The 57,671-nt window shown below is 42.9% G+C and carries 45 protein-coding genes, 5 tRNA genes, 1 other RNA gene and 1 pseudogene (2 of these 52 running past the window's edge); 28 read left to right on the forward strand and 24 right to left on the reverse strand.

Annotated features, from left to right (window positions below; translation table 11 throughout):
• The 12 genes from B9T19_RS06945 to B9T19_RS07000 form a co-directional block, all read left to right on the forward strand.
• Positions 1-414, forward strand: the 3' portion of a protein-coding gene (locus B9T19_RS06945; protein ID WP_094567898.1) for an ABC transporter ATP-binding protein. It extends 531 nt beyond the left edge of the window; only the last 414 of its 945 coding nucleotides appear in the window; the start codon falls outside the window, past its left edge; the stop codon is at positions 412-414.
• Positions 407-1,180 (forward strand): ABC transporter permease, encoded by a 774-nt coding sequence (locus tag B9T19_RS06950; RefSeq protein WP_094567899.1) that lies wholly within the window; start codon positions 407-409, stop codon positions 1,178-1,180. The genes B9T19_RS06945 and B9T19_RS06950 overlap by 8 nt, the downstream gene beginning before the upstream one ends.
• Positions 1,181-1,380: 200 nt before the next feature.
• Positions 1,381-2,163 (forward strand): VacJ family lipoprotein, encoded by a 783-nt coding sequence (locus B9T19_RS06955; RefSeq protein ID WP_094567900.1) that lies wholly within the window; start codon positions 1,381-1,383, stop codon positions 2,161-2,163.
• Positions 2,164-2,324: 161 nt separating this feature from the next.
• Positions 2,325-3,146 (forward strand): 16S rRNA (uracil(1498)-N(3))-methyltransferase, encoded by an 822-nt coding sequence (locus tag B9T19_RS06960; protein ID WP_094567901.1) that lies wholly within the window; start codon positions 2,325-2,327, stop codon positions 3,144-3,146.
• 102 nt (positions 3,147-3,248) lie between these two features.
• The gene (gshB, locus tag B9T19_RS06965; protein ID WP_094567902.1) at positions 3,249-4,241 is read left to right on the forward strand and encodes a glutathione synthase; all 993 of its coding nucleotides are present in this window, start codon (positions 3,249-3,251) and stop codon (positions 4,239-4,241) included.
• Between the two features lie 334 nt (positions 4,242-4,575).
• Positions 4,576-5,619 (forward strand): M42 family metallopeptidase, encoded by a 1,044-nt coding sequence (locus tag B9T19_RS06970; RefSeq protein ID WP_094567903.1) that lies wholly within the window; start codon positions 4,576-4,578, stop codon positions 5,617-5,619.
• A gap of 171 nt (positions 5,620-5,790) precedes the next feature.
• Positions 5,791-6,657: a YicC/YloC family endoribonuclease gene (locus B9T19_RS06975; protein ID WP_094567904.1), complete on the forward strand. Its 867-nt coding sequence runs from the start codon at positions 5,791-5,793 to the stop codon at positions 6,655-6,657.
• A gap of 54 nt (positions 6,658-6,711) precedes the next feature.
• Positions 6,712-6,788: transfer RNA gene (locus B9T19_RS06980), tRNA-Arg, on the forward strand.
• A 323-nt stretch (positions 6,789-7,111) separates the two neighbouring features.
• On the forward strand, positions 7,112-7,741 hold the full coding sequence (locus B9T19_RS06985; protein ID WP_094567905.1) for an integron-associated HEPN domain-containing protein: 630 nt from the start codon (positions 7,112-7,114) through the stop codon (positions 7,739-7,741).
• A 337-nt stretch (positions 7,742-8,078) separates the two neighbouring features.
• Positions 8,079-8,342 (forward strand): hypothetical protein, encoded by a 264-nt coding sequence (locus B9T19_RS06990; protein WP_094567965.1) that lies wholly within the window; start codon positions 8,079-8,081, stop codon positions 8,340-8,342.
• A gap of 217 nt (positions 8,343-8,559) precedes the next feature.
• Positions 8,560-9,216 carry a LexA family transcriptional regulator gene (locus B9T19_RS06995; protein ID WP_094567906.1) on the forward strand — a complete coding sequence of 219 codons (657 nt, stop codon included), beginning with the start codon at positions 8,560-8,562 and terminating at the stop codon, positions 9,214-9,216.
• 354 nt (positions 9,217-9,570) lie between these two features.
• Positions 9,571-9,894: a hypothetical protein gene (locus B9T19_RS07000; RefSeq protein WP_094567907.1), complete on the forward strand. Its 324-nt coding sequence runs from the start codon at positions 9,571-9,573 to the stop codon at positions 9,892-9,894.
• Between the two features lie 224 nt (positions 9,895-10,118).
• Here B9T19_RS07000 and B9T19_RS07005 read toward each other — a convergent pair whose 3' ends face one another.
• Positions 10,119-11,006 carry a hypothetical protein gene (locus tag B9T19_RS07005; RefSeq protein ID WP_094567908.1) on the reverse strand — a complete coding sequence of 296 codons (888 nt, stop codon included), beginning with the start codon at positions 11,004-11,006 and terminating at the stop codon, positions 10,119-10,121.
• Positions 11,007-11,535: 529 nt separating this feature from the next.
• Between B9T19_RS07005 and B9T19_RS07010 the strand changes: the two genes are divergently transcribed.
• Positions 11,536-12,480, forward strand: coding sequence for an AEC family transporter (locus B9T19_RS07010; protein WP_094567966.1), 945 nt, complete (start codon positions 11,536-11,538; stop codon positions 12,478-12,480).
• 311 nt (positions 12,481-12,791) lie between these two features.
• Positions 12,792-13,331 (forward strand): annotated as a pseudogene (locus tag B9T19_RS10915) (rhodanese-like domain-containing protein); the annotation flags it as partial.
• 474 nt (positions 13,332-13,805) lie between these two features.
• Here the strand turns inward: B9T19_RS10915 and B9T19_RS07020 are convergent.
• Together B9T19_RS07020 and B9T19_RS07025 are read right to left on the reverse strand one after the other, a co-directional pair.
• Complete coding sequence (locus B9T19_RS07020) at positions 13,806-14,966, reverse strand: linear amide C-N hydrolase (protein WP_094567967.1); 1,161 nt, start codon at positions 14,964-14,966, stop codon at positions 13,806-13,808.
• 400 nt (positions 14,967-15,366) lie between these two features.
• Positions 15,367-17,325 (reverse strand): PhoX family phosphatase, encoded by a 1,959-nt coding sequence (locus B9T19_RS07025; protein ID WP_094567909.1) that lies wholly within the window; start codon positions 17,323-17,325, stop codon positions 15,367-15,369.
• Between the two features lie 285 nt (positions 17,326-17,610).
• On the opposite strand from B9T19_RS07025, the gene B9T19_RS07030 reads away from it, so the two are divergent.
• A complete protein-coding gene (locus tag B9T19_RS07030; protein ID WP_094567910.1) occupies positions 17,611-18,210 on the forward strand; it encodes a 2OG-Fe(II) oxygenase in 600 nt (199 codons plus the stop codon).
• 178 nt (positions 18,211-18,388) lie between these two features.
• Here the strand turns inward: B9T19_RS07030 and B9T19_RS07035 are convergent, their stop codons facing one another.
• Together B9T19_RS07035 and B9T19_RS07040 are read right to left on the reverse strand one after the other, a co-directional pair.
• Positions 18,389-18,730, reverse strand: coding sequence for a hypothetical protein (locus tag B9T19_RS07035; RefSeq protein ID WP_094567911.1), 342 nt, complete (start codon positions 18,728-18,730; stop codon positions 18,389-18,391).
• Positions 18,731-19,005: 275 nt separating this feature from the next.
• Complete coding sequence (locus B9T19_RS07040) at positions 19,006-19,794, reverse strand: molybdopterin-synthase adenylyltransferase MoeB (protein ID WP_094567912.1); 789 nt, start codon at positions 19,792-19,794, stop codon at positions 19,006-19,008.
• Between the two features lie 267 nt (positions 19,795-20,061).
• Here B9T19_RS07040 and hslV point away from each other — a divergent pair, with 267 nt between their 5' ends.
• Together hslV and hslU are read left to right on the forward strand one after the other, a co-directional pair.
• Entirely contained in the window at positions 20,062-20,601 is a 540-nt protein-coding gene (gene hslV / locus B9T19_RS07045) for an ATP-dependent protease subunit HslV (RefSeq protein WP_094567913.1), read from the forward strand.
• A 230-nt stretch (positions 20,602-20,831) separates the two neighbouring features.
• Positions 20,832-22,169, forward strand: a complete 1,338-nt coding sequence (gene hslU / locus B9T19_RS07050) for an ATP-dependent protease ATPase subunit HslU (RefSeq protein WP_094567914.1) — start codon at positions 20,832-20,834, stop codon at positions 22,167-22,169.
• 431 nt (positions 22,170-22,600) lie between these two features.
• Here hslU and B9T19_RS07055 read toward each other — a convergent pair whose 3' ends face one another.
• From B9T19_RS07055 to B9T19_RS10795, 12 genes are all read right to left on the reverse strand, one after another.
• Positions 22,601-23,092, reverse strand: a complete 492-nt coding sequence (locus B9T19_RS07055) for a DUF4276 family protein (protein WP_094567915.1) — start codon at positions 23,090-23,092, stop codon at positions 22,601-22,603.
• Positions 23,086-24,189 carry an AAA family ATPase gene (locus tag B9T19_RS07060; protein WP_094567916.1) on the reverse strand — a complete coding sequence of 368 codons (1,104 nt, stop codon included), beginning with the start codon at positions 24,187-24,189 and terminating at the stop codon, positions 23,086-23,088. The genes B9T19_RS07055 and B9T19_RS07060 overlap by 7 nt, the downstream gene beginning before the upstream one ends.
• A gap of 273 nt (positions 24,190-24,462) precedes the next feature.
• Positions 24,463-25,506: a ferric ABC transporter ATP-binding protein gene (gene fbpC / locus B9T19_RS07065; protein WP_094567917.1), complete on the reverse strand. Its 1,044-nt coding sequence runs from the start codon at positions 25,504-25,506 to the stop codon at positions 24,463-24,465.
• Positions 25,507-25,523: 17 nt separating this feature from the next.
• The gene (locus B9T19_RS07070; RefSeq protein ID WP_094567918.1) at positions 25,524-27,590 is read right to left on the reverse strand and encodes an iron ABC transporter permease; all 2,067 of its coding nucleotides are present in this window, start codon (positions 27,588-27,590) and stop codon (positions 25,524-25,526) included.
• A 455-nt stretch (positions 27,591-28,045) separates the two neighbouring features.
• Positions 28,046-29,074 carry an ABC transporter substrate-binding protein gene (locus B9T19_RS07075; RefSeq protein WP_094567919.1) on the reverse strand — a complete coding sequence of 343 codons (1,029 nt, stop codon included), beginning with the start codon at positions 29,072-29,074 and terminating at the stop codon, positions 28,046-28,048.
• Between the two features lie 380 nt (positions 29,075-29,454).
• Positions 29,455-30,768 carry an MFS transporter gene (locus B9T19_RS07080; protein ID WP_094567920.1) on the reverse strand — a complete coding sequence of 438 codons (1,314 nt, stop codon included), beginning with the start codon at positions 30,766-30,768 and terminating at the stop codon, positions 29,455-29,457.
• A gap of 201 nt (positions 30,769-30,969) precedes the next feature.
• Positions 30,970-32,307 (reverse strand): amidase, encoded by a 1,338-nt coding sequence (locus B9T19_RS07085; protein WP_158214376.1) that lies wholly within the window; start codon positions 32,305-32,307, stop codon positions 30,970-30,972.
• Between the two features lie 10 nt (positions 32,308-32,317).
• On the reverse strand, positions 32,318-33,010 hold the full coding sequence (locus B9T19_RS07090; RefSeq protein WP_094567922.1) for a DUF2848 domain-containing protein: 693 nt from the start codon (positions 33,008-33,010) through the stop codon (positions 32,318-32,320).
• Positions 33,011-33,086: 76 nt separating this feature from the next.
• Positions 33,087-33,740: a GntR family transcriptional regulator gene (locus B9T19_RS07095; protein WP_094567923.1), complete on the reverse strand. Its 654-nt coding sequence runs from the start codon at positions 33,738-33,740 to the stop codon at positions 33,087-33,089.
• 212 nt (positions 33,741-33,952) lie between these two features.
• Positions 33,953-34,315 (reverse strand): YajD family HNH nuclease, encoded by a 363-nt coding sequence (locus B9T19_RS07100; RefSeq protein ID WP_094567924.1) that lies wholly within the window; start codon positions 34,313-34,315, stop codon positions 33,953-33,955.
• Between the two features lie 51 nt (positions 34,316-34,366).
• Positions 34,367-36,868, reverse strand: a complete 2,502-nt coding sequence (gene pbpC, locus B9T19_RS07105) for a penicillin-binding protein 1C (protein WP_094567925.1) — start codon at positions 36,866-36,868, stop codon at positions 34,367-34,369.
• 16 nt (positions 36,869-36,884) lie between these two features.
• Positions 36,885-37,013, reverse strand: a complete 129-nt coding sequence (locus tag B9T19_RS10795) for a hypothetical protein (protein ID WP_255406356.1) — start codon at positions 37,011-37,013, stop codon at positions 36,885-36,887.
• Between the two features lie 282 nt (positions 37,014-37,295).
• On the opposite strand from B9T19_RS10795, the gene B9T19_RS07110 reads away from it, so the two are divergent.
• From B9T19_RS07110 to B9T19_RS07140, 7 genes are all read left to right on the forward strand, one after another.
• Positions 37,296-42,392, forward strand: coding sequence for an alpha-2-macroglobulin (locus tag B9T19_RS07110; RefSeq protein ID WP_094567926.1), 5,097 nt, complete (start codon positions 37,296-37,298; stop codon positions 42,390-42,392).
• A 233-nt stretch (positions 42,393-42,625) separates the two neighbouring features.
• Positions 42,626-43,864, forward strand: a complete 1,239-nt coding sequence (locus tag B9T19_RS07115) for a multifunctional CCA addition/repair protein (protein ID WP_094567927.1) — start codon at positions 42,626-42,628, stop codon at positions 43,862-43,864.
• A gap of 59 nt (positions 43,865-43,923) precedes the next feature.
• A tRNA-Pro gene (locus B9T19_RS07120) sits at positions 43,924-44,000 on the forward strand.
• Positions 44,001-44,040: 40 nt separating this feature from the next.
• Positions 44,041-44,117 (forward strand) — tRNA-Arg (locus tag B9T19_RS07125).
• Between the two features lie 64 nt (positions 44,118-44,181).
• Positions 44,182-44,257: transfer RNA gene (locus tag B9T19_RS07130), tRNA-His, on the forward strand.
• Positions 44,258-44,309: 52 nt separating this feature from the next.
• A tRNA-Pro gene (locus B9T19_RS07135) sits at positions 44,310-44,386 on the forward strand.
• 251 nt (positions 44,387-44,637) lie between these two features.
• The gene (locus B9T19_RS07140) at positions 44,638-45,132 is read left to right on the forward strand and encodes a hypothetical protein (protein ID WP_094567928.1); all 495 of its coding nucleotides are present in this window, start codon (positions 44,638-44,640) and stop codon (positions 45,130-45,132) included.
• A gap of 48 nt (positions 45,133-45,180) precedes the next feature.
• On the opposite strand, the gene B9T19_RS07145 is transcribed toward B9T19_RS07140, so the two are convergent.
• On the reverse strand, positions 45,181-46,665 hold the full coding sequence (locus B9T19_RS07145; protein ID WP_094567929.1) for an MFS transporter: 1,485 nt from the start codon (positions 46,663-46,665) through the stop codon (positions 45,181-45,183).
• A gap of 117 nt (positions 46,666-46,782) precedes the next feature.
• On the opposite strand from B9T19_RS07145, the gene rnpB reads away from it, so the two are divergent.
• The 4 genes from rnpB (at position 46,783) to B9T19_RS07165 (ending at position 50,479) form a co-directional block, all read left to right on the forward strand.
• Positions 46,783-47,137, forward strand: an RNA gene (gene rnpB, locus B9T19_RS07150) — RNase P RNA component class A.
• Between the two features lie 64 nt (positions 47,138-47,201).
• The gene (prmC, locus tag B9T19_RS07155) at positions 47,202-48,053 is read left to right on the forward strand and encodes a peptide chain release factor N(5)-glutamine methyltransferase (protein ID WP_094567930.1); all 852 of its coding nucleotides are present in this window, start codon (positions 47,202-47,204) and stop codon (positions 48,051-48,053) included.
• A gap of 162 nt (positions 48,054-48,215) precedes the next feature.
• Positions 48,216-49,787 carry a 4-hydroxyphenylacetate 3-monooxygenase, oxygenase component gene (gene hpaB / locus B9T19_RS07160; RefSeq protein ID WP_094567931.1) on the forward strand — a complete coding sequence of 524 codons (1,572 nt, stop codon included), beginning with the start codon at positions 48,216-48,218 and terminating at the stop codon, positions 49,785-49,787.
• 179 nt (positions 49,788-49,966) lie between these two features.
• On the forward strand, positions 49,967-50,479 hold the full coding sequence (locus B9T19_RS07165) for a flavin reductase (RefSeq protein ID WP_094567932.1): 513 nt from the start codon (positions 49,967-49,969) through the stop codon (positions 50,477-50,479).
• 299 nt (positions 50,480-50,778) lie between these two features.
• Here B9T19_RS07165 and B9T19_RS07175 read toward each other — a convergent pair whose 3' ends face one another.
• The 6 genes from B9T19_RS07175 to catA form a co-directional block, all read right to left on the reverse strand.
• Positions 50,779-51,762, reverse strand: coding sequence for a helix-turn-helix domain-containing protein (locus B9T19_RS07175; RefSeq protein WP_094567934.1), 984 nt, complete (start codon positions 51,760-51,762; stop codon positions 50,779-50,781).
• A 92-nt stretch (positions 51,763-51,854) separates the two neighbouring features.
• On the reverse strand, positions 51,855-53,462 hold the full coding sequence (locus B9T19_RS07180) for an SLC13 family permease (RefSeq protein ID WP_094567935.1): 1,608 nt from the start codon (positions 53,460-53,462) through the stop codon (positions 51,855-51,857).
• 623 nt (positions 53,463-54,085) lie between these two features.
• Complete coding sequence (gene pcaF / locus B9T19_RS07185; protein ID WP_094567936.1) at positions 54,086-55,297, reverse strand: 3-oxoadipyl-CoA thiolase; 1,212 nt, start codon at positions 55,295-55,297, stop codon at positions 54,086-54,088.
• Between the two features lie 89 nt (positions 55,298-55,386).
• Positions 55,387-56,058, reverse strand: coding sequence for a 3-oxoacid CoA-transferase subunit B (locus B9T19_RS07190; protein WP_094567937.1), 672 nt, complete (start codon positions 56,056-56,058; stop codon positions 55,387-55,389).
• An 11-nt stretch (positions 56,059-56,069) separates the two neighbouring features.
• On the reverse strand, positions 56,070-56,732 hold the full coding sequence (locus tag B9T19_RS07195; RefSeq protein WP_094567938.1) for a 3-oxoacid CoA-transferase subunit A: 663 nt from the start codon (positions 56,730-56,732) through the stop codon (positions 56,070-56,072).
• Between the two features lie 499 nt (positions 56,733-57,231).
• Positions 57,232-57,671, reverse strand: the 3' end of a protein-coding gene (catA, locus tag B9T19_RS07200) for a catechol 1,2-dioxygenase (RefSeq protein WP_094567939.1). 496 nt of this gene lie beyond the right edge of the window; 440 of the gene's 936 nt are visible here — the last part of the coding sequence; its start codon lies off the right edge, out of view; it ends in the stop codon at positions 57,232-57,234.

The raw sequence follows: 57,671 nt of genomic DNA on the forward strand, positions 1-57,671 counted from the left end.
TGGGAGCTGATGAAGCGGGTCAATGCTGCCGGAACAACTATTATTCTGACCACTCACTATTTAGAGGAGGCAGAACAGATGTGTAAAAATATCGCCATTATCAATCATGGAGAGATTGTTCAGCAGAGCTCAATGAGTGCCCTTCTCCGAGAGTTACAATCAGAATCATTTATTCTCGATCTAAGTGCGCCGGCAACAGAACTACCACAAATCCCAGGAATTGAGCTGAAGCTCATCGATCCTATGACCTTAGAGGCGGAGATCACCAAGCCACATACGATCAATGATCTCTTTATGGGGCTCAATACTAAAAATATTAAGATCGACACCATGCGAAATAAAGCAAATCGTTTAGAGGAGCTCTTCCTTCGCATTACCAATGAACCACAAACAACAGGAGCAAAAGATGAGTAACCGCGCTTATTGGATCGCTTTTTATACTATTTTGACAAAAGAGATCTATCGTTTTGTTCGTATCTGGCCACAAACACTGCTTCCGCCACTCATCACAACTATTCTCTACTTCCTTATCTTCGGTAAGGTGATTGGGGATCGTGTTGGTGCAATGGATGGCGTTACTTATGCCCAATTTATCGCACCGGGATTAATTATGATGACTGTGATTAGCAATAGCTATTCCAATGTTGTCTCCTCCTTCTTTAGTGCAAAGTACTCTCACCATATTGAAGAGATGTTAGTAGCACCGGTTCCTAATATTGTGATTATTGCCGGCTATGTTATGGGGGGCGTTGCCCGAGGATTGGCCGTTGGTGGAATTGTCACCATTGTGGCGCTCTTCTTTATCGATATGAAGATCGATAATATCCTTCTGATGCTACTCATCTTCCTCCTCACCTCGCTCGTCTTCTCGCTTGCCGGCTTAATTAATGCCATCTTCGCACGAAGCTTCGATGATATCTCTATTATTCCCACCTTTATCTTAACGCCACTGACCTATCTTGGGGGTGTCTTCTACTCAGTCTCTCTCTTACCTGAGTTTTGGCAAAATATCTCCTACTTTAACCCGGTACTCTATATGGTGAGTGCCTTCCGTTATAGTATTTTAGGAGTTTCCGATATCAATATCTTTACGGCGATTACGCTACTTTTAGGATTTTTTATCGTTCTCTTTTCAGTCGCTTACTATCTGCTACATAAAGGAACGGGCTTAAAATCATAACAGGATCGATATCGTTTCAAGATCGCAAGTGGTAGAATTGTAAGTTAAATTTCTTTTAAAATTCTTTTACAAATATTCATTCTTATCACCACTGCATTCTTGTAACGATCAATCAATAAGGATCTGATAACGTTGAATAAGATTCAATAGAGATTCAATAGAGATTACCTAGAATTACTTTTCTGATTTGAGACTTTTTTATGAAACATCTAAAACTCCTCTTCACGCTCTCTTGCGCTTGGATTATTGCGGCCTGTGCCGGCAATCCTCCTAATCCTTATGACCCTTATGAAGGTTATAACCGAGCGACTTATGAGTTCAATACCGCTATCGATAATGCCATCGCAAAGCCTGTTGCTAAAGGCTACGTTAAGGTCGTTCCTAAAACAGTTCGTACCGGCGTTAGTAATGCCCTTGAAAACTTAGCAGACACACGTTATACCGTTGTTAACTTAACGCAAGGTGAACCTGTTGCCGCATTAGAGAGTCTCCACCGCTTTGTCTTCAACTCAACCTTTGGTCTTTTAGGTTTAGTAGATGTTACAGAACTCTTTAATCTTCCCCCTAAACAGAAGAATGATATGGGCGTTACTTTTGCCAAGATGGGGTGGGCTAATAGTAACTATTTTGTTGTTCCGTTGATCGGCCCATCAACTTCCCGCGATACTGTCGGTGTTGTTGCCGATGTCTTTGCAACTCCTTATGCTTATGCCTTTAATGATTGGGTCAGTTTAGGCGTTTTAGTTGCCGGAGGAATCGACCTTCGGAGTAAACTTCTCGATGTTGAGTCGGTGACAACAACTGCAGCACTCGACCCTTATGTCTTTCAACGTGAAGCGTATCTTCAATTTAGAAACCAACAACTTAAAAATCATGGTGTGAAATATATTCAGTCAGCTCATGAACGTGAATCACTCTATGAAGATGATGAGGAAGATGCAGGACTCTCGATTGCAGAGTTAGCGCGTCAAAGAAATCAATAGAAAGCATTCTACAAGCTCTTTAGAAGGCGTTTAGTCAATTTAGTCGATTGATTAAGCGCCTTTCATTTTCCGATTTCACTCAAAACTTTACTTAAAGTTTCACGTGAAATTTCACTTAAAAATTCACTTAAAAATTTAACTCAAGCGATAAAGGAGTCTTCATGCGTCGCTACGTCAATCAACCCTTAGCTATTGGTGCCGATATTATTTTAGAAGATGAGGATTATAACTATATTGTCCGTGTCTTACGCCATCGCGAGGGTGATTCTATCGTACTCTTCAATGGTGAAGGTGGCGAATATCATGGCATTATCATCGAAATTACAAAACGACACTTAACCGTTCGTCTTAAAAAATATAATCCGATCAATCGAGGGAGTTGTATCAAAATCAATATCCTACAATCCCTTGTCAAAGGGGAGAAGATGGACTTTGTGCTGCAAAAAGGAAGTGAACTCGGCATGCACTCCATCACACCTATTGTGACAGAGCGAAGTGTTCTTCACCTGAAAAAGGAGCAATTACCAAAACGTCTCGAACGTTGGCACCAGATCATCACCGCTGCTTGTGAACAGTGCGGGCTCAATATTCCCCCACAACTTCATGAACCGATTGCGCTTAAAGAGTGGATCGAAAATCACGCTTCTGAAGAGGAGTCACTGCTCATTACGCTCTCCCCTACGGCTGAACAGAGTCTAGGGAACTTTCTATCTAATGATCTAGAAGATGGCGAGACAATGCCGGCATCGATCACCTTTATCATTGGCCCTGAAGGGGGATTAAGTGATGAAGAGATTGAATTACTTCAGAAAGCGGGGGCGCATAGCGTGACGTTAGGACCTAGAATCTTACGCACTGAAACAGCAGCACTCTCCGTGATCTCCACACTGCAAGGAATTATCGGCGATTGGAGTGAAGCAGCAGAACGAACGATCGAGATTGAAAATGATGAATATCTCCAAACCCATGAAGAATTTGATTAAACAGGAGCGTGTAGCATTGCGGAAGATCACTCTTGGTGAGAAAGTGGTAAAATAACCCAATCGATATTATGAGATGGGATTTCAACCCGCAAAAGGAACGTTATGACAAGAGAAGCTCGAATTATCTTTATTATGGACCCTATTGAGTCCCTTCCCGCACAGAAAGATACAACAATCGGCATGATGATGGGCGCAGTGAGTTTAGGACTCCCCATCTACTATAGCCGTCAAGAATCGATCTACCTATTAGATGGCGCTGTCCAAACAACGGCACAGAAGATCAATTTAAAACTCAAAAATGAGCGAGAACTTGCGAGCTTTGAGGATTGGTATCAACTAGATGAGGCTGAAAATATCATCTTTGGAGAGAATGATATTGTCCTTCAACGTAAAGATCCACCCTTCAACATGCACTATATCCATGCCACCTATCTCTTAGAGTTGATGGAGCGTCAAGGTGCTTTTGTCTGCAACCGCCCTGATTCACTACGCGATTGTAATGAGAAGATGTTCACCGCTTGGTTCCCAGAGTTAACGCCTCCTACTTTGGTCTCAAGCCAGAGTGATAAGATCAAAGCCTTTATCGCCCAGCATCACGACACGATCGTTAAGCCGCTCGATGGCATGGGGGGAAGCTCTATCTTCCGTGTGACAGAAAATGATCCTAACTTAAATGTGATCCTTGAAACTATGACGGAGCATAATCAGACCTCCATTATGGTTCAACGCTATATTCCAGAGATTAAGAAGGGTGATAAGCGGATTATCCTCATCAATGGCGTTCCAGCACCCTACCTTCTTGCCCGAGTTCCTGCGGCAAATGAGACGCGTGGAAACCTTGCTGCCGGCGCAACAGGCGTTGTTCAAACCCTCTCTGAGAATGATCGTCTCATCTGTGAAAAGTTGGGGCCTGAGCTTGTAAAACGGGGGCTCTACTTTGTGGGACTCGATGTGATCGGTGATTATCTAACCGAAATTAATGTCACAAGCCCAACCGGTATTCGCCAAATTGATACAGAGACAGGATCCTTTTTAGGACGTGATCTGATCGAAGCGCTGCTCAATCTCTGGCAAGAGCGAAAAAGTAGAGCGTAATTATTTGACCAATTATTTAACCTCTATTCAAGCGTCATTCGAACGCTATTCAAACTCAATTTCAATAGAGTTCATGGCGCTCATAGAGTTCAAATCTATGCTACCCCTCGATATAAGGGCTATCTAAAATATCAAGATCGAGATAGATCAATAGAGATCAATAGAGATTAAAATAGGTCAAAATAGAAAAAGATAGGAGCAAAGATAGAATGCCGATCATATCGATATCTATCTCTGCACTTACCGATTCATTTCGATTTATCTCAACTCATCTCAAATTATCTTAATTTACCCAAATTTTAATTAACTCTCTCTATTTGATAGAAGGAATCGTATGTCACTCAATCTCCAATCGCTACTTCAACGTTTAGAAAAAATCGTCAATATCCCCTCACCATCAGGCTATACAGAAGAGGCTCTTGCGGCAATCTTTAGTGAGTTAAGCCAGTTTGATCTCCCCATTGAGATAACCAATAAAGGGGCGATTATTGCCAAAGTAGAAGGTCAAGAGAAGAATCGAGCACGCCTCCTGACAGCCCATGTCGATACATTAGGGGCAATGGTGAAAGAGGTTAAGAGTGATGGTCGCTTAAAACTGACAAAAATTGGGGGCTTTAACTGGAATGCAGTAGAGGGGGAGTATTGCCAGATCCATACTCGAGATGGCAAAACATTTACCGGTACCATCTTAATGCATGAGACCTCCGTCCATGTCTATCAAAAAGCGGGAGAGCTTCCCCGTGATGATCACCATATTGAAGTACGCCTCGATGAGAAGAGTCGCTCTAAAGAGGAGACGCTTGAGCTAGGGATTGCGCCGGGAGATTTTGTCTCATTCGACCCTCGCTTTCAATATACAGCGAGCCAATTTATTAAATCTCGTCATCTTGATGATAAAGCGAGCGTCGCCCTACTTCTCTCTCTCCTTGAGTGGCTCACAACCGCTGAAATCCCTCCCTATACGCTCTACTTCTACTTCTCTAATAATGAGGAGATCGGTTTTGGTGGAAATGCCTCTATTCCTGAAGAGGTCGTGGAGTATCTCGCTGTTGATATGGGGGCAATAGGTGATGGGCAGACAACCGATGAGTACTCCGTTTCAATCTGCGCAAAAGATTCATCAGGGCCCTATCACTATGCTCTCACAAATCAGATGATCACCTTAGCAAGAGAGAATAAGATTCCACATCAAGTCGACATCTACCCTTTCTATGGATCCGATGCTTCTGCGGCAATTCGTGCCGGATATGATATTCGCCATGCTTTAATTGGCCCAGGTATTGAATCCTCCCATGCACAAGAGCGAACACATATCGATTCGATGATTGCCACCTTCGATCTGCTCAAAGCTTATGTTTTTGCAGAGATGATCGACTAGTGATACCACTATTTAATCATCGGCTATCGAATATCAATCATCGAGTATCAAATATCGAAAGGTGATGGCTGATGGTTGATGGTTGATCACTGATGAGTGAAGATAGAGAAATAGAATAGATGGTAATCCATCAGTAAAAAAATAGAACCGCTTAAAAAATAAAGGATAATTATGTTACGTTCCATGACGGGATTTGCCCGCCAAACCACAACTAGCGATATCGGCCAATTGAATCTTGAGATTCGCAGTGTTAATAGTCGCTATCTAGACCCTACTTTCAAGATGCCGGAGCTCTTAAGAGCTTTAGAGCCAGAATTGAGGGAGCGTTTGCAAAAAGCAGTATCTCGCGGAAAGGTTGAGGTCGGTATCCGTATCAACTTTGATGATGCAGAGAGCCATCATCTTACCTTTAATGAACAAGCTGCAAAAGAGATCTTAGCGATCCATGAGAGCGCAAATGCCCTTTTAGGAAAAAAAGGGGAACTTACCGCGCTAGAGCTGATTCAACTTCCCGGCGTTATGCGCCCTACTTCTCTCGATGCCGAATCGATTAAAGGGAAGCTATTTGAGCTCTTTGATCACGCGATTATCGCCTTTTTAGCCAATAGAGAGCGTGAAGGTGAAAGATTGAAAGAGATGATGCTCGATCGCCTCAGCCAGATGGAAGTATTAGTTGAAAAAGCTAAAGAGCAACGTCCGATCGCGATTGAGAAGATTGAAGAGCGTCTCCTCTCTCGATTAGAGAAATTAGAGATCGAACATGATCCGCAACGCTTTGAACAAGAGCTTGTCTATATCACTCAACGTCTCGATATTGATGAAGAGATTGATCGTTTAACGGCACATATTGCAGAGATGCGAGATGTCTTCAATCGCAAAGAGCCGGTAGGACGCCGACTCGACTTCCTTACCCAAGAGCTCAATCGCGAAGCGAATACTTTAGGCTCAAAGTCACAAGATGTGATCCTCACACAGATCGGTGTTGACCTCAAAGTATTAATTGAGCAGATTCGTGAACAGATTCAAAACATCGAGTAAGCGAAAACATTATTCCCATCATCTCTATTCAATGTTATAATAGCTCACTTTAAAGCGCCTATAGCTCAGTTGGATAGAGTGTTGGTTTCCGAAACCAAAGGTCAGAGGTTCAATTCCTCTTAGGCGCGCCATTTAGTGTTTAAAGCGGTTTAATAGAGTTAACTTAATTCTCATTAAACCGCTTTTTTACTGCCTTTTCAAAGATCAGAGTTAATTCTTGTTTTATCCTGTTTCGTTTACTCACTGAACTTTTTACGGCATATTTTACGGTATCAAACACTCTATTTACATTTATACCGTAAACTACGGTACTAACACTCAAAAAATGGCCCTATAACTCCATATAACATAAGGCTTCTATCATCTACTTAGCCAAAAGAATCTTAACTATTTTCAAAAGATCTAATGTCATTCCTGGCAGACTTCATAGACAAATGTGACACAAAAGAGAATAATGAAAGAGCGCTTAAAGAGGCGGGGATCTCGCTATCTAATACAAAAAGGAGGAAATATGGAGATCGAAATTACTCGGAAAGATGAGCAGAGGTTATCAGGATTTTATTTTTATATTCAAGATGTATCTCATGAAATAAGAATATCTATTCAAAATTTGATAAATAACAAAGACAAAACTCCAAATACTCTACCCCAAAACGAGGCTCTTGTTTTTTATGCATCTCTAAGAATAGCACTAAACACTATCGCTATAGGCATATGTAAAGTGTCTGAGGCAATTGAAGCTAAGGATATCAGTAGACTGCTAAACAGTCTTTCCATAGAGAGCGCGGAAAATTTAAAAAATTTTAAAAAAAAGTATTACTTGGAGGATATTAAAGAATATAGAAATACTTATGCAGTCCATCCGCTCAATAAAGATAAAGAGTTTCCATCATGTTTGGAACTAACTCGCACATTAGAAAAGGCATTAAAACTTAAAATGTTGAATAACAGCAATACATCTATTGACTGTATTCTAGACTCGCTTGAGTATATTCATGGGAAAAAAAATGGCAACGGGCTTTTATGTATAATCAGCAAGCTTGGACGCGAGCTACAAAAAAAAATAAATTTAGTTAGACCTTAAAACAAAATACCCCCTCGATTGAGACTCTTCTCTACCTATATCACTTTATGCTGATGTTTTCGCTCTACTTCTTGTAGCATAAGCGCCACGGCAGTGATTATTCTACCAAAAGAAAAAGCTATTAATCGCAATGACTAATAGCTTTCTTTCATATCACTTTATAAACCCACACCTTTTTATAATTACAATATTTTTGAAGCTTTATTGCTCTAATGTAAATATTATTTATAAATTATTGTTTTCTTTAAATATAAATATAGAATATTAACAAGAGAGTTTAAAAATTCAAATCAACTGATATAAGAGGCAATACATGAAGGTTTTGACAACATCTTTCATGTTCATCATTCTATTATCTCTTTCAAGCTTTGCATTCGCGCAGAGTGATGATGAGATTAAAAACATCATTATTAAACAATCTATCGCTTCTTATCCTGGAAATTGTCCATGCCCCTACAATTCAGCTAAAAATGGTAGTCGTTGCGGAAAACGCAGTGCTTATAACAAAAGAGGCGGTTATGCGCCTAAATGTTATCCTGAAGATATCTCTCCTCAAGAATTAAGAGAATGGAAACAACGAAACCAATCTCGTAAAAAATAAAAAACGATCTAATTCATTATCGATCGACTCTTCTTAAAGTTTTAAGCATTTTCAAAGCACCATCTCACCATTAAAATGCTTCTTTTATCTCCCCTTTTCACAGCAAAACCATCTAATTCCCCTCCATTTCATTATATTTATGTAATTGAGTGCGCAATTGATTGACCATTGCAACTATATAATTTACATTTATGTGTTAACTAGAGAGGTGTTAAAAATGAAAGAAGCAGCAAGAATTAGAGCAGAAAACTTAAAAGCATGGATTGATCGCTATTACGGGGGAAAACAAGCTGCCTTTATTGAGAAGACCGGGATGAATCAAGGTGAGCTCTCGGCCCTTATTAATGGTCGCCGTGTTTTTGGGGAGCGAAAAGCGCGTTCCATCGAAGAGTTAGCAGAGATGCCCAATATGTATCTCGAGCAGACGGAAGAGCCCGATGTTCCTATCAATCCTGCCGCGCTACAAGGAATGATCCCGGTGATCTCTTGGGTTGCAGCGGGTCATTTTAGTGATGCCGGCCAAATTCCAGCAGATGATCTCATTAAATGGGTTCCCTGCCCTGCACCCCATAGTAAAGGGACTTTTGCTCTTAAAGTCTCCGGCATTAGTATGATGAATCCTAATGGTAGCCCCTCTTTTGAAGATGGCGATATTATCTTTGTCGATCCCGCGAAGATGCCGGAAAACAAATCATGCATCATCGTGACACTTGAAGGGAGTGATAGCGCTACCTTCAAACAATTGGTCATTGAACCAGATGGTAAAAAATATATTATCCCTCTCAATCCTAACTGGGGCGATAAGCCGATAGAGATTCGTGGAAATGCCTCTATCAATGGTGTTGTGATCGGAAAATGGGTTGATATCTGCTAATAATTAGAGAGCAGATATCGCTCGATTCATTCAAGCGTCCGATCGTTTGATCTATTCATTGCATCAATAAGATTGATCATTCTCCTATTTCTCTTTACCTCACTCTTTATCCACCACTTTTAAATGTACGATGCACTCAATATATTCTCCTTTTATTCCAATGAGTTACAATTACAGCATCTAAAACCGTAAAAGTTCCAGCAGAAATATTACAAATATGTATTGCAATAACCATTACATAAATGTAATATTTATTACATCAAAGATCCCCACATGATCTAACTGCAAAAACAGATAAGAGTGATTAAGTCGATTCTAAGAGAGCTCAACTGCGTCACTAAAAGGAGAAGAGAGATGTTATTGACCGATCTATTAAACTTATTGCTGACTCAACGCCAAAAAGAGAATCTTCGTATTAAGAGAGAGCGCCATTTTAACAATGTTTTATTAATCGCCAATGAATTTAGTGCTGAAACCCCCAAGGCAATTGACGAGAAGATCACAAAAGCAGAGATCCAGCTACAAAAAGCACCTTTTTGGAGACGCAAAGAGCTAAAAGTATTAACTGAAGCACTCTATCACGCTCAAAAATTGATTAATCGCCGGCATCAATTGATCCAAAATAGAGAACCTCACTCTCCTGTTCCTTTCGTCCTACTCAGGAAAGAAGCAGCATAATTCCGAATGATGCCACTAAGCGCACACTAAAATTTTACACCACAATAAGAAGAGGCTGACAAATAGAATGTCAGCCTCTTTGGGTTTTCTACAACCTACGATGGTTTCCATCTACTATTAAAGAGTAAGCTAGATGGATTAAGTCGCTTTCAAATGATTACGAATAAGGAAGCAATTATCGCCCCACCTATTCGCTCTACTATAAAGTCGACTATTGAATCCTACTACTCTCCAATATGCTTTCCAAAATTGGTGCTACTTCCCATACCTTTTTCAATAAAGGCCGCTTCAATTTGAGAGCAAGGCGTTGTCTCTCTAATCTTACGCTTCGCATTGCGCTTCTCAGTAGCAGTTAAACCACTATTACGGTCAACTTTCGCCATACGATCTACACAACGATTATATCCAGAGATAAAGAGCGCTCGATCCTGCTTATATTGCTCAACTGCAAGATTATTTTTCTCTTTCCAAACGCGTTTCCAGATATCACAATCTGCCGTCGCGGCATGGCTTTCAGCACAAAACTGTGGATGAATCGCTTGTAGCTCCATCAATGAGAGCGGTATTAACATCTCATAGCTCTTCTCATCTCGCACATCTTTCCATAATTGGCAAAGTGTCGATTCTGTTGGATTTTTGCCACAAAATTGGTGCTCATGACGATAGAGATTATCTAAGTTCTCTTCAAAAAGAACTTTCTTCCCTTCAATCTTTGCGTTCTTTACCAATTTATTGAAAGCGTTACACTCAACCTTCTCATGTGCAGTTGTCGCTTCATTACAGGCCATTGCATCATAGACCGAGAGAACTTCTTGCCAATTCTTTTCACCATGTTCACGCTCAAGTCTCGCTTCGATCTCAGCAAAATGCTCCATCTCTTGATCTAATGCAGCTTGGTCTAATGCTTTCTGTGCAGCGATACAAGCTTGATCATTCTCCACAAGTGCAACTCCTTTATCGCCTCCCTTTTTGCGAGCATTATCGAGGCGCTTCTCACAGTTTTTGACCATATCTTGGGCTTTATTGAGGTGCTTCATATAGTAGGTTTCATCATGATCACCACATGCGGCAAGTCCAAATACTAACCCTACAACTATTGCGATTTTCTTCATCTCTCTTTGCCTTTTATCTTAAGTACAATGGGATAGTAGAGATCAAAGATCAAAATACTGCTCCTCTATTCAATGGAGAGCTCCTTCGATCTTCAGCAATCATTCACTCTTATAAGGACCGATCACTGCCCTTAATCTAATCTCTACAACTATTCCGCTTCTCGTTTCTAATATTTTTGTTTCTAATACTTCTGCTTCTAATACTTTTCTTTATTAATTTGCATTAATATTTACATATTATAGATAATCAGCGCTTAAATAGAAAGATTCCCCTGGGGAAAGTCTACATCGATCAAGCTTCTGCGCAATATCTGTCCGATACCTACACGATATCTGCATAATAATAACGCCTTTATCTCCTAGAAATATCTCCATTGAAAAAAGAGTGCCGGCACCTCTTTCTACTTTAAAAATGCTCTGCTACAGTGGTAGGAATTTATTTGATTTAGATCAATCTCGCCTCATCGATGGGGCTGATCGAACATCATCGCGAATAAAACCACTTCCCCTTTCATTGAGCACTTTTGTCATGACACTCTTTCTACATGCCTTTGCGACCCAATTTTACGCCCTTCTACCCTTTTTTATTCTGATCGCAACCGGCTATATTCTAGTCCGCATCTTCCGTTGGAGTAATACCTTTACAGAAGGATTAACGCGTTTTCTCTTCAATCTGGCAATCCCGGTGATGCTCTTTGGTGTGATGAGTCGCTTTCATACTCAGGAGGAGATGGACCCTCGCCTGATTATCGCCTATTTTGGTGCTTCCTTTATCCTCTTCTTTATTGCACAGCTCTATGTGAAATGGGTCTTAAAACGGAGCGCTCGGGAAGCGGCTGTTTTTGGAATGGGGGGAATCTTCTCCAATAATGTAATGATCGGAATTCCGCTAATTATGCTCTTTATGGGTAGTGAAGCGATTGCTGTATCGGCGCTTGTGATCTCCTTTAATGCGCTTTTACTCTGGAGCTTAGTCTCCGTTGCGATTGAGTGGGCAGATCATGGTTCTCTCTCGCTTAAAGGATTTTTGCTCACTTTTCGTGGCGTTCTGAAAAACCCAATTGTAGTCGGCATCATGCTCGGGCTCTTAGTGAGCTTTCTCCGAGTACCGATCCCTACCTTTGCTACCCATACCATTGAGATGTTTTCCGATATGGTTGCCCCACTTTCACTCTTGGTTCTCGGCATGGGGTTGGCGAAGTATCGGCTTGGCGCCAATCTGAAATTGAGCCTCAATATCACCTTCTTTAAACTCATTCTCCATCCGCTCATTATCTGGGGCGTAGCGCTTCTAATGGGATTACCCCCTTTTGAGACAAAAGCGATTGTTATTTTAGGTTCTATCGCAACAGGGATGAATGTCTATCTAATGGCATTAAAATTCCAAGTAATTGAAGATGCCGTTGCCTCCAGTATTATCTTAACGACAATTCTCTCGGCAATTACAACACCGATCATTGTGGTTCTGCTCTAAAAGACTCTATATACTCTATATCTAGTCAGCAACAACAGCGATAATATCACTCCATCAACTTGATAAACCGGATCAACCAAACAACCAATCAGCCGGTTAAACGATCTAGGGATTAATATCTCAAGTCATGACAGATAAGCAAATCATCAGATCACCAAATCGCCAGATTATCAATATACAAAAATATATTCCATCTGTTAAAATAGAGGGGATAGAGCGAGTCTATCACTCATATCGATCAACTGAATCATCGGCTAATCATCGATAGCGATCGAATGATCTATTTTCAACTAGTTAAGAGAGTGACTATTATGAAAAAATTGATTTTATCCTCCCTTTTTCTTCTTGCTTCATGGTCTTTTGCCGCAGAAGAGATGGGATTAACACCTCAAGAGACCTATCAATTGAAGATGGAGAGTGAAACACCTGTGCTCTTTGTGGATGTCCGTGATCCTGTTGAGATTATGTTTGTCGGTAGCACAGATGTTGTTGATCTCAATATTCCCTTCCTCATTGTCGATCGAACAGAATGGAGCGATGAGAGAGGTGCTTTTAAGATGAATAAGAATGATCAATTTGCTGAAGAGGTTGCCGCAGCTTTAGAGGCGAGAAACCTCCCGAAAGAGACCATGATCATCACAATGTGCCGTTCAGGCAGTGAGCGTGGAAAACCAAGTGCTGAAACATTACGAGATGCTGGATTTACCAATGCGCACTATGTTGTGAATGGCTTCCAAGGGGATGTCATTAAAGAGGGCGAAATGAAAGGCTTCCGTCTTCAAAATGGTTGGCAGAACTCTGATCTTCCCTGGGGCGCTAAAATGAGTGGTGATAAGATCTATCGTACTGATGCCGGTGATGCGGTAAAAGCAGATACAGAGGTGGCTGAGAAAGCAATTGAAGCCGCCGCAACCGATACAGAGACCGCAACAAATGCAGCGCTCGATCAAGCAGAAGTGGTGGTCGAAAGTGATGCGGCAACCGTTGAAGATGAAGCAGCGGATAAAAAGAGCCATCTCAATGAGATGAAAGAAGATCTTAAAAATGCTGTTGATAATGCTTCAGATAGTGTCAAAGATGTTTTAGAGCAGCAGAAAGAGAATCTCGATAATGCCGTTGATAAGGCGAAAGAGTTCTTTGATCACAAAAAAGATGATCTCAATAATCTAAAAGAGATGCCTAAAAAAGAGGATGCTCCTGCGGTGATCATAGAAGAAGTTGCCGCATAAAACGATTCGCAACCAATCTATTTAAAACGCATTCGATTGTAGAAGCACTGATCATTTGATCAGTGCTTTTTTGTTGTTAGATCTCTCCTCTCTCACTTAAAGAGGAACGGTATCCACGCTCTCATTCTCTCTTAGTTCTGCCGCTTCCTTTTCCTCAAAAGCACGCGCTTCCGCACGCTCTTTCTCCATCTCTGTTTGTAACTGCGCTTCAGTAATTCCAAGGAATTTAAAGGCGGGGGTTACAACAAATTCTGAAGAGACCTCTCCTGAATAGATATGAGATTGATTCTGCCCAAGATCGAGTTTTTTTACATTCTCTTCACCCGGGGAAAAATCGATTTTTTTAAGATCAACCCAGAAGATATTAGGAGAGATTGCCGATTCAAAGAAGTAAAGCCCTTCTTTATGATCCACTACTGTGCGCCAGCGAGTTGAAGAGATATTAGGTTCCTCTTCCGTATTGAGACCATAAGGAACAGAGACATTACGAATAACACTAAAAACGCTAGAGATCGAATCTTTCATCGTCCCGCCGGTTGGAATCGCATTGATATAGAATGAGGCACGTGCAAAACGATCTGCAGCACGATTAGTTCCCGGCAATACAACCGTTCCCCCAATGCCTTCCCAATACTCATTCATCGCTAACTGCTTATCGAATGTCGGAGAGTTTGTCATCACCTGATAACTCCGATCATGGTGGATCACCTGCTTCCCATCCACATACTCCACAATCGCGCTATCGCCGGTTGCATCAGACATCGAGAGATGGAGTGTTGCTAAACGGGTCTCACCTGGTACTTCTGCTGTCACAATAATAAAGGGCTCGCTCTCTAGGAACTCAACCGCTTCCGCCACCGTTGCGAAATTATCGAGCATATATTGTGCCCAAAGAGAGATCGCCATCGTCGGCTTCTCATTCAGGACGGATGGATTAGGATATTCTGATTCAGCAAGCCAAAGAAGATTCGCGTTGAGTCCCGCCTCATTGACCCCATCAGTTGTGGAGATATCGTAACCTGTTGCCACTAAGCTACCATATTGAGAGACCCACTCAATTGAGCGATTCCCTGCCTCACCGGTACGGGCCATTCCTTTAGGGAGGATCCATAAATTAGTCCCCACATCACTCTTCCAATCCATCGATCTTGCCGTAATATTACGATCATTATCACCATGGAATACAACACGGGTACACGCTTCTGCTGCCGTGGTTAAAAGTAGCGCAGCACCAACGGCAACAGCCACTTTTTTCATGTTAAGGAGGGGAGATTTTTTGAAGATATTACGCATAATTTAATAATCCTTCTTTAGCATAGCTCTTATTAAAGAGAAATCTGAGATAGAGATGTCAAAAATAGCGATATTAGGATCACTCCCTTTATCTCATAACACTCTACTTTCTGCCTATTTTACCATCAGAGCGGCTGATCTCTTTCACTTTTTTTATAAAAATCGATAAAAAAAGCGAAATAAGCGATGATTAAAATAAGAAAAAAGCTAAAAGAAAAATGTAAGAAGAACTAAAAAGCCCCTTTAAGAGCCCAACTACTAAAATGTAATTGAGATTAAAGGAGGCTCTATCGCTATCTCATAATAAGCTCATAATAAGCTCATAATAAACTCATAATGAGATTATGATTAGAGATCAAAATGATTAACTGCCGATCACGCCACCATCTCTCTTCTGAATCACCACAGTTGCTGAGCGAGGACGCCCAGCCGCCGCACCATCAGGCCATGTTGAGAGCGCTAATGCCGCAGAAGGATCAGTTGTTCCATTATCGGGCTCACCAGGATGCTGAATATTGATAAAGAGCGTCTTATTATCAGGTGTAAAGGAGATTCCCGTAATCTCACTACGATTAGGTCCCACCAAGAAACGTTTGAAATAACCATCAGCAGGATCAACCGCTAACATCTGATTATTCCCCATGCCGGCATACGCTTTCTGATTAATGGTTGATGAGGAGACATCGGTCTGCACCCATAAGATTCCATTATGATCAAAAGCTAATCCATCAGGGCTACCAAAAGCATCACCGCGATTTTGTGCTTTTAGATTAGGATCATCTGTCAAATCAGATCCCGCTAATGCTAGGATATCCCACTCAAATGTGGGTGATGTGACATCAGCATTATCTTCCTGCCAATGAATAATATGCCCAAAGAGATTATTATCACGAGGATTTGCCGCATCTTTTCCAGGATAACCTGCTTTTCCGCGGTTACTATTATTGGTCAATGTACAGTAGATACTGCCAGGGTTTTTAGGATCTGCCGCAATCCACTCAGGACGATCCATCTTCGTTGCGCCTACAATATCAGCGGCACTACGAGCATTGATCACCACATCACCCTGATTTTTAAAGCCATTTTCTGCTGTTAATCCATTTTCATCATAAACTAGGGGGATCCACTCTCCTTTTCCATTCTCATCAAAACGAGCAACGTAGAGCGTTCCATCGGTTAAAAGCTGGCTATTTGCTTTCCCTTTCGCCGGGTCATATTGATCACGACTCACAAACTTATAGATATACTCAAAACGCTGATCATCGCCCATATAGACGGCGACGCGCTTATCCGGTCCAACAACAAGCTCAGCACCCTCATGTTTAAAACGACCGAGCGCCGTATGTTTGACCGGTGTTGAGGTAGGATCTTCAGGATCGATCTCTACCACCCAACCAAAACGGTTCACCTCATTTGGATGTTTATCTACATTGAAGCGCTCATCAAACTCCACCCAACGATAAGCAGTGTCACTATCAGCAATACCATAACGCTTCTCTAAAGCATTATGCTCACCCTCTGCTTTCACAAAGATATCGGCCCAGTTCTCCTCACATGTTAAGTAAGTTCCCCATGGCGTCTTTCCATTCGCACAGTTTTGCATGGTTCCCAATACTTTTGAACCTGTAGGATCTGCGGCAGTGATCATCAGCTCATGCCCTTCTGCAGGACCGGAGATACTCATCTCTGTATGAGGCGTAATACGACGCGCATATTGAGAAGGGCGAACTACCTCCCACTCTCCTTGATCATTCTTCATCACTTCAATAACGGAGATTCCCATTGCATTTTGTGATTTAAGAACTTTATCGGCAGACCAATTCGCTTCACCATCGGTAAAGAGAAGACCATTATCGACATATTCATGATTCATCGCTAAAAGACCATGGCGAGAAGCCTCATCCCCTGATCCTAATGGGAAATAAGCCATCCCATCATGATTCATCCCTGCTTGAGCTGCTTGATCGGCAGCGCTATTTGAACCATCTTTCTTAAATTCAGGATTATTACCGGGAAGTCCAATAGGATCACCCCACTTATAGAAGGCAACTGCTTCATATCCTTCGGGAACAATCACCGTATCTAATACCGAGTAAGGAACCGGCTTAAATGAGACGCGTCCACTCGCTGCGGCTTTTATCACTTCATCACGGGAGTTATCGGCAAAAAGATTAGATGGAAAGAGCGACATAATACCGGCGGTAACACCTAATCCCCCCATCTTAAAGAGTGAGCGACGTGAGATACGCGCATCCATCACTTCCGAGAAGGCTGAGTTTGTGGTCTGATTATTTACTTCAAATTCATCACGTTTACGTGTCATGATTGATCTCCAAAAAATCAAAAGCTATTCAAAAGCTATAGAAGGACTCCCGTTCTGCAATCGGGTCACTCACTATAGTAGGCATGCAATATGACACTGTAATGACAGCTTCTTGCTAATTTTTTTGACAATAAATAGAAATATTTTACAATCAGTTTTACAACTAAAAGTCCCTAAATAACGGTAGTTATGGAGGTATGCACGATTTCATTTAAGTTTTTTATTTTAATTTTTTTGGATTTCACTATATAAAACTCTTCTTAACTTTTATCTCTGAAATTCACTATGAAAACAGACAATCTTATCGATGCGCTCACCACACAGGGCTACTATGTGTGGGATGATTTTCTTACCCCTTTTGAGGTTGCCGATCTGAAAGAGGCAATCCCGGAAGATCAATTACAAGAAGCTCGTATCGGTCACCGCCATACGTTACAGGGGAATCGAGAGATTAGAGGCGATCTCACCCTCTGGCTCGAACCAACAATGGGCGAGCCGATTGCCAACTATTTTGAAAAGATGGAGGATATTCGACAATCTCTCAATCGGGAACTCTACCTTGGCTTACGCGACTTTGAGACCCATTTCTGTCGCTATCCAAGTGGTGCTTACTATAAACGGCATAATGATAATGCTCGAAATCAGAATCGCCGAAAAATCACTACGGTGCTCTATCTCAATGAGTCGTGGCAACCGGGAGATGGCGGTGAATTGTTAATCTATAGTCGCGAACAACCCGATTCAGATGAGGTGATTTTAACTCTACCGCCAAAAGCGGGACAGATGATTCTCTTTCTCTCTGAAGATTTCCCACATGAGGTCTTACCGACCCAAAAGATGCGAGAGAGTATTACCGGATGGTATCTTACGGAAAGATTTCTCTAAACTCCCGACCCACTCTACCGCTTTTAAAAATCTACAATCATAGAGCCTATAAAAACTATAAAAAACTATAAAAAAAGAGTAACCCAATGAGGTTACTCTTCTAATATGCTCTGACCTTTACAGTTAGTAGCGATCATCAGTGATAACTGTTAGTGGCAACTGATTCTTACCCAACGCACTATTTGCAGCGATGGAGAAGATCGATAATACGCTTATCATCACTATCGGCACGCGCATAAGTACTATCGATAGCGCGATAGATCTCAATCACAAAGTGGTTACCACTCTGAAGTCGAGCACCATTTCCTTTAAGCGCAGACTCCGTCACTTGATGGGATTTAAGACCACTTCGAACACAAGCAAGATAACTCTCATAATGTTTATCGGAAACCAGTTCCGTATCATGTTTGTGGTTATCTTTATAATCGGTATAACTGACACTCTTCGTGGGAGCTTCTGTCGTTGCGCATCCGGCAAGAATAAGCGCACTTAAACTACTTATTGCAAAAAACTTTTTCATTATTCAACCTTCTCTCTTGTTCGGAATAGAGGGATCGGCAATCTCGCTGATTCTCTGATATTGTTCTCAACTTTCTACGATCAATCTTTTCTTGATCGTTTCTTGACTGACATGAGCAGATCAACATTAAATTATCTCTAATGGGATCTCTAATAGCCTCTCTAATGGTATCTAGCTGCCCCGCGTGACATCTATTGATCGTTCACTTCTCTGTCGAAATTTACCCTAATTTACCTTAATTAAGAGGTGAAGTTAACACTTTGGCCTCTAATTTTTCAGATTCGATGATGGGGGCAATCGGGATTACGTCGATATTTAAATTTCTGCCAACTAAAGTTGAGCGCATTGTAGAGGCAGATCTCCCCCACCGCAATTGAACCTAAACCCATAATCAATTTAAGAGCTTCCTGCGCCTGGGAAACACCGATAATATGAACTACAGGAGAGAAGACACCAAAGAGCGCACAATTACCATCATCTGCATGCTCTCCCCCAAAGAGACACTCATAACAGGCGCTATTTTCATCACGAAAATCAAAAACAGTCAATTGCCCCTCATAGCGGACAGCAGAACCTGAAACAAGAGGAACGCGATTGAGAAAACAGGCACGATTCAGATCTTTCCGTAGCGCAAAATTATCACTACAATCGAGTGCAACATCAGCATCCTGAATCAGCGATTCCAATTCGGAAAAAGAGACTTTCTGCTCCACCTCAACGAGCGTGACATTGGGATTGAGCTCTCGCATATGCTTTGCCGCTTGCCTCACCTTTGAAAGATTAAGATCCCCCATACGATAGCCGGTCTGCCGATGAAGATTGGTAATATCGACCCGATCATAATCCACCAATGTGATTTTTCCGATTCCGGCACCAGCAAAAAGAGGAAGAGCCGCCATGCCAAGCCCACCGCAACCCACGACGACAACATGCGCTTGTTTAAGTCTCTCCTGACCTGCTAAATCAAATTGATCCAACATAATATGGCGCGAATAGCGTAGTAATTCATCATCACTTAAGAGTGAATCATCAAATGCGCCGGCACTCTCTTTTCGATCTCTCATCTGCCCTTCTCCCTTAATTTGAAAATATGACACTCTTTAAAAACTTACCGACCTTTAATGGTAATAACCCTTATGGCAAGAGCGAATTATATTCACAACCCTACATCAGACCTGTCTGATCTATCTCTAAGATAATGCCTCTTCTTCCCATCTATTCTCTCTTCAAAAAATGTGTAAGTTTGGCACATTTTCTACTTTCATCTTGAAATGGGCTAAAGATGCCACATTATATTAGCATGCCAACTTAAAACTATAAGGAGTTTAATTGTGGAACAGTTTAGAGGGACAACCATCTGTGCAGTACGTCGCGGCAATGAAGTGGTCATTGGTGGCGATGGTCAGGTATCTATGGGAAACACCATTATGAAAGGCAATGCGCGTAAAGTTCGCCGTCTCTATAATGGTAAAGTGATCGCTGGCTTTGCTGGTGGAACCGCAGATGCTTTTACACTCTTTGAACGCTTTGAAGAGAAGCTCGCACAGCATGGCGGGAATCTTACCCGTGCGGCTGTTGCTTTAGCGAAAGATTGGCGTACAGAGCGTTCACTTCGTAAATTAGAGGCGCTCTTAATTGTTGCTGATGAAACAGCAACCTTTGTGATCTCCGGTTTAGGGGATGTTATTGAGCCTGAGCATGATATTGCAACAATCGGATCGGGCGGTATGTTTGCCCATAGTGCAGCATTAGCACTCTTACAAAATACTGAGCTTTCAGCGGAAGAGATTGTGCGTAAAAGTTTAGAAATTGCCGGCAGCGTCTGTATCTATAGTAATACAAACCTGACATTAGAGAAGCTCTCATTCTAAGAGCGATAACCTCTATTGAGGCCATAAAGCATAAAGATAGATGCATAAAAGGATCTATGCATAAGGATATCTTAAGAGTATATCTCTTCAAATAGTCCTGAAAGCATATCTGGAAAAATCTGAAAAAGATTTGGAAAAGTCCTGAAAAGTATCTAAATAATATCTGAACAACATCTAAAAAGATCTAAGAATGATCTAAAAAATAGTTAAAAGAGAAAGGAATTATCAATATGAGTGCTATGACACCAAGAGAGATCGTACAAGAACTCGATCGCTATATTATTGGTCAAGATGAGGCTAAACGATCCGTAGCGATTGCCCTGCGTAATCGTTGGAGACGTCAACAGGTCTCAGATGAGATGAGAAAAGAGATCACCCCTAAAAATATCTTAATGATTGGACCTACCGGTGTTGGTAAAACAGAGATTGCCCGTCGTCTTGCCACTTTAGCGAATGCGCCTTTTATTAAAGTTGAAGCAACTAAATTTACGGAAGTTGGTTATGTCGGTCGTGAAGTCGACTCCATTATCCGTGATCTTGTTGAAGCTGCCGTAAAACAAGTCCGTGAGCGCATGATTAAAGAAGCTTATCCAAAAGCTGAGGAAGCTGCTATTGAGCGCGTTCTCGATGCGATCTTACCTCCTCCTAAGAGTGTTGGTTTTGCCGATGAACCTAATGCGCCCAAGGCAGAGAGCCCAACGCGTCAAAAATTCCGCGAAAAAATTATCCGTGGCGAGATGGATGATAAAGAGATCGATATCGAAATCGCAAGTACAGGTGTCGGCGTTAATATCATGACCCCTCCCGGCATGGAAGAGATGGCAGATCAACTGCAATCGCTCTTCCAACAATCGGGAATGGAGAAGAAAAAGAGCAAAAAGATGAAGATCAAAGATGCGCTCAAAGTGGTTCAAAATGAGGAAGCTGCGCGTCTAATCAATGAAGAGGAAGCAAAACAGAAAGCGATCGAAATTGCTGAAAACCAAGGTATTGTCTTTATTGATGAGATCGATAAAGTGTGCCGTAAAGGGGAAACTTCCGGCGCGGATGTCTCCCGTGAAGGGGTTCAGCGCGATCTTCTACCATTAATTGAGGGTTGTACTGTCTCCACAAAATATGGGGCAATTAAGACGGACCATATCCTCTTTATCACATCAGGAGCTTTCCACTTAGCTAAACCTTCTGATCTGATCCCTGAATTACAAGGTCGTCTTCCGATTCGTGTCGAATTAAAATCACTCAATGCGGATGACTTCTACCGTATCTTAACAGAGCCCTCTTCAGCACTTATTAAACAGTATAAGGCGCTTCTTAAAACAGAAGGTGTTGAGCTTGAGTTTGATGATTCTGCATTACACAAAATTGCTAAGATGGCATTTGAAGTGAATGAGAAGACAGAAAATATCGGAGCTCGTCGCCTCCACACCATTTTAGAACGTCTCTTAGAAGAGATCTCATTTACCGCTTCTGATCGCGATGGTGAAAAATTTGTTGTCACAGAAGAGTATGTGAAAAATGAGTTAGAAGATCTCGTAGAAGATGAAGATCTCAGTCGCTTTATTCTTTAATCTTTGATCTTTGATTCTGAATCTTTAACCCGAACCTCTAATCTGAGAAATTAAGACCTGTAAAAAAGGTCTCTCAGAAAGAGTCACAATATAAACACAGAGCAGCTTCTCAATTGATCCAATATTGATGAAGCTGCTTTTTTATTTGTCGCCCTAAACAGTATTAACCACTTTATCAGCCATGATTAGAAAAAATTAGAAGCTACATGTTTCAAAGAAAAATATATTTAATATTCAAGTATTAAATGCTCTGCTATAGATTATTATCGGCTTTTAAGTTGCTCTAATTTTTGGAGCCAGTTATGAAAAAGATGACATTCAGCTTTAATTTTCTCTAAAGTCATCTCTCTTGCTAAAATTGTTCCCCTAACACCTTATGGTAAGTTGGACAAAGCTTCTCTATTCGTTTCGAAGGTGCTGTACTTGAACTATTATTGCATATGCTCAGGCGAATTAAATTGATCTCTAATTGCACAGAATCCCCTCACATTTAACTTCTCTTCCATCAATTGTGGATCACTAAAAAGAATTGCCTCAAACTCATACATCTGTATATAGGGAATAAATCGTGTTGCAGCTTCTGCACCTAAAGTTTCAGTAACAGCGTTAACTAATGCTTCTTGCATTATTTCTAGCTTCTTTACTAGGTCTGATTCTCTCTCTGCATCCAGCTTTCCTGGAAAATCTGAATGTAATCCATAAAAGTCTAAAAAAGTTGTGCAATAGACGGAATGGTCACTCTTCATCATGACCGTGAGATCTCGCTTTAATCTTGCCCAGTTCACATTTCCCCCTTTGTGCCCAGGCTTCCCTATTAAAGGAGCACTAATCCAGATACCTTGTGTAGCAAAATAAGGTGCAATAATTGCATTAACAAAACTCTCTTCAGTTTGCCCCTCACAAATAATGTTAACCCTTACCATTTAGGTCTTGCTCCTAAAATATTTTTTTCCCAGAGTTCTCCTAGCGTATACTCTTCTAACCACTCCGAAAATGTCTCCCCATCTAAACGCTTAAAAATGGAAACGCCATCCTCTCTATCAACCGTAATAACATTATCTGCAGAAAATTGATTTAAAAGGGGAACTGATTGCGTTGAGATAATAACTTGCATCCGCTTCGAAGCCTCCCTAAAAAGAGCTCCTAACAACGTAATCGCATAGGGATGAAGCCCTAATTCTGGCTCATCAAAAATAATTGTAGAAGGTGGATCCGGCTGCAGTAATGCTGTAACTAAACAGATAAATCTAATAGAACCATCTGATAACTGACTAGGCCATAATTCATAATCGCTATTTTTTTGACGCCATAAGAGGCGAATCTGTTTCTCTTCTGTAGATAATGCCTTAGGTTCTAATACAAAATCATCAAAAAAAGGAATCGCTAAACGGATAGTGTCAATAATCAGAGTATAAGTGTCGTTATACTCCTCTCTCAATTTATATAAAAATGCAGCTAAATTGGAAGCATTTGGTCGAAGGTATTTATTATCATGTAGTGCCCCTTGCTGTTTGACTCTTGCTGTATCACTTGTATCGTGGAAATGATAGATACGCCACTTTGAAATTGCCGAATAACAGTAATCTGCAATTCGTTCAGAATCAATCTTTGACTTAAGCTTCGCTTCTGAATGTCCCCGCCCTAAATCAACATCAAAAGGTTTTGGATAACCATCTCCTTGAAAATAGAAGATCTCTTTTTGAAAAATAAGGCGGTCATCTACCGTTGCTGTTAACTCAAATTCATAGCTATTTTTATCAAAATACAACCTTGATGATAATCTCTCTGTCACCTGTGTACCATAAGTTAAGAGTCGATTAGCCCCCCCTTGCTTATTGATCCAAAATGCCAAATTCCCCTCTATTAAATGAGAAAGTAGACGGAAATAGGATACAAAATTGCTTTTCCCTGAGCCATTTGAGCCAATTAATACATTTAATGGTGTTAACTTTAAATCTACAGATTGTATAGATTTAAAACCTTTAATCTTTATGCGATCAATTGGTTGTTTCAAACTCATTTCGTTAAACCTTATTCAGTAAAAGATAGTCAATTAATAGTAGCATTTTTAATTCTAGAAATTCATCGAAGCTGATCATCAGCATTGATTATTAAAAAATATCAGAAGACTCTAAGATCAGCATAAAGCTATTTTAAAGATAACAAAGTTAACGCCTAAAAAATCACTATCAAAATAATAATCAGAGCGAATTGAGTACTCGAAATTAATTTGATAGGTATTTCATAGGCGTTTAATAGATACTTAAATCCTCCCAAGCCTCAAAATTAGAAACTAAAGAGCAAAGATCCCTGTCGTCGCTATATGAAGATAATAGTGTTGATCGAGCTTCGGTTTCTCTTCGATAGAGCTGACCTCAAGAAAGAGAATCTGCCCCTGCCAATTAACCGTGACTTCATAGGTTGCTCCCATATAGACAACATGCTCAATATGGCATTTTTGACTCTCTTCACCGGTTATCTGTAAAGAGGTCGCTTCAGGCCGAATTCCCACTCGACAGGCACCATCTTGTCGATCTAAAGCATGATCGAGTCTAATACGGTAACCATTCACCTCTAACTGTTGGGTCTTCGCTTCATAATGTCCATCAAAAATATTAGCATCACCCATAAAGTTCGCGATAAACTCCGAATTGGGGGCACGATAGAGATTTTCTGGAGTATCGAACTGCATAATCTCCCCTTTTCGCATCACTAAAACACGATCAGAGACAGCAAAAGCCTCACTCTGATCATGCGTAACATAGAAAGAGGTGATTCCAAATTGTTGCTGTAATTCTCTGATCTTCTCTCGCATACTTCGGCGAAGATTGGTATCGAGATTACTCAAGGGTTCATCAAAAAGAAGCACTTTCGGCTGAAGAATAAGCGCACGAGCAAGCGCTACACGCTGCTGTTGCCCACCTGAGATCTGATCGACATAGCGATTTTCAAATCCTGCAAGATCAACAATCTCTAAAATCTCAGAGACACGCTTTTCTCGCTCCCTCTTCCCAACGCCGAGCATCTTCAAACCATACCCTACATTTTCCCCAAGAGACATATGGGGAAAGAGAGCATACGATTGAAAGACCATTGAGATATCTCGTTCTTGAATCGAACGCTTAGTCACATCCTCGCCATTAATATAGATCGAGCCGGCCGTTGGCTGCTCCAATCCTGCTAAAAGACGCAAAATGGTCGTTTTACCGCAACCCGATGGACCTAAAATAGAGATCATCTCTCCCTTTTCAACCTGCAAAGAGAGATCATCGATCACCACATTTTTACCAAAGGTCTTATTAATATTTTTAAACTCAACAAAATATGAGGTTGTCATTGTTAAATCTCTCCTAATTACTGTCCATTTTTTGCTGCTGATCGTTGAGTCCGTGACTCCCCTACTAGATAGTCAAAGATAAGAATAATCGCCATCATCACGACAATAAGAATGGATCCATAAGCGATCGCAATTCCATATTCACCATCTTCTACCCGATTTAGGATATAAGCCGTTGCGACCCGAGTATCAGGTGTCACTAAGAAGATAATAGCGCTGACCGTTGTCACTGCTCGTACAAAACTATAGACCAAAGCAGATAAGATCGCCGGTCTTAAAAGTGGAATTAAGATGAGAGAAAGCGTCTTAAAAGAGCCAGCTTTTAAACTTAATGAGGCCTCATCTAATGATTTATCAATCTGCCCTAATCCAGCAATCCCTGCACGAATTCCCACCGGAACATTGCGCATAATCATTGAGATAATCACAATCGCCGCCGTTCCTGTAATATAGATCGGTGCATCATTAAAAGCTAAAAGATAAGCAACTCCAGCAACCGTTCCGGGAACAGCAAAACAGAGCATTGTGGTAAATTCCAAAGTCTTCTTCCCTCGGAAGTTTTGTCGCACCACAATATAAGCAATTAAAATCCCAAAGAAAGCCGTAACAGGCGCTGCAATGGCTGCAAATGAGATGGTATCGATCAGAGATGGCCATGCTCCATCAGTAAATCCTTGCCCAAATAGCGTCTTAAAGTTATTGAGCGTTAAGGTGTAATCCACACCCCAGTTAATGGTGAAACTGCCATAGAAGATGCTGCCATAGAGTAATCCATTAAAGAGGGTCCAGAAAAAGAAGACTCCAATAATGATCCACTTTAAAGAGATCGGCAGAGGTTGCAGATCACCACGGGAAAACTTCCCTGAAACAGTGACATAAGAGCGCTTACCGATCCAGAGATATTGCGCCGAAAAAGCAGCTAGAGAGAAGAGAAGCAGAACGATCCCCAAAGTGGCCGCAGAGGTATAATTGAGCTGTGCGCCGGTAATATAGAAGTAGATCTGAGTCGCTAACACATCAAAACTTCCCCCTAAAACCAGCGGGTTACTAAAGTCAGCTAGGGATTGAACAAAGACAATCAAGAAAGAGTTCGCCAATGTCGGCCGTAAAAGCGGTAAAAAGATGGTAAAGAAAGTTTTATAAGGAGTTGCTCTTAAGGTGTAAGCTGCCTCCTCCATCGAAGGATGTACTGTTTTAATCGCACCATCAATAATCATAAAGGACATCGGTGTAAATGCTAAGACTTGCGCAAGCCAAATGCCGGTAAAGCCATAGAGCCAGTTAGTTGTGGTTAAGCCTAAATGGTTTGCCGCAAACTCCGTTAAGTAACCGGAGCGCCCCATCATTAGAGTAATCCCTAAACCCACCACAAAAGGAGGCGTGACAATGGGCAATAGTGCAAAGATCCGCCCGATAATTACACTTCTTTTCGCGATTCTTGCCGTATAGACTGCAAGAATTAAGCCAAAAATAGTGGCCGTCAATCCCACAGCGGTAGCGAGCAGAAGAGAGTTTTTAATAACCCGTAAAATGTAGTGATTATTGAGAACATGAAAGAAATTGAAGGGTGCAAAGCCCTCTTTTGTCATTACTACCGGGATAAAGATCTTAATAATAGGATAGATAATAAAGATAGCGATCAGGGCTACAATCAGTATCAATGCCGCAATAATAAAGCGATCTCCACCTAAATAATCGAGCCGAGCGAGATTGAGCGTCAAGATCATACCAAAAGCCAGTGCAAGCAGAATCACACTATAGCCAAGCCCCAGCCCCATCAGACTCGATGAGATAAACATCACCAAGGTAGAGAGACTTAAAATCGCAATATCAATCTGATTTCTTCGCGGCGACTTTAACTGCTCTATCGTCGGGCGTAACGGTCGTAGTAAGAGAAGAAGTGGTAGACCAAACCAGAGCCAGCCGACCGATAAGCTTGACCAGCCAAAAGCTTCTAAGATCTCCTCTTCTGTTGAATCCCACAATCCATAATCTAACGAGTAGGTCGGGAGTATCAAGAAAGCGATGACACTCAATAATACCCAGTAAAAGATCGGATCGATCCTCCGTTGAGTTTCCATCATCTTCCCCTCCCTAAATAACAATAACAATCACAATTATCTTTAGAATTAATACCCAATCGCTCCAGATTAATGCTAAGACCCTTCATAAAATATCCTCTTACATCGCATCCTCTTACATCGATCATCAACCCATCTTGCCGCTGTTAACCCCGGCAACTTATTGTGATATTGAATGATCTGATGCTTAACGATAAAAAAACAATCTCAATTTATAGAACAGTGTCACAAAAAGCGGTAAAAAATCAGTAACCGTTATAAAGCCCCAAGTCTTACTGACTCAAACGCTTCAAATAGAGTCGAGAGAGCGGGAGAATAAAAAGGGGCTTACCCAAAGGGTAAGCCTTGATTGACCCTGATAGTGATCGATATTCCTTTTATCCCATTTTATAGCGGAGTTTACCGGATCATCCTTAGTTGATCACTTACCGCTGATTCGCAACTTCATTGATCATTCGTTACTTTTGCATCTTCACATCATTGACCCACTTCTCGATAAGATAGGTGCGCATCTCGCTATCCCCATATTTATCAAAATCATACTCAATGAGATTCACATCCTCTAATTTTAAGGAGTTAGGGGAAGCTTCTGCCGTCACGTTGGTGGGAACTTGATAGGATTGTGCTTTTTTCCAAGCAATCTCCTGCGCCTCTTTGGAGAGTGCCCAATCAACAAAGAGCTTCGCATTCTCTAAATTACGCGCACCCTTTAAGATACTTACGCCACCGATCTCATAACCTGATCCCTCACAAGGAACAACTAGCTCAATCGGCGCACCATTCTCCTTCTCTAAAGCATAATCATGGAGGAAACCGATCCCGACCGTTGCTTCTCCACGCGCAACATTTCGCGCAGGGGCAAAGCCTGATTTTGTATATTGGGAGATATTTTGATCAAGATCCTTAAGGTAGGTAAATGCAGTCTCTTCATCCCAAAGTTGATTAAAGGTTGCAAGAGCTGTATATGCGGTACCAGAGCTTTGAGGATCGGCAATCTGAATCTCCCCTTTAAGACCATCATTTGTTAGATCAGACCAGCATTTAGGAATCTCTATCCCTAACTTCTCTGCACGATCGGTATTGACACCAAAGCCTAAAATACCGATATAGACTGCCGATGAGTAGTTCCCTTTCATCTTTGCAGGATCTTTAAATTCAGGAATAATCTCCTCTAAAACTTCAGATTGATAAGGCTCTAATAATCCCATCTCTCCCGCTTGTGAATGAGGATCTAACGTCCCTCCATACCAGACATCCGCCTGTGGATTTCTTCTCTCAGCTTCAATTTTTGCAAAGGTACTACCACTACCATTACGAATGACAGAAGTCTTGACATCATACTTATCACTAAATGCTTTAACTTCCTCCTCACAAAAAGCATTTGTCCCACTACAATAGACAACTAATCGTCCTTTCGCTTCAGCCGTTGAAAGGGTAAAGCTCAGCGCAGCACTGAGTGCACATAAAGTTAAAACTCGCTTTTTCATAATTGATAATCCTTATCCTTATAAATAGAAGATAGAAGCACAACAATAAACGGTATCGATAACCACTAAGATAATCTAATCGATCAAATAACTGATCAGATAACTAATCAGATAACCGATAATCATAGGTGTTACTCTACTATATGTTATCTCCTGCCCATTTTTAATAGAGATTCGCCTCTTTTTGCAACAAAGTTAGTCGCGAGATCAATTAAGACCATAATCGCTTAAAGTCTAGATAAAAAAATCCCCCAAAAGATTATCAGTAACTGATCACTCACTCTTGGGGGAATCCATTGTTAGCTGCAATCATTACTGATAATACAACTTAGCTATGACAACTCATTTTCCATCGTCTTCGATCTATTCTTCAATAGAAATTATGCCTTCTTACGGGGAATTTTAATAAAGAAGAGGACTAATAGCACAGCTAATAATTCTAACGCGCCCACAAAGTAGAGTCCCGATGCAAGGCTATCTGTTTTTGTCTTTAAAAATCCAATCATATAGGGCGCAACAAAACCGGCAAGATTCCCAACTGAGTTAATCACCGCAATCGCAGCAGCAACAGCACCACCGACAAAGTAGAGAGAAGGTAGTGACCAAAAGACAGGAAAGGCGGCTAAAATACCGACTGAACCAATCACTAGACCGACCATTGCGGCTACCGCATTCCCCATAAAGAAGCCAGTTAAAATGAGACCGATACCGGCAAAAAGTGTCGCAATACAGGTATGATATTTACGTTCATTACTCTTATCAGAGCTAGCACCCCACCACACCATGGCAACGGTTCCAAATAGAAATGGAATCGCTGAGATAAGGCCAATCACAAAGTTATTGCTAACCCCTAATGCCTGAACAATACTTGGAGACCAAAATGCAATAGTGGCATTTCCGGCAACAATACAGAAGTAGATCGCACAACAGAGCCAGAGAACGGGCTCTTTAAAGATTGCCTTAATACTTCCCTCTTTCTCGACACTTTGATGATCTTTCGCAATATCTGCAACGATCGTATCTTGCTCCTCTTTTGTTAACCATTTCGCATCATGAGGACGATTAGGTAGATAGAGCAGAACAAAGATTCCGGCAATGACTGATGGAATACCCTCAATAATAAAGAGCCACTGCCAATTACTTAAACCGCCCACATCTCCCATAACACTCATAATAAAACCTGCTAAAGGGTTGCCCACAACGCCGGCAATCGCAAAAGAGGTCATAAAGAGTCCATTAATCTTCGCTCTTCTCGCCATAGGGAACCAATAGGTGATGTAGAGAACTACCCCAGGGAAGAATCCTGCCTCAAATACCCCTAATAGAAAACGTAAAACATAGAACATCATCGGGGTGGTGACAAACATCATCGCAGCAGAAGTAATCCCCCACAAGATAGTAATTCTTGCAAGCGTCTTTTTCGCCCCAATTTTTTCTAGATAGATATTACTCGGTAACTCGAAGAGAAAATAACCGATAAAAAAGATCCCCGCCCCTAAACCATATACAGCCTCACTAAACTGTAGATCATCGAGCATGCTAATCTTTGCAAACCCCACATTCACTCGATTGAGCCATGCAAGTAGAAAGAGAAGGATTAAAAATGGGATTAAACGCATTGTAATTTTACGATAAGCACGATCTTTTATTATTGTTTGATCATGAAGCGTATCTTGATTTGCGAATGAGTGCATAGCATCATTCCTCCTATGGTTTATGTCATCACATCACTGTGACTGATATAGATAAAAATAGATGAAAATAGATAAAACTGATAAATCCTGACAAACTCCAATAAGTGCAGGTAAATGCAGATAGAAGCAGATAAATGGAGTTAAAAAGCTAACGTAGCAACTATAAAAGCACTGATACGTTACACCTTAAATCGCCACTATTTACCGCAATAACTGAAGATGTTTTTCAATACTTTTAGCAACCGCTAAAATATGATGATCCTGATCTTTTAGCCCAGAAATGCTCAGACCTATCCCGGCACCTAATGGTAGAGAGAGCGCACAGCCATCGAGGAAATTGGTCACTGTCGTATTGCGTAACACAATGCCATTTAATCGAAAAAACTCTGCTTCATCCGCTAGTACCTCAACTTTAGGAGGCTGTACTGCGACCGTTGGCATTAACCAAGCATCAAAAAAGGCCAATTTTTTCGCGGCAACGGCCTGTAGCTCCTCTCTTTTTCTTAAAATATGAAGATAGTGAGATGCCGTAATACTCCGCCCACGCTCAATTCTTTGAGCGACTAAAGGATCATATTGATCCCGTAGCTGATCAAAAAAGAATTCATGCTCGCTCCATATTTCCGCCGCGGTTAATCCCCCCTGACGATTAATATGGGGAATCTGTGATAACTCATAGAAATCTCGATAGATAATCGTTGCACCTGCCTGCTCTAATTGAGCGAGTGTCTCTAGAAATCTTGCTTCAACTTCAGCATCTAACCCTTCCATCACATAATCTTTGGTGACAAAAAAGCGCATTTGTGAAAGGGGAATCTCCGGCACTTTATAGTCACTTTGCGATAAGACTTGATCCATCACAATCGCATCTTCTACAGAGCGTGTTATCGCCCCCACTGAGTCATAGCTATAAGAGAGTGGCACAACCCCTTCGGTCGAAATACGACTTGCTGTCGGCTTAAAACCAACAACATCACAAAAAGCTGCCGGAATACGCAATGAACCACCGGTATCTGATCCTAAGGCGGCAAAAACAGCCTGAGAAGCGACACTGACTGCTCCTCCTGATGTTGATCCTCCCGCAATATAATCAGGTCGCTCAGGATGAACCGGCGTACCATAGTGAGGGTTCACACCTAAACCAGAAAAAGCAAACTCGCTCATATTTGTTCTACCAACAATAATTGCTCCAGCTCGTTTGATCGCATCAATCACCGGCGCATCTTTCTCGGCAGCGCCATTTTGGGTAAAGATGACCGACCCTGCAGGCGTGACTTCACCGGCAATATCCATCGAATCTTTAATGGAGATAGGTAACCCTAGAAGGGGAGCCTGATCACCAAGCATTAATCGCTGATCCGCGACCCGTGCCGCTTCCATCGCCTCTTGAGGATAGAGCTTTGTAAAAGCGAGTGCTCCCACCTCTCCCATCTCAGCAATTCTCTCAAAAGAGGCGCTGACTAGATCGACACTTGTAATCTCTCTTCTTTCTAGTTGTTCAGTCATTGCTGTGAGCGTGCTATTTAATATCTGAGTCATCGTGCTACTCCTACTCATCCACCGCTAAAAGAGCGACATCATATTGATGTTGTAATGTACGGTTTAATATTGGATCGAAAAGTTCAAGCTCAAAGCGTTCACCAAAGCCCAATTTCCCAATCACTGCTTGCGTTCCACAAAGGAGCGCTTCTCCCTCTTCTAAATCGGGAACACCTTTCCACTTCTCCATCAGCTCTAAAGGATGGAGCAAGGTTGTCACAGAACCTTCTTGATAGAGCTCTCTCTGACCATTTAAGGTTCGATAAGAGCGCATGATGAGTTGATCCCAATGATCCGCCACATCACAATAGCGCCAGACAGTTTGGCTCAAAGGCTTCATACACATCTGCTTTGAAACGGTAATATCATAAGCTTCTACCTTTCTATCTGTATGATCAGAACCGACGGTAAGATAGAGCTCCCCACCTGTTTTGAAAAAGAGAACTTCCACCTCGCCTGATGAATCTGCTCTAGGTAGCGCAATTTGAGTTGCCGTTGTCAAAAGTAGTGGCTCTAATTCATAAAAACAGGGTGTCTTCTTAGGAGGTGCAATCCCCATCTCCGCTAACTCATCGATATGCTCTTGAATCGCTTTCTGATCTCTTCCGGCCCAACCGCCGACCATAAAGCGACTCGGGGTGAAATCAAGCAATTCGCTTCCTTCTGGCAAAAGCACTTCAAGTGCTAATTGTTTCTGTTTCATCTCTATCTCCTCTCATTACATTTTTTATAAAAAATCATTCTGCTTCTGCGGCAGCGATAACTCACCGAAATTATTGTCAGATCGTTGCCACAATATTTTTTCTAAAGTTCTCCACATGGCGAATCATTGCTTGCTCAGCCAAAGCACTATCCCGTTGTGAAATTGCTTCTACAATCTCTAAATGCTCTTCATAAGCACGTGTCATCTGCTCTTTTGCTGAAAGGGAGAGAAACCAGAAACGAGCCTGTCGCTCATGTAATCCACTTAAGATATCGGAAAGAACACGATTACGAGAGGCTGCTGTAATGGCATTATGGAAGCGTAAATCGATCCTCATTAGAGCGGTCAAGTCTCGATTCTCAATCGCTTTGGGGGTTTCAGATAGAATCTCCCGCATCGCCTCAATCTCTGAGGCTTGAGCCCTCTCGGTAGCTAATCGAACCGCCATACACTCATTAACGAGACGTACCTCTATCATCTCAATCACTTCATTGAGAGAGAGCTGGCTGACCATCACCCCTTTTCGAGGATAGATATCCACTAATCCTTCAACGGCTAAACGGTGTAATGCCTGATTAATAGGGGATCTACCTAATGAAAGCTCATCTTGCAAATAAGATTCATTTAAAAACTCTCCCGGCGCAAACTCACAGGTTAAAATTCGCTGTTTAATCTCCTGATAGGCTTGCTCTCGAAGAGGAATTCTTCGTTTATTCTTGTTCACATCCATCTCCCTAACCTTAGTTGATACTCAACTAAAAAACTTGTGATATATCACAGATCAATTCAAAATTAAGCTATAAAAATAAATATTGCAACTACTATTGCACTACTTTCCACAAAAAAGAGCCCTCTTCCATCATGCTTTAAAAGCTCAAAAATAGCTCTAAAGCTGATTAAAATGGGCTTCTCTCAATAATCTTTAGATCACTTAAAAGTAAATTATCCCTTTTTCATCATCTTCGCTAAATCAGCAAAGGGATTATGGGTGGCGATATCGCTCTTTCCATCTCTATTTTCGGTACCATATTGGGCTGCCTCTTCTAATCGTTGATGTTCATTATCATGGCAATAGAGACAGAGTAACTCCCAGTTACTGCCATCAGCGGGATTATTATCATGATTGTGATCTTTATGGTGAACCGTTAACTCTCGCAGATTGCGGTGATCAAACTCACGTTGACAGCGTCCACAAATCCAAGGATAGAGCTTTAACGCTTGCTCTCGATAACCCTGCTCTCGTAAGCGTCTATTTTGATGTGTCTCTGCAATAATCTGATCTAAACGGGATTTAGGTTGATTCATTCTCTTCCTCCAAAATTAAAAGAGATTAAGATTAATAGGGGTTAATAGGAATTAATAGGGAGCACGTAGCTCGAAATGAATATTGTGAAAATGACCTTGATCATCCTGCACCGTTAAACGATAAAGTCCCGGCATCATATTGGGAAGATCAAGAAGAGGAGCCTCCAATAGTTGTCCATTGAGATACCAATAGCGGGGGCCATTTCCTGTTGCCGTCAAGGGAAGTTGTTGATCATTTTGAAAGATGATACTCTCATCCACCAAGGTGGTGATCATCAACTTCTGTAAGGGATTCTCTCCTCTCTTACGCCCATCTCTCCCCAATTGCTTCTCTACTGATACTTCCCCCGATACTTCCTCCGATGCTCCTACCAATAATTTCCCTGAGGTAGGTCGTGAGAGAGAGTCACGCGTTTGCAATGATTGCAATGGTTGTAATGGTTGTAATGATTGCAATAGAGCCGGCCAACCGGCATGAGGAAGCTCTCCCGGCGCATCATAGAGAGTTCCGGGGATTTTTCCACCAATGGTGTCGATGGAGAATCGTTGAAGGCAATCACGACCCGCCACCACGGCTGATGAGCGCCCAGAAGGCCAGCAGATCTGTGCCGATTCAATACCTACAGGCTTTGCAATCTCCCTTCTCTCTTCTGGTAGAAGTTGAAAGAGATCGAAAAGGAGCGGAACCGCACTATCACTAGCCATCATACCGATATTAGGGAGTCCATCGGGGCGCCCAATCCAGACACCAACACTCCAATCGGCAGTGACACCAAAGGCCCAAGCATCCCGATGGCCATAGCTCGTTCCACTCTTCCATGCGATTCTTCGACTATTGAAGCGTTTCTGTGGCGCCACTCCTCTCAATGCTTTTACCACAAGCCAACTCGCCTCGGGAGAAAGAAAGGTTCTCCCCTCGCCCTTTTCTCTCAGCGCTTCGAGTGATTCCGCTTTTTCAAGTGATTCAGAGCGCGCTATATCAAAAGCGTAATCTTGCTCAGATTGGATAAAGTGGGGCTCCCGGACCGATCTAACCCACTGAAGAGGATAGACCTCTCCTGCTGTTGCTAAACTACTATAGAGACGAATCTGCTCCTCTAAAGAGATGCCTACGCCACCTAGAATTAGACTCAAAGTGGGAGTCTCACTATAGAGAGTAATACCGGCATCTCGTACCTTTTTGACAAAATAGTGGGGCGTTAATTGCTGAAAGATCTGCACAATGGGGATATTGAGCGAGAGCTGCAACGCGCGATAGGCGGGAATCGCCCCCCGATAACGTTTATCAAAGTTTTGGGGCTCATAACCATCAAAAGAGCGGGGAAGATCTGTTAAGAGGCTCGCTTCATGGATAATGCCGTAATCGAGCGCTAATCCATAAGCGAAAGGTTTAAGCGTAGAACCGGGGGAACGAATAGCCGGCACCATATCGACATACCCCGCCCGTTCTGAATCAAAAAGGGCGAGGGATCCCACATAAGTCACCACTTCATGTGTTCGATTATCCACAATCAAGACTGCCGCCGAGAGTCGATCGGAAAATTGCTTTTCTCTCAAAGAGAGATAATCCTCCACCGCCTTTTGCAGACGATAATCGATCGTTGTCTCAATCTGGACAGCATCGGGATATTGCCGGCGTAGCCGTTCTGCTAAAAGAGGTGCAGAGAAAGGGGAGAAACTGGGCTGATAACGCACTGGATCGGCGATCGTTGCAAAGTAACGCGCCTCATCGATCTGCCCAAAATCGTAGAGTCGCTTTAGCACCTTATTGCGCGCCTCTTGAGCGGCTTGAAGTGAGCGATCGGGCCGATAGATCGAAGGCCGTTGTGGCAAGGCGACTAAAAGTGCGCTCTCAGGCAGGGTCAAGGCGATGGCCGGTTTTGAAAAGTAACGCTCAGCGGCGGCGGCAACGCCCTCAATATTTCCCCCCATCGGCGCTAAATTGAGATAGAAGGTGAGGATCTCCACTTTACTATAGGTTAGCTCTAGCTGTAGAGCCCGAAAGATCTGCGTCATCTTCCCCATAACCGTTCGAGGATGGGGATAGAGCAGACGCGCCACTTGCATCGTTAAGGTCGAGCTACCGGAGACAACCTCCCCCGCCGAGATCCACTGTCCTAAAGCACGTAGCGTTGCAAAGGGATTGACCCCAAAATGGTGATAAAAGTAGCGATCCTCATAAGTTAATAGTGCCGAAAGATAGCTAGGCGCCACCTCTTCCAGCGTTATCCAGTGTCGCAAGCGCCCTTCATGATCGGTAAATTGTCGTAAAAGTTGTCCATCGGCAGCGACCACCGTGGTAGCAACAGAGATAACGGGCGGTTGCAACGGAAAGAGAAAATTGAGAAGAAGAAAGAGCAGCGCAGATAGAGAGAGCACTATAAACGGAGAGAGCCATACTAAACGCCAAAAAGAGCGCCATTGTCCCCACTTTTTAGGAACGATCCTTGATCTTATCTGAGGCTCCACTGGTAGATCGAGCTCTGATTCCACTTGTGAATCAACCGCTCGACCCTCCGCTGATCTCTCATTGTCACGATATTCCTGCTTCACATAAGCACCCTTCTTCTCAACGCTTCATCGCCACTCCCCAAACTCTTAGGTAACCGCAACGATTCCCACTATTTGGAGGCGGAAAGAGCGACCAACGCCCTCTAATAACCCGCTCACTCTTCGATACCACTGTCAGATCTCTCACAAATATCTCTCTCAAATGGATCTCTCAAATGGCGGCGCTATCCAATAGCTCTCTCAAATAACGATTTTCTATCTCGATCATCTCTAATCACAGTTAAGCCATTCTATCGAACTTTAAGCCGATCATTGTAAAAAAAGAGTGACGAAAAGCTTTAAAGAAACATTTAAAGAGGCAAAAATCCCTCACATTAAACCGATCGATTGAATAAAAAAGCCACAAAAACTACACTTTTTTGGCATAATTAAGGTCACTGCCCCGAGAATCACAATAGAGAGGATCAAGATGATGAAGAGAAAAAAAGTACTGGAGAAGCACTCTCCCTTAAGTAAATGCCGAAAAGAACTCCTCTTCCCGCTTCTGCTCCTCTACACCCTCCTCCTAATATTGATGCCCGCTTCAGCACAAGTCGAGTCGATCAATGCGGCAACGATAGAAGGAGAAGAGACCCTCTCTATCTTCTTCGACATGCCTCAAAGTTTCCCCCCAACATCGTTACAAAAACAATTTAGCGTCAAACGTTTCGATAGCGAACAAGAGCGCTATATTATCGATCAACAAGGGCAGTGGCACTTGAGCAAAGATGGGTTTCGTCTCTCATACTTCCCGGTCGATAGTGGTAGTTATGAGGTCACAACTGAACTCTTTCCCCATCAGAAAGAGCACTCCCAACGCTCTGCTGAGATCTATATCGGCGAGCCGAGCCAAAGGGTAAAAATTTTAGGGCGCGGGCCGGTCTTACCGATAGAAAATGGGGCACTACCGATAGAGATGATCGGCACCGATCAGGTCGATCTAGAGTTTTATGCTATCGATAATCTCCCCTCACTGCTTGAGCAATACTATATCGGTAATGATCTTAGTAGCTGGAGCTTTTCCCAATTGAACCGCGAGATCACCCCTGAAGCGATCTTTCGCTACCATACAACTCAACCGGCGACTAAAGGCACTGAAACGCATCATCACCGAATTCCTCTGCCTAAAGAGATCGCTTCCGGCGCCTATCTTGTCACCGTCAATCCTGCCGGTGAAATCTATAAAAATATCGATGCCCGAATTATCTTTATCACCGATATTGGGCTACAAGCACGCCTCTACCCTCAAAAAAGTCTGATTATTGCCAACCAATTCTCCACAGGTGAACCTCTCGAGGAGGGCTCACTTGAGGTTTGGCGCAATCAGAAGGGAAAACTGATCAAAGAGCGTAATCTCTGCCAATTTAAGGCGGGCCTCTGTGAAATCTCTCAAAGATTAAAGAGCCAAGATGTGATTGTTGTCCGAAAGGGAGAGGATCTCTCTGTGCTTCCTTTAAAGGAGATCGCCCTCGATCTAAATGAGTATGCCGTCACTGGAGAAGCGAGCCGAGATGAGATCGCCTATCTCTATAGCAATCGAACCCTCTATCGCCCCGGCGAGGTTGCAACGATCAATCTCTTAATGCGAGATTATGATGCTCGTCCCTTGCCGGCACAGCCGATCACCCTCTCTCTCATCGCTCCCGATGGAAAGAGATATCGAGATTACCGACTTGATGCACAAGCTGATGGTTTCTATCAAAAAGAGATTCCCCTTCCTGCTAGCGGTCAATTGGGATTATGGCAGATCGAAGCACGCACAGATTTAGCAAGTGATGCACCTTTAGGCGCCTTAAAAATTTATCTTGAAGAGTTTCTTCCAGAGAGAATGGCGCTAACGCTTCTCTCCCCCCAAAAGCCCTATCTCTATCATGAAGATCTGCCGCTAACCATTGATAGCCACTACCTCTTCGGCGCGCCGGCAGCGGAGAATCGTTACCGTTTAGAGAATCAATTCTCTATCGATCGGACCCCCTTTATCGGAAAAGAGGATTGGTATGCCGGAATGATTGAGTTCCCTTTCGATCGCTATCCTGCAGAATATCTACAAGAGGGATTACTCGATCGTAATGGGCATGCAAAAATCACCTTACAACTCCCTCAAATCCCTGATACGGTGGAAGCGCCCTTCTCCGGCATCTTAACACTAAAAAGCCATGTAGCGATTCTCGATGGCTCTCTTCTCGGTATTACCCGTGAGATTGAACAACAATTTTGGCCCCATAAAGAGATTCCCGTTATTCGTCCTCTCTTTAGAGCTCGGGATCTCGGCTATGGCGATAGCGCCCGTTTTGAGCTCTTTAGTGCCGGCAGTGATGGAGAGATTGTCCCTAGCCAGCTCCTAATCACCTTAAAATATCAAGATCCCTCCTGTATCTGGATCTACAGTGCCGCCCGCGGTTGGGATTGCCAATATAGTAGTCGCTATCAGGTTATTGAGCAGAAGAGCGTCGATGCAGATCAGATCATTCACTATGAGGTCACGCCCAATAGCTGGGGGGAGTATCTCCTCGAGGTGAAAGATCTCCAATCCGGCTTAATCTCCCAATACACCTTTAGTGGCCGTTGGGAAGAATCTAATAGTGGACAGTTACCCGCTGTCAAACCGCAACATCTCAACCTAACAACCGAGAATCCCTTCTTCACTCCTGGTCAAGCTCTTAAGGTGACGATCGATGCACCCTTAGCGGGGAATTTAACCCTTCTTATCGAAGGGGAGGCGCCGCTCTATCATGAAAATTTAAGGGTTGAAGCAGGAAAAACATCGATCAATCTCCCAGCCGATCTTCCCTGGGATCGACACAATCTCTATCTCTCAGCACTTCTCCTCTCTCGAAATAGTGAGGGGGAATTGGTGCGCTCATTTGGCGTCATTCCGCTTAAGGTCAATGAAGCCCATCGAGAGATTCGTCCCGAGATCGATCTTCCGGCGGTTGCTAAGCCTAATCAGCCACTGACCATTCGGGTCACGCTGCCAGAAGAGTCTACAAAAATGGCCGATAAGAGCCCCTTCTATGGCACGATCTCTATCACCGATAGCGGAATTCTCAATATGATCCCGCAAAAGCCCCTCTCACTCTTCGATGCCTTTTTTGGTCAGCGCCGTTATAGCGCAACCATTATCGACTACTATAGCCGTCTCTTTAAACGGGGAGAGGGTTCACTCCTCAACCCTCAATTTGGCGGCGATGGATTAGTGGTGGAAGAGGAGAATCAGCTTGCCCTCAACTTAACGGAGATGCCGACGGTTTCCCTCTCCTCCCCCCTTCTCTCTTTCAATGATGGAGAAGCAAGTTGGAAAGTTGAACTTCCTGATTTTAATGGCGAGGCGATTGTTGCCGTGAAACTTTTTAATGATTCTCAAGTGGGTGAGGCAGAAAAAGCGCTGATTATCCGTGCGCCCATTATTGCCGATCTCCTTCCACCTCCCTTTATTCGCGTGGGAGATCAGAGCGCTTTAGCCTTAACGTTGATCAATATGGAACCAGAAGAGTCATTGACAGAGACGTTGACAGAGACCTTAAAAAGAGAAGGAGTTCCTGTCACGATCACGCTAAGTAGCGATACCATTCAAGTTCTCGATACAGCGGAATCTTCCGTACAGAAATCTCCCGAGCAACCCCCCGCTGTCTCAAAAGAGCTTGATCAAGCAAGAGAAGAGGAGCCATCTAACAAGATGCAAAGTAGCAAAGAGCCCCTTTGGCAACAGCATCTAATACTACCTTACAATGAGAAGCGGTTTGAACTGATTCCTATCACGCTCCCCTCATTAGCGACCGCAGAAGGAGCCACAATAGAAGCACCGGCAACCGTAACATTAACAATCGAGAGTCCCCTTTATCAGGCAACGCGCCACTATCAAATTGGTATTGTTCCCAAAACGATGCAGACAGCACAATATCACCGACAATATCTCTCATCAAGCCAAAAGATCGATTTAAGCCACTGGCAGAAGCAGTATGAAGCGGGAGCAGAGAGCATCTTAACGCTCTCCAAAAATCCAACGATCAATCCGGCACTCTATGCGCTGGAGCTCTTCAATTATCCTTACGCCTGTAGCGAACAACTGACTAGCCAAACCTTCCCTTGGCTCTTTAAGTCGCCGGCACTCAATTTGGTGAAGAGAAGCTTCTACCAAGCCCATCAAACCGATGAGACAAGAGAGGAGAACGCAACTCAAGAGAACTCAACAGCTCACTTCTCGGCGTGGGAAGAGTCGTTCGTGGAAGATCACCTTGCGCAACTCTTAGCAAGACAGCAACCCGACGGAGGCTTTCCCCTCTGGAATAGTGGGCCGAGCTTTCTGCCGGCGACCAACTATGTCACCGATCTTTTAGTCACGGCAAAGCGGGATCATTACACAATTGTGACCCAAGAGGCATTAGATGCCGCTTATCGCTACCTCCAAAGAGCCCTCAATCAGACGCAGGCAGAATTTAATCTCTATGGTTTAGAGATCTCCGATTATGCCAACGGATTAACAAGAGATTCACTCGCATCGATCAGCTACGCAAGCTGGCTTCTTGCCGACGGTGGGAAGATCTATCTTGCTGATCTACTCTTCCTCCCCCAATTAGCGCCTCGTCTAACGCCACTTGCAACCACCTACTTAGGAGGGGCATTGATGATTTTAGGGGATACCAAAGGGGGATTAGCTCTCTTCTCCACCTTGCCGAACAAGATCGATCAAGCTGAGCAATATTATGGTTACTACCAATCCTCTATTTCAGAGTTAGCCTTGATGATCGACCTTCTCAATCGACTCACTGATCGTGGTTATCCCATCTCTCTGGAGTTGAAAAAGGGGCTTTTTGATCGACTTAATCAACGCTTAGCTCATCAGAATAGCTTCTCCACGCAAGATCGTTACGCCTTAATTCGTTTAGGAAGTGATGCTGTCAAAGAGGAGACCCCTTTAAAAGTTATGATCAATGGTGAGCAGAAGATTCTTCAGAGCAATCAACCGATCGCGGCAGAAGAGATTGAGTCATTTGAGGCACTTGAGCCCCTCTTTATTCAATATATGATCGAAGGGGAGCCGAAAGAGCTTACAACCGCAACTCAATTTAAGATGCAATATCGAAACTCCCTCGATGCCGCACAAGGAAGAAGTTACCAAGTAGGGGAACAGATTGAAGTTAGCATCGAGATAACACCAGAAATCGATCTTCCCAACGCCCTCTTAACGGCGATGATTCCGGGAGGATTTAATCTTGTCAATCCTCATCTGATTGCCGGCATCGATGCAAAGGCGCCGGGAGATTTCGATGGCGAGAGATCAAGTTATTCGATCGAATCAGAAAATCTCTCCTGGGAGGATCAAGAGCAAATTCATGAGGAGTATCGCCTCGATCGTTATGTCGCTTCACTGCCCCTTAGAGCCGGAGAGAAGGTGATCTTCCGCTACCTCTTAGAGGCGAGTGTGCCGGGAGAGTATCAGATGCCTACCACAATCATTGAGGATATGTATCTTCCTGATCGTCGCAATGTGATGACGCAGCCGGGGAAAATAATCATTACCCCTTAAAGATCTCTCTTAAGCATCTCTCTCATTAATTCCCTCATTGAAGAGACCATCTTTAAATGCCGTGGTTGAGGGGAAAGTTGAGTATAATATTGGGGTATCACCTATTTGAGTATCACTCTTAACGGTAATATCTAAGGTGAGATCTCAGTCAAGATTCTGAATAAACGATCTAAGTATAAGTAATCAGTAATAAGTAATCAGTACCATACTGTAAGGAATAGATAGAAAAAGATATGAGTTCATTTCAGACCTACTTGGTGGGCGGCGCCGTTCGAGATAAACTTTTAGGCCATCCTTACCATGAGCATGATTGGGTTGTTGTGGGTGCAACGCCTGAAATAATGACCGATGCCGGCTATCTTCTCGTTGGCAAAGACTTTCCAGTCTTCCTCCACCCTGAAACAAAAGAGGAGTATGCCCTTGCCCGCTCGGAGAGAAAAGTCGCCAAAGGTTATCAAGGCTTTGCTATCTCGGCAGACCCCTCAATCACCTTGGAAGAGGATCTTCTTCGCCGAGATTTAACGATCAACGCGATGGCGGAAGATCAGGAGGGCAATCTGATAGATCCTTATGGCGGATTTAAGGATCTCGAGGCGCGTATCTTACGCCATGTCAGTCCTGCTTTTGTGGAAGATCCTGTCCGCGTATTACGCCTTGCTCGCTTCTATGCGCGTTATGCTCAATATGGATTTACCATTGCCGAAGAGACAAAAGCGCTGATTAAAACGATGATCGACTCAGGTGAGCTTGAAGCACTGACTGCGGAGCGAGTCTTCCAGGAGCTACTCAAAGCTCTCGGGGAGGCAACACCACACCACTTCTTTAATGCGCTTAGAGAAGTCGGAGCTCTTGAAATTCTCTTTCCTGAATTGGAAGCACTCTTTGGTGTTCCACAAACGGCTAAATATCATCCTGAGATCGACTCCGGAGTCCATACATTGATGGCTCTTGAGGTTTCGACTCAAATTACCAATGATCTCCCTACCCGTTTTGCCATTTTGTGCCATGACTTTGGTAAAGCGATCACCCCGCCGGAGGAATGGCCCAGCCATAAACTGCATGAAATTCGTGGTGTTCCCATTGTGGAACAATTTTGCGATCGGCTGAAAGTTCCTAAAGAGTTTCGTGAGATCGCCCTTAAAGTGACGGAATATCACCTCTTAATGCATCAGGCCTTTGTCCTCAAGCCGAAGACCATCTTAAAACTGCTCAAGCGCCTCGATGCTATTCGCAAGCCCCAAAATTTAATCCGCTTTGTTGATGCTTGTATGGCAGATGCTCGCGGTCGATTACATTTCACAGAGCGGGAGTATCCACAACGAGAATATCTCCTCACCTTACAAGATGCGCTACAAGAGATCGATCTCAAACCGCTTATTGCCGATGCCGATCGTAAGGAGATTCCTAATATCATTGAAAGAGCACAGATTAAAAAGCTACAGGAAACGATTAAAAATTACTCAAATATTTGACGCTATAAAAATAATAGCCTATGATACATTTCTTTCTTGGAAAGCAAGAATAAAAATTTCGGGGCATAGCGCAGTCTGGTAGCGCATCTGGTTTGGGACCAGAGGGTCGGGGGTTCGAATCCCTCTGCCCCGACCAATTTTTAATCTGATTCAAATGCGGCCCTAAAGTGCTTTAAGCGCTCGTAGCTCATCTGGATAGAGCATCGGCCTTCTAAGCCGAGGGTAGCAGGTTCGAGTCCTGCCGAGCGCGCCATTAAGCAGAAAGCAGCAGAAAGGCGTGCATTAGAGCCAAGAAAGAAAACGGTAAATCATCTATGGTGGGCGTAGCTCAGTTGGTAGAGCCCCGGATTGTGATTCCGGTTGTCGCGGGTTCAAGTCCCGTCGTTCACCCCAATTTACCTTTGCTTTAAAAGATTCTCCCAAAGAATCTTAAAAAATTTAAGTTCGGGGCATAGCGCAGTCTGGTAGCGCATCTGGTTTGGGACCAGAGGGTCGGGGGTTCGAATCCCTCTGCCCCGACCATCTTAAATTGATGATCTTTTACTCCCAATAATAGATCGATACTCTAAAGAGTATAAGAGAGAAGACAGCGTCCGATAGGACGTTTTTTTTCGTCTCAATAAAAGTAAAAGTGATCTGTAATCTGTAATCTGTAACCAATTATCAATCGATCGCACGCTTAATCTCAGCCTTCGTTTCAGACTCAGACTCAACTTCTATTCTAATCCTCACATCGATATCTTATATCGATATCAATATTAAAAGGAGCATCTATGCAAACAGTATCAAAAGAGTCACGTAAGAAGCAGATACTTTATCGAACCCTCAAAAGTGGAGCTCCGATACTTCTCTCCCTTCTTATTATGGCATGTAGCCATACGCCAAAGTCACTCCCCTCTCACCAGCCCTATCTCGATGCACAACGGCAGATTCAATCTCTCACCACGGATCAATACCAGATTCTTCCTGATCAGAGCATCTATATTGGTGAGTTAAAATCGGAAACTGCAACAGGATATGGAAAGATTATTATGCCCGATGGCTCTCACTATCAAGGTGCCGTAAAAAATGGTCGTCCTCACGGTTTTGGGCGAAGCGAGATGAGTAGCGGAGAGATCTATGAAGGCGAGCATAAAAATGGAATATTTGAAGGTCGTGGGCGCTTGATCTTAAGTGATGGCTCCACCTTTATCGGTACCTTTAAAGATCATAAGGTCGATCGAGGTGAGATCTTCTTTCCCGATGGTACCCATGGCGTCTCCCGCTAAATAGATTACCCCCCAAATCAACTGGTCAACTAATAAACTAGATCAGCTTTATGCTTTTCGCTGATGAACCTTTTCATGTTGGGGATCTTCTTGATGAGGATTGAGCCCTTCCTTCTCCTCATCGATTCGCCCTGCCATTAAATCACCATCATCATGGCGCAATCGAGCAAAGATATAGGTGGCAAAGAATGTTAAAGACCCCATCGTGATAAAGGTCAGTTGGAATGCCTTTTCAGTATTCTCCGACACGAACCATCCCTGCCCCACATAGAAGTTTAGGAAGAGTGCTGCAAATGCGACACCTAGCGTTAAAGCTAACTGCTGATTAACAACCATTAGACTATTGCCACTGCTGACCTGCTCTTTTCTTAAGTCACCAATTGTCAAAGTATTCATCGCCGTAAATTGAGTTGAGTTACAGACCCCCAATATAAAGAGAATCACAATTAAGAGCGGTATAGGGATAAAGCGCCCAACAAAACCAATGGTGATAATTAAGAGGCTGATAAAGAGCGTATTCCAAATCAACACTCGGCGATATCCCATCAACTTTAAAATTCGAGTAACAATCGGCTTAACAAAGAGTCCACCAACAGCGATAGGAACCAAGAGCCAGCCGGCATCACTCGGCGTATAACCTAAAGCAACCTGAAAGAAGAGCGGCAATAGAAATGGCATCGCACTAATCCCTAAGCGTGCGATAAGATTTCCTAAAAGGCCAATGCGATAAGTTCTGACATCTAAAAGCGTCGTTGCAAATAGTGGCGCCTCTTTTCGTTTAGCATAGAACCAATAATTAATTAATAGAATAAAACCGACAATCAGAAGGGGGAAGGTAATCCATTTCTGCTCTCCATTAATAGAGTATTCAAGACCAAAAGTGATCGCGAAGATGCCTAATGCAAAGATGAGATAGCCACGAAGATCAAATCGGAAAGGCTCACCGCGAAAATCAGGCATAAAGAAGAGCGCTAATATGAGGACAATCGCACCGATCGGAATATTAATAAGAAAGATCCAATGCCAACTCATATATTGCACTAGATATCCCCCCAAAACAGGCCCTAAAATCGGCCCGATCAAGGCGGGAGTAATCGCATAATTGATCACCCGCAGATACTCTTTACGATCATAAGCCTTCATCAGAGCAAGGCGCGCTACAGGGGTTAACATCGCCCCACCAATCCCCTGCAATACCCGAGATAAGGTAAGTTGCAATAAGGTCAAAGAGAGTGCCGCAAAGAGTGATCCCAACGTAAAGAAGATCACCGCAAGAAGAAAGGTACGCTTAGTGCCGATCTTATCGGAGACAACACCACTAATCGGCGCACAGATCGCTAAGACCAAGGTATAGACAACCAAGATCGATTGAATCTTCAGTTGTGGTTCATTGAGATCTTGCGCAATCGAGGGAAGCGCGGTATTAAGAATAGTGGTATCGAGCATCTGCATAAAGATCGCGATGGCTAAAATCACCGGCAGTAAAATTCGATAACGCTGATTTTTCAGTTCGGTTTCTCTGCTCTCTCCCATAGATTCCCCTTTTCCCTAGCTATTTATAGTGAGTGTAACCCTCCTGCTTAAAAAAATATAGCCCCTAATCTCCTTTCTGATTGCTTTAATTGAAAAACTTAGGCAAAATGGTGCGCTTGAGTTAGCTAGATGATCGCTGGTTATTGCAAAATAACGAGAGGAAAGTCCGGGCTCCTCGGATCAAGATGCTAGATAACGTCTAGAGGGCGCGAGTCCATGGAAAGTGCTGAAGAAATTAGACCGCCTAAAGATCTTTCGATCTCGGTAAGGGTGAGAAGGTGCGGTAAGAGCGCACCGTACGAGAGGTGACTCTTCGTAGCTGAGGTAAACCCCATCTGGAGCAAGACCAAATAGGAGTACATTAGACGAGATCCGCGTTGTACTCGGGTAGGTCGCTTGAGCCTAGGAGCAATTCTAGGCCTAGAGGAATGATCATCCACGACAGAACCCGGCTTATCGGCTAACTCATCCCCATTCTATTGAAATATGCTTTATTGAAAGCTTGAAAATCACCCATCGATACAACGAGAGATATCATGACAATTGCGGATGCAATTCTTGAAGGGAGAAGACAGTTAGCACATCTCCCCTCCCCTCAATTTGAAGCAGAACTCCTCCTCTCCTATCTACTCGATCGCAATCGTAGTTATCTGATCGCCTTTCCAGAAAAAGCATTATCCTCCTCAATGATAGAAGCGTATCGCCAGCTCCTTATGCGCCGAGCGGCAGGAGAACCCTATGCCTATATTTGTGGTGAGAAAGAGTTCTACGGCCTACAACTGACGGTCAACGAAGAGACATTAATTCCACGTGATGATACTGAAGTGATTGTAGAAGCTGCTCTTGAGCGGATTCCTACAACTGTAGAGAGCTCCTTCTCTCTACTCGATCTTGGCACCGGCAGTGGCGCTATTGCGCTAGCCATCAAAAAATATCGTCCTGATATTGAGGTGACCGCTGTTGATTACTATCCACAAACTTTAAAAGTTGCCGCACAAAATGCCCAGAGAAATAATCTCGATATTGAGTTTATCGAGAGCAATTGGTTTAGCTCACTTCCTAAAGCCTCTTACAATCTCATTCTCTCCAATCCCCCCTATATCGATCCCATCGACCCACATCTTGAGGGCGATGGTGTCAAATATGAGCCCAAACGCGCCCTAATTGCAGAGAACCGTGGATTGAGCGATCTCTTCTATCTGATCGATAATGCACCCTTCTACTTTAAAGATGCCGGTTGGCTTCTCCTTGAGCATGGCTATGATCAGAGTCAAATTTTGCAACAAAGGATGGCACAAGTAGGCTATCACTCGATTGAAACTCGGCAAGATTATGGCGGAAATGATCGTGTCACGCTCGGTTTTTACTCGTCCACTAGTCGCCCCTAAGTCCGACTAAAGAATACTTTTAGCGTAAAAAAGCGTCAAAAATAGCTTTTTTTGGTGAAAAGTACCGATTTATCTCTCAATAATACCTTTTTGTCCCCTCTCTTTTTGCTATCGTGAATTCAGGTTGTCATGACCAATAATAAAAAACCAAAGGAGGGAATAATGACAAAACTACCTGAAGACTTTCGTGCAGAAAAAAATCGCCCATTTACTGGTGCAGAGTATATTGAGAGCTTAAAAGATGAACGAGAGATCTATATCTATGGCAAACGCGTCAAAGATATTACGACACATCCTGCATTTCGAAACTCTGTTGCATCAATCGCTAAACTCTATGATGCACTTCATGATCCTGCAACAAAAGAGAAATTGACCTGGGAGACCGATACCGGCAATGGGGGCTATACCCACAAATTCTTCCGTTATGCAAAAAGCCGTGAAGAGTTAAGAGAACAGATTGAAGCGATCTCTGAATGGTCAAAACTAACTTATGGTTGGATGGGACGTTCGCCCGATTATAAAGCTGCCCTTGGAAATACTTTTGGCGTTAATGCCGACTATTATGGTGAGTTTGCCGATAATGCTCGTCGCTGGTATAAGCGATTGCAAGAGAGCTGCCTCTATATGAATCATGCAATCGTCAATCCCCCGATTGATCGAGCAAAGCCGGTTAGTGAATTAAAAGATGTCTTTATCACCGTTCAAGAAGAGAGAGAAGATGGTATTATCGTCAGTGGCGCTAAAGTCGTTGCGACAAATTCGGCCTTAACCCACTACAACTTTATTGGTCCCGGTCCTGCTAACTTAATTGGGGAAGAGCCCTCTTCGGCAATGATGTTTATCGCACCGATGAATGCTAAGGGCGTTAAGTTAATCTGTCGTCCCTCTTATGAGTTGATGGCGAGCCTTACCGGCAATGCCTTCGATTATCCTCTCTCAAGCCGCTTTGATGAGAATGATGCGATCCTCATCTTTGATAAGGTCTTTATCCCTTGGGAAGATGTCTTAATCTATAAAGATCCTAAAAAATGTCAGGCTTGGTTTGGACAAGCAGGATTTGTGCAGCTCTTCCCTATGCAGGCCTGTGCCCGCTTTGTGGTCAAGCTCGAGTTTATCACAGGTCTTTTAGTAAAAGCATTGGAGTGTACCGGCTCTCTTGAATTCCGTGGCGTTCAAGCACAAGTAGGAGAAGTTGCCGGCCTTCGTAATGCCTTTAGCTCCTTCTTAGAGGCGATGTGGGCAAATTCAAAAGTGTGGAATGGGACTTTCCTCCCCGATCAAGAGGCGGTCCATGCCTATCGAGCAAATGCGCCGGAAGCGTATGCTCGTATTAAAAATATTATTGAAAAGACAGTGGCAAGTGGTTTGATCTATCTTCCTTCAGGATCTCGTGATCTCCAAGACCCAACACTTGATCATTACTTAAGTATCTATTGTCGAGGTTCCAATGATATTAACCACACCGATCGTATTAAGATCTTAAAACTTCTCTGGGATGCTATTGGCACTGAATTTGGCGGACGCCATGAGCTCTATGAGATCAACTATGCCGGAAATCAGGATGATATTCGAACTCAATGTTTAGGTCAGCTTCGCGCCTCTGGTGAGCTCGATAGAATGATCAGCTTAGTGGATCAATGTCTCTCCGATTATGATGTGGATGGTTGGAAAGTTCCCCACCTACACAATTCGGATGATATTAATGTGATTGATCAACTCTTAGCAGATCGCTAATAACGACTCAATAATCAAGCTCTTATCGATACCCTTCTGTTGTAGCCCCTTGATGCTCAAGCATTGAAGCTACAATAGAGAGGAGAATAAAAATGATAAGACTTGAGATAAATGTAGAGCTCAGAATCGATTGATTCGTTGATTCTGAGTGAATTGAGTCATCATTAAAGGAGGAGAAGATGAATAAACCTCAACTAACCCCCATTCAGCAGCAATTTCGCGATGCCATGAGTTCGCTCTCGGCGGCAGTTAATATTATTACGACTAATGGTCGTGCGGGAAAATGTGGCTTAACCGCTACAGCAGTCTGTTCAATTACCGACTCACCCCCAACAGTGATGATTGCTGTCAATCGGCATAGTAAAACAAATGCAACGCTCAAAGAAAATGGTGTTGTTGCGATCAATATATTAGCAAAGGAGCATGAGGAGACCGCAAAGGATTTCGCCGGCTTGACACAACTGAATATCGAAGAACGTTTTCGCCGTCATGCATGGTGCGAAGGAGCGCATCAACTACCTATCTTGCAAGATTCTCTTGCCAATCTACAAGGAGAGGTTATTCAAACGATGGAGATGGGAACCCATACCCTCTTCTTTATTGAGCTCTTTGAGATACGAAACCGCAATGGCGGCGCGGCTCTTGCCTATTTCTCTCGTGCGTTTCATGCCATTGGTGAAGAGATGCGATAACTAAAATCAGCGCTCAACATCTTCAAAAGCGAATGCTCAGCATAAGAAGCGCGCAAAGATACAAAGATACAAAGATACAACGATAAGATCGATAGCGATTCATGCTGAAGCAGATCAGGGATAGATCATAATAGGTCTGAAATAGAGCAAGCCTAACAACCACAATATTGATATTGATATTGATATTGATATTGATATTGATATTGATATTGATTTTAATAACAATTTTAATAAAAAATGAGAGAGTAACGGCCATTACTCTCTCATCTCTTTTTTCAGCCTCTCACATCTCCCCCTCTTCAATCAAACGCTTCTAGATCATGATTCGGCACGATCTCTTCATCTCGATTATTATCATCAATTTTTTGCCGATATGCCGTCGGCGTAATGGTCGCATGACGTTTAAAAAAGCGGGTAAAATAGGAAGAATCTTTAAATCCCAATTGATGTGCGATCTCAATAATTGAGAGTGATTGGTACTTTAAGTAAAATTCTGCCTCTTTCACAAGACGCTGTGCAACATACTCTTTTGCCGGCAATCCCCCTAGCTCCCGGCAGATATTATTAAGGGTCGAAACCGTGATATTGAGATGCTTTGCATAAAGGGGCAATGCCCAATGCTCGCGAAAATGCTCATCAATAAGATGAAGATAACGCCGAAACTTCTCCGCATGTCGATGCTGACAGAGAAAGAGCGCAGATCCATGATGCGCTAGACGAAAAGAGACAATGTAAGCGAGCCGGATCCAACAGAGTAACAGCGCTCTAAGCCCCAAACTCTCCTCTTTGGCGATCTCTTCTTGAATTGATATTAAAGCATTCTCTAAAATAGCAATTTCTGAATGATTCTCCCGCTTTAACGCAAGATCGAGAATAAATGCCTCATCACGATAAGAGCGAGTAGCATCGGGAAGCTTATTGAGTATATCCACCAAAATCTCTTTTGAGATAAAGAGAAGATGCCCTTTAACACATCCTCTAATAGTGATCTTTTGTGCTCGTCCCGGCGCTGAATAGTAGATAAAGGGACGATCTCGAATCACATTTTTTTGTGTGGCATGCTCTAAGATAGCCTCCCCTTCAGTGATATAGAGCAGTTGATAGAAGCTATTACGAGTTGAGTTTCGCATCTTGTCATAGAGGATATTGCTCCCGCACTCCGGCATTGAAGCGCACTCCCGAGAGATCTCCTCTAAAGATTCATAGATAAACCCCAAATTCTCCCCAATGGTACTCTTCACAATGGGAAGATTATCGGGCAACAACTGACTCAATATCATCATTCGCTCCTCTGTCTACTAGATCTACTGCTGAGAGCAGATCCCCCATTAGAGAGATGATCTGCTCTATTTAAATGCCTCTTTAGATCCCTGCTTTAGATCAATTCTGCCGCTAAATCTGCCTCAAAAATTAAGGGGAATAGCAGATAGATAAAGAGAATGATCAAAAAGAGGGTCACGATAGTTAAAAAGGTTCCTTTCGATAACATATCTCTAAAGGTGATCTTTCCGGTTGCAAAGATAATGGCATTACTCGGGGTACTGATCGGCATCATATAGGCAAATCCTGCGCCAAGCGCCGAGGCAGCCATCAAAGGTAAGGGATGTGCATCTGTCGCAACAGCAAGTGTGATCGCTATTGGAAGGAGAATTGTTCCCGTTGCTGTATTAGGTGTTACTTGTGTCATTAAAATACTGATGATGGTCATTGAGCAGAGAACCAGAAAATAGGAGGTTCCTCGAAGCGCTAAGAGTTGATCGCCAGCCCAAGAAGAGAGATCCGTCTTTGCAAAACCAACGGCAATCGCCATTCCTCCTCCTACTAAGAGCAACACATCCCACGGCATCTTTTTTAAAGAGCTACCATCAAGAAGGCGACCATTATCTCCCCGCTTAGTGGGTACAAGATAGAGGAGGATCGCGCCGGCAATTGCGATCATTGTGTCACTAATACCGGGAATAACACCGACCCAGAGAAAAGAGCGAGAGATCCAGAAGAATGCCGTTAAGATAAAGATCAGGGAGACCATCTTCTCTTCATAACTCATCGGCCCTAAATCTTTACGGGTCTGCTCAATAAAAGCGACACTGCCCGAAAGTTTCTTCACCTTCAAAGGATAGGCAATTCGCGTAAGATAGAAAGAGGCACAGATCATCAAGAGCGAGATCAAAGGCACGGCAAAGAGCATCCAACGCGCAAAGGAGATATCGATGCCTAACAGCTCTTTTGAGAGCCCTGCTAGGATCAGATTAGTAGGCGTTCCAATCAATGTCGCACTACCACCAATCGTGGCACCAAATCCGATCGCAAAGATAATTGATTTTTGAACCTTGATCTCCTCTAGCTCACTATGACCTTCTTCTTCTCGCATAAGCTCAATCACTTTACTTGCAATAGCCGTTCCAATCGGAATCATCAAGAGTGCCGTTGCCGTATTAGAGACCCACATCGATAAGAAACCGGTCGCTAACATAAAGCCGATAATAAGCCCGGATAGACTCGTACCCACAAGACTAATCACCGTAATAGCAATCCGTTCATGCAGACGCCAACGCTCAAGTGCTAATGCAATAGCAAAGCCTCCCAAAAAGAGGAAATTTAAGGGATCTGCATAACTCGTTGCCGCCTCTTTACCTGTCACATTTGTAAAGATGGGCAATAGGATTATAGGTAAAAGTGACGTAATCCCTAAAGGCAAAACCTCCAAAATCCACCATGTTGCTACCCAAGTAATAGTGGCTAAGACGCCTCTTCCTGCCTCACTTAACCCTTCAAGCGGAAAGACCCAATAGATTAAAATAAAGAGGAGAGGCCCCAGTATCAATCCTAAAAACTGAGTCAAACTATAAGTTTTACCAATCTCCGGTCTTAAGCCGGTCTCATTATTAATACCTCCTGTAAACAACATTCTCAGTCGCTTCATGGTCAGCATCTCTTTTGATCTATTATGGGATTCCCATAGATAGTTATTAACTTTTTTCATGCTATCTCTCTTCTAACCTCTGGAGGTTTTTCTCTTCATTACAATTGACTTAATTGACTTAATTGACTTATTATCTGCAACATTAACCTTACTCTCTGACCGGTCTGTTGCTTTATCTATTATTTTTTACAAATGGTAAGGCGCTTAACCTCTTTGCTATTTTTTTTAGCTCAACCAACGTAACCATCTCGAATATATCGATCCATTACTCCAATAGACTGACCTAAAATCCACCTCCTTCTCTGCCAAATACTCTTTGAAATCCTCTTCTAAATTCTTTACCAAACCAGCCCGCTTAACCCCAAAAACCAATAACCATTACCCATCCTTTATCGGCGATCCTCTATTCAAACGACCAAAAACTCTTAGAAAGCTTTTAGAATTTTTAGAGCTTTTAGAACTTTTAAAAGATAAGATCCATAAGGAGAACGCCCCTACTTAAAGAGGCGCTCTATTGATCGATTTCAAAGAGATTTTACTGATAGAGCGGATATAACAATTAAGTGCTAATAGCTAAAAGTACTGGTGGAATAGTTAATTGGGAGAACATGAAAAGATCATGGTAATTTTAGAAAAATTGAATATTTTCCTACTGCCTACAATCTCTCTTCTCCGACTATTTATTAAACTCGTTCAATAATCAAGGCAATACCTTGCCCGACACCGATACACATGGTACAGAGTGCATAACGCCCTTCTCGGCGCTGTAATTCATTGAGCGCGGCGATCACTAATCGTGCGCCGGAAGCCCCTAAAGGATGACCGAGAGCAATGGCTCCACCATTGGGATTGATACGCGCATCATCATCTTTTAAGCCTAATTCTCGAATACAGGCTAATGCTTGGGCAGCAAATGCCTCATTAAGCTCAATAACATCCATTTCTGCTAATGTTAAACCAGATCGTTTAAGTAGCTTCTTAACGGCGGGAACGGGTCCTATCCCCATCACTGAAGGTTCAACCCCCATGCTCTGCATGCCGACAATACGTGCCTTAGGCGTTAAACCATACTGTGCAACTGCCTCATCTGAGGCGATTAGAAGTGCTGCGGCACCATCATTAATCCCAGAGGCATTACCGGCAGTAATAACACCCTCTTTTTTAACGAAAGGCTTCAGTTTCGCTAATCCCTCTAATGTCGTTGTCGGACGTAAATGCTCATCTTTAGCAACGATAAGATCTTCACCACGTCTTTGAGGAATTTGGACCGGTATAATCTCTTCTGCAAGATATCCTGCCGTATCTGCATGAGCTGCCTTCATCTGACTTGCATAAGCAAAAGCATCTTGATCTTCTCGAGAGATCTGATAACGTTCTGCAACATTTTCTGCCGTCTCCGGCATCGTTTCCGTACCATAAAGCTGATCTAGCTTTGGATTGATAAAGCGCCAGCCCATTGTGGTATCTTCCATGATCTGCCTACGACCAAAAGCGCTATCGCTCTTACCAACAACAAAGGGAGAACGTGTCATCGATTCAACCCCACCGGCAATCACCAAATCTGCTTCTCCTGCTCTAATTGCACGAGCTGCTGAACCAATCGCCTCTAAACTAGAACCACATAATCGATTGACCGTCACCCCAGGTACTTCTTGCGGTAATCCCGCTAATAATGAAGCCATTCGCGCAACGTTACGATTATCTTCCCCGGCTTGGTTAGCACACCCCAAAATAACATCATCCACTGCTTCCCACTTTACTTGAGGATGACGGCTCATCAATTCCGTAATCGGTAACGCCGCTAAATCATCGGCACGAACAGGGGCCAATCCGCCACCATATCGCCCAAATGGGGTACGAATGGCATCACAAATATAAGCATTTCTCTCTCTCATCTTCTCTTCTCTCTTCTCTACTCTTCTCTATTTTCTCAATGCACTTAATGCACTTAATGCACTTAATGCACTTAAAATAATGCTCTACGCTATAAGGCTTTACGCTCAGAAGTTGCATCGATTAAGGGGGCATCAGTGACCGCTTCTAACTCAGGGAAGGTAATTCCCCCGAAAAGCTCGGTCACATAGAGTTTTTGATCACGTACATCAATCACCGCAAGATCGGTGTAAATTCGATCAACACACCCAATACCGGTTAAGGGATAAGTACAATTTTTAACGATCTTAGGCGTTCCATCGCGTGTTGTATGATTCGTCGCAACCCAGACATTTTTCGCACCAATAGCTAAATCCATCGCTCCACCGACAGCAGGGATTGCACCAGGTTCGCCGGTATGCCAATTTGCAAGATCTCCATTTTCTGCAATTTGAAATGCCCCTAAGACACAGATGTCGATATGACCGCCTCGCATCATGGTAAAAGAGTCACCGTGATGGAAGTAACTTCCCCCTGGTAACAAGGTTACTAGCTCTTTTCCGGCATTAATCAGATCAGGATCTTCCTCTCCTGGTGCCGGTGATGGCCCCATCCCTAATAATCCATTTTCACTATGGAGAAAGATCTCCTTATCATCCCCTAAATAGTTGGCAATTGAGGTTGGAAGACCGATCCCTAAATTGACATAAGCACCGTCAAAGATATCTTCAGCAACTCTAGCGGCAATCTCATTTCTCGTTAATGGTTTATAGTTTTTTGTCATCTCTCTCTTCCTTATCTAATTTCCACAACATCTGTTACAAATATGCCGGGTGTGACGATACATTCAGGATCTAAGGCGCCTACCTCGACCACTTCATTCACCTGAGCGATAGTCTCTGCTGCTGCGGCTGCCATAATAGGACCAAAGTTCCGTGCTGTTTTTCGATAGATAAGGTTGCCGTAACGATCTCCCTTATAAGCTTTGATTAAGGCAAAATCAGCCGTAATGGGATACTCCAAAACATAATTTTTGCCATTGATCTCTCGAGTCTCTTTCCCTTTTGCAAGCTCTGTTCCATAGCCCGTTGGGGTGAAGATCGCACCAAAGCCCGATCCTGCGGCTTGAATTCTAGCGGCAAGATTACCCTGAGGGACGAGCTCTAATTCAATCTCTCCTGCACGATAGAGGGCATCAAAGACATAGGAGTCCGATTGACGAGGAAACGAGCAGATAATCTTTTTAACGCGCTTAGCCTTAAGAAGTGCGGCTAAACCGATATCTCCATTGCCGGCATTATTATTGATGATAGTAAGATCCGTAGCGCCATGTTCAATCAGCGCATCTATGAGTTCAGCAGGCTGCCCTGCCGTCCCAAATCCGCCAATCATAACGGTGGCGCCATCGAATATCTTTCCGATCGCTGCATGAATAGATGGGCTAATTTTATTAATCATATTGATCCTTTTGTAATATCCCTTTGTAAAAATATATGTTGTGATGGTAGGTGGTGATAAATATTGCCTTTCTCCCCTGCCACTCTCTTGTTGCCACTTCTCTTCCAGCATCTTCCCTTAAAGCTCAATCTCTAAACTCTTCTTGAGAAAATAGAGCGCAAAAAAGGGGATTCCAATCACCTTAAAGTGTTGAATTTATTAAAATTCTTTCATTGTGCTAGTTTTTATTCTTCAACTACGGCTTATAGCATCTCTCTGATTTTTTATCGCTCTTTTATGATTCTTTTATGGTTCTTTTTTATTATTCTTATTTTATTGTTGTTACATCTATTATGGCGATAGATCATAGAGAGATGAAAAGAGATAGAGCCAAACTCCATAATAAAGAGCTCGACTCTATCTCTCTTTCTGTGAGGCTATGGAGAATCCTCACTGAAATAGCGATGCATCCTCCTTAAAATGATTCTATAGAAAAGATGCACCTCTAATAACGCCCTTTTTAGAGTGCCGCTCTTGCACGTGAGCTACGCACTTCCTGATCACTATCTGCTGCTTTCGTTAATGAAAAATCAAAGACTAACTCTTTATAAGGACCTTTCATTTTAGCGGCTGCAATCTTCTCTGGATCGTTTACTTCCACAGCATCAACAATCAGCTCATCACGCGTTGCGTAAGCAAAATCATCATGACAGAACGGATCATCGCTTAAGTTAATTTGTGTTGTTAAATGGCGATAACCTGGTGCATGAACAAAGAAATGGATATGTGCAGGTCTAGATCCATGACGACCTAAAAGTGTTAAGAGCTGCTCTGTTGGATTTCCTGGTGGAACAGAGTATCCGCTCGGAACGATACTACGCGCAGTATATTGACCATTGTCGGTCTTAATTGTGCGACGCATATTGAAATCTGATTGGCTCTGATCGAAGAAAGAGTAAT

It is taken from the genome of Ignatzschineria sp. F8392, assembly GCF_002252045.1.
In the GTDB taxonomy this organism is placed as follows: Bacteria; Pseudomonadota; Gammaproteobacteria; order Cardiobacteriales; family Wohlfahrtiimonadaceae; genus Ignatzschineria.

Bases quoted from the DNA above. Each gene is read 5' to 3' on its own strand.
- B9T19_RS06950 (WP_094567899.1), top strand. From the start codon at position 407: ATGAGTAACCGCGCTTATTGGATCGCTTTTTATACTATTTTGACAAAA.
- B9T19_RS06955 (WP_094567900.1), top strand. From the start codon at position 1,381: ATGAAACATCTAAAACTCCTCTTCACGCTCTCTTGCGCTTGGATTATT.
- B9T19_RS06960 (WP_094567901.1), top strand. From the start codon at position 2,325: ATGCGTCGCTACGTCAATCAACCCTTAGCTATTGGTGCCGATATTATT.
- gshB (WP_094567902.1), top strand. From the start codon at position 3,249: ATGACAAGAGAAGCTCGAATTATCTTTATTATGGACCCTATTGAGTCC.
- B9T19_RS06970 (WP_094567903.1), top strand. From the start codon at position 4,576: ATGTCACTCAATCTCCAATCGCTACTTCAACGTTTAGAAAAAATCGTC.
- B9T19_RS06975 (WP_094567904.1), top strand. From the start codon at position 5,791: ATGTTACGTTCCATGACGGGATTTGCCCGCCAAACCACAACTAGCGAT.
- B9T19_RS06985 (WP_094567905.1), top strand. From the start codon at position 7,112: ATGAAAGAGCGCTTAAAGAGGCGGGGATCTCGCTATCTAATACAAAAA.
- B9T19_RS06990 (WP_094567965.1), top strand. From the start codon at position 8,079: ATGTTCATCATTCTATTATCTCTTTCAAGCTTTGCATTCGCGCAGAGT.
- B9T19_RS06995 (WP_094567906.1), top strand. From the start codon at position 8,560: ATGAAAGAAGCAGCAAGAATTAGAGCAGAAAACTTAAAAGCATGGATT.
- B9T19_RS07000 (WP_094567907.1), top strand. From the start codon at position 9,571: ATGTTATTGACCGATCTATTAAACTTATTGCTGACTCAACGCCAAAAA.
- B9T19_RS07005 (WP_094567908.1), bottom strand. From the start codon at position 11,006: ATGAAGAAAATCGCAATAGTTGTAGGGTTAGTATTTGGACTTGCCGCA.
- B9T19_RS07010 (WP_094567966.1), top strand. From the start codon at position 11,536: ATGACACTCTTTCTACATGCCTTTGCGACCCAATTTTACGCCCTTCTA.
- B9T19_RS07020 (WP_094567967.1), bottom strand. From the start codon at position 14,966: ATGAAAAAAGTGGCTGTTGCCGTTGGTGCTGCGCTACTTTTAACCACG.
- B9T19_RS07025 (WP_094567909.1), bottom strand. From the start codon at position 17,325: ATGACACGTAAACGTGATGAATTTGAAGTAAATAATCAGACCACAAAC.
- B9T19_RS07030 (WP_094567910.1), top strand. From the start codon at position 17,611: ATGAAAACAGACAATCTTATCGATGCGCTCACCACACAGGGCTACTAT.
- B9T19_RS07035 (WP_094567911.1), bottom strand. From the start codon at position 18,730: ATGAAAAAGTTTTTTGCAATAAGTAGTTTAAGTGCGCTTATTCTTGCC.
- B9T19_RS07040 (WP_094567912.1), bottom strand. From the start codon at position 19,794: ATGAGAGATCGAAAAGAGAGTGCCGGCGCATTTGATGATTCACTCTTA.
- hslU (WP_094567914.1), top strand. From the start codon at position 20,832: ATGAGTGCTATGACACCAAGAGAGATCGTACAAGAACTCGATCGCTAT.
- B9T19_RS07055 (WP_094567915.1), bottom strand. From the start codon at position 23,092: ATGGTAAGGGTTAACATTATTTGTGAGGGGCAAACTGAAGAGAGTTTT.
- B9T19_RS07060 (WP_094567916.1), bottom strand. From the start codon at position 24,189: ATGAGTTTGAAACAACCAATTGATCGCATAAAGATTAAAGGTTTTAAA.
- fbpC (WP_094567917.1), bottom strand. From the start codon at position 25,506: ATGACAACCTCATATTTTGTTGAGTTTAAAAATATTAATAAGACCTTT.
- B9T19_RS07070 (WP_094567918.1), bottom strand. From the start codon at position 27,590: ATGATGGAAACTCAACGGAGGATCGATCCGATCTTTTACTGGGTATTA.
- B9T19_RS07075 (WP_094567919.1), bottom strand. From the start codon at position 29,074: ATGAAAAAGCGAGTTTTAACTTTATGTGCACTCAGTGCTGCGCTGAGC.
- B9T19_RS07080 (WP_094567920.1), bottom strand. From the start codon at position 30,768: ATGCACTCATTCGCAAATCAAGATACGCTTCATGATCAAACAATAATA.
- B9T19_RS07085 (WP_158214376.1), bottom strand. From the start codon at position 32,307: ATGACTCAGATATTAAATAGCACGCTCACAGCAATGACTGAACAACTA.
- B9T19_RS07090 (WP_094567922.1), bottom strand. From the start codon at position 33,010: ATGAAACAGAAACAATTAGCACTTGAAGTGCTTTTGCCAGAAGGAAGC.
- B9T19_RS07095 (WP_094567923.1), bottom strand. From the start codon at position 33,740: ATGGATGTGAACAAGAATAAACGAAGAATTCCTCTTCGAGAGCAAGCC.
- B9T19_RS07100 (WP_094567924.1), bottom strand. From the start codon at position 34,315: ATGAATCAACCTAAATCCCGTTTAGATCAGATTATTGCAGAGACACAT.
- B9T19_RS07110 (WP_094567926.1), top strand. From the start codon at position 37,296: ATGATGAAGAGAAAAAAAGTACTGGAGAAGCACTCTCCCTTAAGTAAA.
- B9T19_RS07115 (WP_094567927.1), top strand. From the start codon at position 42,626: ATGAGTTCATTTCAGACCTACTTGGTGGGCGGCGCCGTTCGAGATAAA.
- B9T19_RS07140 (WP_094567928.1), top strand. From the start codon at position 44,638: ATGCAAACAGTATCAAAAGAGTCACGTAAGAAGCAGATACTTTATCGA.
- B9T19_RS07145 (WP_094567929.1), bottom strand. From the start codon at position 46,665: ATGGGAGAGAGCAGAGAAACCGAACTGAAAAATCAGCGTTATCGAATT.
- prmC (WP_094567930.1), top strand. From the start codon at position 47,202: ATGACAATTGCGGATGCAATTCTTGAAGGGAGAAGACAGTTAGCACAT.
- hpaB (WP_094567931.1), top strand. From the start codon at position 48,216: ATGACAAAACTACCTGAAGACTTTCGTGCAGAAAAAAATCGCCCATTT.
- B9T19_RS07165 (WP_094567932.1), top strand. From the start codon at position 49,967: ATGAATAAACCTCAACTAACCCCCATTCAGCAGCAATTTCGCGATGCC.
- B9T19_RS07175 (WP_094567934.1), bottom strand. From the start codon at position 51,762: ATGATGATATTGAGTCAGTTGTTGCCCGATAATCTTCCCATTGTGAAG.
- B9T19_RS07180 (WP_094567935.1), bottom strand. From the start codon at position 53,462: ATGAAAAAAGTTAATAACTATCTATGGGAATCCCATAATAGATCAAAA.
- pcaF (WP_094567936.1), bottom strand. From the start codon at position 55,297: ATGAGAGAGAGAAATGCTTATATTTGTGATGCCATTCGTACCCCATTT.
- B9T19_RS07190 (WP_094567937.1), bottom strand. From the start codon at position 56,058: ATGACAAAAAACTATAAACCATTAACGAGAAATGAGATTGCCGCTAGA.
- B9T19_RS07195 (WP_094567938.1), bottom strand. From the start codon at position 56,732: ATGATTAATAAAATTAGCCCATCTATTCATGCAGCGATCGGAAAGATA.